Origin of the sequence: Paraburkholderia fynbosensis, from assembly GCF_902859935.1 — a bacterium.
Classification (GTDB): Bacteria; Pseudomonadota; Gammaproteobacteria; order Burkholderiales; family Burkholderiaceae; genus Paraburkholderia; species Paraburkholderia fynbosensis.
The window spans coordinates 57672-115342 of sequence record NZ_CADIKI010000022.1 but is presented as its reverse complement, the minus strand read 5'-3'; the positions used below and the strand labels follow the sequence as shown (position 1 = coordinate 115342).

General features: G+C 63.1%; 51 protein-coding genes and 1 pseudogene (2 of these 52 cut by a window edge). 35 read left to right on the top strand and 17 right to left on the bottom strand.

The annotated features are described in order from the left end of the window. Positions 1 to 187, top strand: the final stretch of a protein-coding gene (locus HV770_RS29910) for a GNAT family N-acetyltransferase (protein WP_425497491.1). Its footprint begins 542 nt before the window's first position; only the last 187 of its 729 coding nucleotides appear in the window; its start codon lies beyond the left edge, outside the window; its stop codon occupies positions 185 to 187. 45 nt (positions 188 to 232) lie between these two features. Then, positions 233 to 625, top strand: a complete 393-nt coding sequence (locus HV770_RS29905) for a carboxymuconolactone decarboxylase family protein (RefSeq protein WP_175165142.1) — start codon at positions 233 to 235, stop codon at positions 623 to 625. Between the two features lie 124 nt (positions 626 to 749). Here the strand turns inward: HV770_RS29905 and HV770_RS29900 are convergent, their stop codons facing one another. After that, positions 750 to 992 (bottom strand): hypothetical protein, encoded by a 243-nt coding sequence (locus tag HV770_RS29900; RefSeq protein WP_175165141.1) that lies wholly within the window; start codon positions 990 to 992, stop codon positions 750 to 752. 240 nt (positions 993 to 1232) lie between these two features. Then, on the bottom strand, positions 1233 to 1919 hold the full coding sequence (locus tag HV770_RS29895; RefSeq protein WP_175165140.1) for an HAD family hydrolase: 687 nt from the start codon (positions 1917 to 1919) through the stop codon (positions 1233 to 1235). A gap of 512 nt (positions 1920 to 2431) precedes the next feature. Here HV770_RS29895 and HV770_RS29890 point away from each other — a divergent pair. The 7 genes from HV770_RS29890 to HV770_RS29860 all read left to right on the top strand — a co-directional run bounded on the left by HV770_RS29890 (position 2432) and on the right by HV770_RS29860 (position 11445). Continuing rightward, positions 2432 to 3397 (top strand): ribose-phosphate pyrophosphokinase, encoded by a 966-nt coding sequence (locus HV770_RS29890; RefSeq protein WP_175165139.1) that lies wholly within the window; start codon positions 2432 to 2434, stop codon positions 3395 to 3397. 287 nt (positions 3398 to 3684) lie between these two features. After that, complete coding sequence (locus HV770_RS29885) at positions 3685 to 5490, top strand: HAD-IIIC family phosphatase (RefSeq protein ID WP_175165138.1); 1806 nt, start codon at positions 3685 to 3687, stop codon at positions 5488 to 5490. Beyond that, positions 5487 to 5744: an acyl carrier protein gene (locus HV770_RS29880; protein WP_174772039.1), complete on the top strand. Its 258-nt coding sequence runs from the start codon at positions 5487 to 5489 to the stop codon at positions 5742 to 5744. The genes HV770_RS29885 and HV770_RS29880 overlap by 4 nt, the downstream gene beginning before the upstream one ends. Positions 5745 to 5785: 41 nt before the next feature. Continuing rightward, complete coding sequence (locus HV770_RS29875; RefSeq protein WP_175165137.1) at positions 5786 to 7339, top strand: MBOAT family O-acyltransferase; 1554 nt, start codon at positions 5786 to 5788, stop codon at positions 7337 to 7339. 19 nt (positions 7340 to 7358) lie between these two features. After that, complete coding sequence (locus HV770_RS29870) at positions 7359 to 8375, top strand: hypothetical protein (RefSeq protein ID WP_175165136.1); 1017 nt, start codon at positions 7359 to 7361, stop codon at positions 8373 to 8375. Between the two features lie 168 nt (positions 8376 to 8543). After that, on the top strand, positions 8544 to 9908 hold the full coding sequence (locus HV770_RS29865) for a glycosyltransferase family 87 protein (protein WP_217468660.1): 1365 nt from the start codon (positions 8544 to 8546) through the stop codon (positions 9906 to 9908). 103 nt (positions 9909 to 10011) lie between these two features. After that, complete coding sequence (locus HV770_RS29860; protein ID WP_175165134.1) at positions 10012 to 11445, top strand: MaoC/PaaZ C-terminal domain-containing protein; 1434 nt, start codon at positions 10012 to 10014, stop codon at positions 11443 to 11445. A 150-nt stretch (positions 11446 to 11595) separates the two neighbouring features. Here the strand turns inward: HV770_RS29860 and HV770_RS29855 are convergent, their stop codons facing one another. Together HV770_RS29855 and HV770_RS29850 are read right to left on the bottom strand one after the other, a co-directional pair. Beyond that, positions 11596 to 12135 carry a flavin reductase gene (locus HV770_RS29855; RefSeq protein WP_175165133.1) on the bottom strand — a complete coding sequence of 180 codons (540 nt, stop codon included), beginning with the start codon at positions 12133 to 12135 and terminating at the stop codon, positions 11596 to 11598. Positions 12136 to 12213: 78 nt separating this feature from the next. Beyond that, on the bottom strand, positions 12214 to 13608 hold the full coding sequence (locus HV770_RS29850) for an LLM class flavin-dependent oxidoreductase (protein WP_175165132.1): 1395 nt from the start codon (positions 13606 to 13608) through the stop codon (positions 12214 to 12216). A gap of 237 nt (positions 13609 to 13845) precedes the next feature. On the opposite strand from HV770_RS29850, the gene HV770_RS29845 reads away from it, so the two are divergent. Beyond that, positions 13846 to 14415 carry a helix-turn-helix domain-containing protein gene (locus tag HV770_RS29845; RefSeq protein WP_121322005.1) on the top strand — a complete coding sequence of 190 codons (570 nt, stop codon included), beginning with the start codon at positions 13846 to 13848 and terminating at the stop codon, positions 14413 to 14415. A gap of 112 nt (positions 14416 to 14527) precedes the next feature. Here the strand turns inward: HV770_RS29845 and HV770_RS29840 are convergent, their stop codons facing one another. Beyond that, positions 14528 to 14905: a BON domain-containing protein gene (locus tag HV770_RS29840; protein WP_175165131.1), complete on the bottom strand. Its 378-nt coding sequence runs from the start codon at positions 14903 to 14905 to the stop codon at positions 14528 to 14530. A 338-nt stretch (positions 14906 to 15243) separates the two neighbouring features. On the opposite strand from HV770_RS29840, the gene HV770_RS29835 reads away from it, so the two are divergent. Next, complete coding sequence (locus HV770_RS29835) at positions 15244 to 16137, top strand: IclR family transcriptional regulator (protein WP_246291295.1); 894 nt, start codon at positions 15244 to 15246, stop codon at positions 16135 to 16137. A 34-nt stretch (positions 16138 to 16171) separates the two neighbouring features. On the opposite strand, the gene HV770_RS29830 is transcribed toward HV770_RS29835, so the two are convergent. After that, the gene (locus HV770_RS29830; RefSeq protein ID WP_175165129.1) at positions 16172 to 17983 is read right to left on the bottom strand and encodes an acyl-CoA dehydrogenase; all 1812 of its coding nucleotides are present in this window, start codon (positions 17981 to 17983) and stop codon (positions 16172 to 16174) included. 266 nt (positions 17984 to 18249) lie between these two features. Between HV770_RS29830 and HV770_RS29825 the strand changes: the two genes are divergently transcribed. The 6 genes and pseudogenes from HV770_RS29825 (at position 18250) to HV770_RS29800 (ending at position 26941) form a co-directional block, all read left to right on the top strand. Next, on the top strand, positions 18250 to 19023 hold the full coding sequence (locus HV770_RS29825) for an SDR family oxidoreductase (protein ID WP_175165128.1): 774 nt from the start codon (positions 18250 to 18252) through the stop codon (positions 19021 to 19023). A gap of 101 nt (positions 19024 to 19124) precedes the next feature. Next, complete coding sequence (locus tag HV770_RS29820; protein ID WP_175165127.1) at positions 19125 to 20348, top strand: acyl-CoA dehydrogenase family protein; 1224 nt, start codon at positions 19125 to 19127, stop codon at positions 20346 to 20348. A gap of 155 nt (positions 20349 to 20503) precedes the next feature. Beyond that, entirely contained in the window at positions 20504 to 22225 is a 1722-nt protein-coding gene (locus HV770_RS29815) for a long-chain fatty acid--CoA ligase (RefSeq protein ID WP_175165126.1), read from the top strand. Further along, positions 22222 to 23777: pseudogene (locus HV770_RS29810) on the top strand (class I adenylate-forming enzyme family protein). The gene HV770_RS29815 and the pseudogene HV770_RS29810 overlap by 4 nt, the downstream one beginning before the upstream one ends. A 58-nt stretch (positions 23778 to 23835) precedes the next feature. Further along, a complete protein-coding gene (locus HV770_RS29805; RefSeq protein ID WP_175165125.1) occupies positions 23836 to 24741 on the top strand; it encodes an SDR family oxidoreductase in 906 nt (301 codons plus the stop codon). A 274-nt stretch (positions 24742 to 25015) separates the two neighbouring features. Beyond that, positions 25016 to 26941 (top strand): SMP-30/gluconolactonase/LRE family protein, encoded by a 1926-nt coding sequence (locus tag HV770_RS29800; RefSeq protein ID WP_175165124.1) that lies wholly within the window; start codon positions 25016 to 25018, stop codon positions 26939 to 26941. A gap of 99 nt (positions 26942 to 27040) precedes the next feature. Here HV770_RS29800 and HV770_RS29795 read toward each other — a convergent pair whose 3' ends face one another. From HV770_RS29795 to HV770_RS29775, 5 genes are all read right to left on the bottom strand, one after another. Next, positions 27041 to 28225, bottom strand: a complete 1185-nt coding sequence (locus tag HV770_RS29795) for an ABC transporter substrate-binding protein (RefSeq protein WP_175165123.1) — start codon at positions 28223 to 28225, stop codon at positions 27041 to 27043. Between the two features lie 64 nt (positions 28226 to 28289). Beyond that, positions 28290 to 28997 (bottom strand): ABC transporter ATP-binding protein, encoded by a 708-nt coding sequence (locus HV770_RS29790; protein ID WP_175165122.1) that lies wholly within the window; start codon positions 28995 to 28997, stop codon positions 28290 to 28292. Then, entirely contained in the window at positions 28984 to 29748 is a 765-nt protein-coding gene (locus HV770_RS29785; RefSeq protein WP_175165121.1) for an ABC transporter ATP-binding protein, read from the bottom strand. Before HV770_RS29785 ends, HV770_RS29790 begins: the two co-directional genes overlap by 14 nt. Next, complete coding sequence (locus HV770_RS29780; protein WP_175165120.1) at positions 29741 to 30751, bottom strand: branched-chain amino acid ABC transporter permease; 1011 nt, start codon at positions 30749 to 30751, stop codon at positions 29741 to 29743. Before HV770_RS29780 ends, HV770_RS29785 begins: the two co-directional genes overlap by 8 nt. A gap of 8 nt (positions 30752 to 30759) precedes the next feature. Beyond that, positions 30760 to 31623, bottom strand: coding sequence for a branched-chain amino acid ABC transporter permease (locus tag HV770_RS29775; RefSeq protein WP_425497492.1), 864 nt, complete (start codon positions 31621 to 31623; stop codon positions 30760 to 30762). 506 nt (positions 31624 to 32129) lie between these two features. Here HV770_RS29775 and HV770_RS29770 point away from each other — a divergent pair. After that, positions 32130 to 32897: a class II aldolase/adducin family protein gene (locus HV770_RS29770; protein WP_175165119.1), complete on the top strand. Its 768-nt coding sequence runs from the start codon at positions 32130 to 32132 to the stop codon at positions 32895 to 32897. 113 nt (positions 32898 to 33010) lie between these two features. Here HV770_RS29770 and HV770_RS29765 read toward each other — a convergent pair whose 3' ends face one another. Beyond that, positions 33011 to 34051 (bottom strand): porin, encoded by a 1041-nt coding sequence (locus HV770_RS29765; protein ID WP_175165118.1) that lies wholly within the window; start codon positions 34049 to 34051, stop codon positions 33011 to 33013. A 770-nt stretch (positions 34052 to 34821) separates the two neighbouring features. Here HV770_RS29765 and HV770_RS29760 point away from each other — a divergent pair. Next, the gene (locus HV770_RS29760) at positions 34822 to 35127 is read left to right on the top strand and encodes a hypothetical protein (protein ID WP_175165173.1); all 306 of its coding nucleotides are present in this window, start codon (positions 34822 to 34824) and stop codon (positions 35125 to 35127) included. Positions 35128 to 35162: 35 nt separating this feature from the next. Here the strand turns inward: HV770_RS29760 and HV770_RS29755 are convergent, their stop codons facing one another. Next, positions 35163 to 36074, bottom strand: a complete 912-nt coding sequence (locus HV770_RS29755; RefSeq protein ID WP_175165117.1) for a LysR family transcriptional regulator — start codon at positions 36072 to 36074, stop codon at positions 35163 to 35165. A gap of 114 nt (positions 36075 to 36188) precedes the next feature. Here HV770_RS29755 and HV770_RS29750 point away from each other — a divergent pair, with 114 nt between their 5' ends. From HV770_RS29750 to HV770_RS29725, 6 genes are all read left to right on the top strand, one after another. Next, positions 36189 to 37283: a tartrate dehydrogenase gene (locus HV770_RS29750; RefSeq protein WP_175165116.1), complete on the top strand. Its 1095-nt coding sequence runs from the start codon at positions 36189 to 36191 to the stop codon at positions 37281 to 37283. Positions 37284 to 37376: 93 nt separating this feature from the next. Then, on the top strand, positions 37377 to 38672 hold the full coding sequence (locus HV770_RS29745) for an MFS transporter (RefSeq protein WP_175165115.1): 1296 nt from the start codon (positions 37377 to 37379) through the stop codon (positions 38670 to 38672). Positions 38673 to 39379: 707 nt separating this feature from the next. Further along, positions 39380 to 40558, top strand: coding sequence for a quaternary amine ABC transporter ATP-binding protein (locus HV770_RS29740; RefSeq protein ID WP_121322049.1), 1179 nt, complete (start codon positions 39380 to 39382; stop codon positions 40556 to 40558). After that, on the top strand, positions 40551 to 41453 hold the full coding sequence (choW, locus tag HV770_RS29735; RefSeq protein ID WP_175165114.1) for a choline ABC transporter permease subunit: 903 nt from the start codon (positions 40551 to 40553) through the stop codon (positions 41451 to 41453). The genes HV770_RS29740 and choW overlap by 8 nt, the downstream gene beginning before the upstream one ends. Positions 41454 to 41460: 7 nt before the next feature. Next, positions 41461 to 42459, top strand: coding sequence for a GlxA family transcriptional regulator (locus HV770_RS29730; protein ID WP_175165113.1), 999 nt, complete (start codon positions 41461 to 41463; stop codon positions 42457 to 42459). Between the two features lie 75 nt (positions 42460 to 42534). Then, positions 42535 to 43470: a choline ABC transporter substrate-binding protein gene (locus HV770_RS29725; protein ID WP_175165112.1), complete on the top strand. Its 936-nt coding sequence runs from the start codon at positions 42535 to 42537 to the stop codon at positions 43468 to 43470. 153 nt (positions 43471 to 43623) lie between these two features. Here HV770_RS29725 and HV770_RS29720 read toward each other — a convergent pair whose 3' ends face one another. Continuing rightward, positions 43624 to 44706 carry a GlxA family transcriptional regulator gene (locus tag HV770_RS29720; protein ID WP_175165111.1) on the bottom strand — a complete coding sequence of 361 codons (1083 nt, stop codon included), beginning with the start codon at positions 44704 to 44706 and terminating at the stop codon, positions 43624 to 43626. Between the two features lie 344 nt (positions 44707 to 45050). On the opposite strand from HV770_RS29720, the gene HV770_RS29715 reads away from it, so the two are divergent. The 7 genes from HV770_RS29715 (at position 45051) to HV770_RS29685 (ending at position 53668) form a co-directional block, all read left to right on the top strand. Then, on the top strand, positions 45051 to 46463 hold the full coding sequence (locus tag HV770_RS29715; RefSeq protein WP_175165110.1) for an L-serine ammonia-lyase: 1413 nt from the start codon (positions 45051 to 45053) through the stop codon (positions 46461 to 46463). 66 nt (positions 46464 to 46529) lie between these two features. After that, a complete protein-coding gene (locus HV770_RS29710) occupies positions 46530 to 47774 on the top strand; it encodes a sarcosine oxidase subunit beta family protein (protein ID WP_175165109.1) in 1245 nt (414 codons plus the stop codon). 21 nt (positions 47775 to 47795) lie between these two features. Next, positions 47796 to 48110, top strand: coding sequence for a sarcosine oxidase subunit delta (locus tag HV770_RS29705; RefSeq protein WP_175165108.1), 315 nt, complete (start codon positions 47796 to 47798; stop codon positions 48108 to 48110). After that, a complete protein-coding gene (locus HV770_RS29700) occupies positions 48107 to 51109 on the top strand; it encodes a sarcosine oxidase subunit alpha family protein (protein ID WP_175165107.1) in 3003 nt (1000 codons plus the stop codon). Before HV770_RS29705 ends, HV770_RS29700 begins: the two co-directional genes overlap by 4 nt. Then, positions 51099 to 51755: a sarcosine oxidase subunit gamma gene (locus HV770_RS29695; RefSeq protein WP_175165106.1), complete on the top strand. Its 657-nt coding sequence runs from the start codon at positions 51099 to 51101 to the stop codon at positions 51753 to 51755. Before HV770_RS29700 ends, HV770_RS29695 begins: the two co-directional genes overlap by 11 nt. Before the next feature lie 69 nt (positions 51756 to 51824). Continuing rightward, positions 51825 to 52088, top strand: coding sequence for a hypothetical protein (locus tag HV770_RS29690; protein ID WP_121322070.1), 264 nt, complete (start codon positions 51825 to 51827; stop codon positions 52086 to 52088). Positions 52089 to 52249: 161 nt separating this feature from the next. After that, the gene (locus HV770_RS29685; RefSeq protein ID WP_175165105.1) at positions 52250 to 53668 is read left to right on the top strand and encodes an MFS transporter; all 1419 of its coding nucleotides are present in this window, start codon (positions 52250 to 52252) and stop codon (positions 53666 to 53668) included. Positions 53669 to 53735: 67 nt separating this feature from the next. On the opposite strand, the gene ampC is transcribed toward HV770_RS29685, so the two are convergent. The 3 genes from ampC to HV770_RS29670 form a co-directional block, all read right to left on the bottom strand. Next, entirely contained in the window at positions 53736 to 54908 is a 1173-nt protein-coding gene (gene ampC / locus HV770_RS29680) for a class C beta-lactamase (protein ID WP_175165104.1), read from the bottom strand. A 128-nt stretch (positions 54909 to 55036) separates the two neighbouring features. After that, entirely contained in the window at positions 55037 to 55678 is a 642-nt protein-coding gene (locus tag HV770_RS29675; RefSeq protein ID WP_175165103.1) for a DUF1109 domain-containing protein, read from the bottom strand. After that, complete coding sequence (locus tag HV770_RS29670; protein ID WP_175165102.1) at positions 55675 to 56247, bottom strand: sigma-70 family RNA polymerase sigma factor; 573 nt, start codon at positions 56245 to 56247, stop codon at positions 55675 to 55677. The genes HV770_RS29675 and HV770_RS29670 overlap by 4 nt, the downstream gene beginning before the upstream one ends. Positions 56248 to 56519: 272 nt before the next feature. Between HV770_RS29670 and HV770_RS29665 the strand changes: the two genes are divergently transcribed. The 3 genes from HV770_RS29665 to HV770_RS29655 form a co-directional block, all read left to right on the top strand. After that, positions 56520 to 56774 (top strand): pentapeptide MXKDX repeat protein, encoded by a 255-nt coding sequence (locus HV770_RS29665; protein ID WP_175165172.1) that lies wholly within the window; start codon positions 56520 to 56522, stop codon positions 56772 to 56774. A 70-nt stretch (positions 56775 to 56844) separates the two neighbouring features. Next, on the top strand, positions 56845 to 57471 hold the full coding sequence (locus tag HV770_RS29660; RefSeq protein ID WP_175165101.1) for a cytochrome b/b6 domain-containing protein: 627 nt from the start codon (positions 56845 to 56847) through the stop codon (positions 57469 to 57471). 15 nt (positions 57472 to 57486) lie between these two features. Next, positions 57487 to 57671, top strand: the beginning of a protein-coding gene (locus HV770_RS29655; protein ID WP_175165100.1) for a molybdopterin-dependent oxidoreductase. The gene runs 592 nt beyond the window's last position; the window shows 185 of its 777 coding nt (coding positions 1–185); it begins with the start codon at positions 57487 to 57489; the stop codon falls past the right edge of the window.

The window sequence follows — 57671 nt, the reverse complement described above, 5'->3', positions numbered from 1 at the left end:
CCAACGCACGGCGAGCGGTACGCGCGCGCAGCAGCAACTCGTGCTCGACGTACTGGTGAGCAATACCCGCGCATACGATCTATACCGGCGTCTCGGCTTCGTCGAGTTGCCGCGCCGCGCGGCGCTTTCGCCGCGTTTGCCGCGCGAACTCGAATCGGTGCGGATGGAGTGGGTCGGTACGCAGTAAGCAGTTTGTGCATCAGGTTTTCCCACACCAGGAAAAGGAGAACGCATGTCCCAGTCCCAACCAGTCGACTACACCAACGCGCCGCCTGAGGTGAAAGCCGTCTACGATGACATCAAGCAGACCCGCCAGGTCGACGATGTCAACAACTTCTGGAAGTACATCGCTCAGCATCCGCCGACGCTCGCACGCACGTGGGACAGTCTGAAGGAAGTGATGGCGCCGGGCGCGCTCGATCCGCTCGTGAAGGAACTCCTATATGTCGCGGTCAGTGTCACCAACAACTGCGGCTACTGCGTCGCGAGTCACACGACGGCAGCGCGCCGCGCTGGCATGACCGACGAAATGTTCGGCGAGTTGCTCGCGATCGTCGGGATGGCTAACGAGACGAATCGGCTCGCGGTCGGCTATCGCGTGCCAATCGATCCGGCCTTCGAATAAGCGCGTGAAACGCACGCCGGCGCCCGGTCACGCAAGACCGGGCCCCAGCGCTTCACGCCGTTGCGCGCGCCGATGCGAAACGCGGCATGCACAGCGGTCCTTACAACCGCAGTCACAGCCCCAATCACAGCGGCACGACATGCACCGGTTGCGGATAGCAGCCCGGCGGACAAACCGGCTCGCGGCCATAGTGTACTGGCGGCGAGCAAAGGTTCCAGTGCGGCGGGACATACACCTGCGGCGGTTCTGGGTGACACCAGTTCGGCTCTTCGCGTTTGAAGCAGGCATTGCCGCCGCGCACGGTCTGCGCGTCGGCGCGGTCGAGTTCGTCGCAGCGCGACAGGTCACTAAAAATGAGGCTGGTCATGATGGATCTCCGGCAAGGGTGGAAGGCAACGAGCACGTTTATATGTCGCGCTCGTACGTTCCAGTTGCACGCGCCATGCCATATACCGCGAAACCGCGTGCGATTGGGATCAAGCGGGAATTGAGCGCATGACCGAACCCGCCAACTGACCGCCATCGACCAACTCGCTTGCCGCAGAGTGTCGTCGAACCGCCAACACCTGCCCCGGATCGGACACCACCCAATCGGCAACCAAGTCAATCAGCCGCGAACCCACTCCGTCAGCAACCCCGGCAACTCAGCCATATCCGTGAACACCTGCACGACCCCCGCGCCATGCAATGCGGTCGCGCTGCTATGCCCGAGGTGCGACGGGCAGTAACCGAACACGGTTGCGCCAGCCGCGACGCCCGCGGTCGCACCGGTGACCGTATCCTCGATCACCGCGCAACGCTTCGGATCGACTCCGAGGCCAGCGGCGGCAGCGAGATAAACATCGGGAAACGGCTTGCTGCGCGGCATTTCATGACCGCTGAAGATGCGACCTTCGAAACGCTCGAGGATGCCGGCCTTCAAAAGCTGCAGTTCGATCTTGACGCGGTCCGCGCCCGAAGCGACCGCAATGCGCCCGTTCAGCGTGCGATGCAACGCATGCACCGCGTCGGCCGCGCCGTCGATCGCCCTCAGTTCGCTGTCGAGCGCCGCGTTGCGCCGCGCGCGAAACTGCGTAAGCCATTCATGGGTGATCGCAAAGCCAGTGCGTGCCTCGATCAGCGGCGCTTCGTCCTTGACCATCTTGCCGACGAAAATGCGCATCGTCTCTTCGACGCTCAATTGCCAACCCAGTTCGCCGAGCATGTCGGTGAGCACGCGGTTGGTGATGGGTTCGGAGTCGACGAGCACGCCGTCGCAGTCGAAGAGTACCGCGTCGAAGGGGAAATCGGCCATCGGGGCAGGATCGGAATAGAGTTTGCGGAACCGGCAAGTATACCTCACCGCCTCGCGCGCCGCAGCGCGACGCTATGCGATCACATCTCCTGCGCTGCGCAAGCGCTGAGCGAAGGCAGCGCAATGACAACGCAACGCGCCTTCACGCGATGCTCTGCCTCATTGCTGATACCCGTCGCTCAGCGTCTTCACGAACCCGAAGATGTCCTGAATCTCCTGGTCGGTCATCGCGGCCTTTCGCCGAGCTTGCACCCGGCTGGTTGAGCGGGACTCTCTGTGAGATGCGGCGTACCAGCGCATGCACGTCGGAACACGTCGTGCGTCATAGCGGAGCGCCTGACCGCACAGAACCGGTGCGCTGCATTCCTGCCGAAAAATAAACGCGTGTGTTTGATACATAACGGTGGCCGAGGGGATTTTGAGTTCAGATGGTGATAACCCGGGGCAGCCGATCGTCCCTGACCGGGATTACCCGGCCGCTTTCGTTCGGCCCAACCTGACATAGGTGCACCATGAGCAATGACGGTCTTATGGTTTTTACTGGCAACGCGAATCCTGCGCTTGCGCAGGATGTCGTCAAATTCCTCGAAATCCCGCTCGGCAAGGCAATGGTCAGCCGCTTTTCCGATGGCGAAATTCAGGTCGAGATTCAGGAAAACGTACGCGGCAAGGACGTCTTCGTTCTTCAGTCCACCTGCCCGCCGACCAATGACAGCCTGATGGAGCTGATGATCATGGTCGATGCGCTCAAGCGCGCATCCGCCGGCCGGATCACGGCAGCCATCCCGTACTTCGGCTACGCCCGCCAGGACCGCCGCCCACGTTCGGCGCGCGTGGCGATTTCGGCGAAGGTCGTGGCGAACATGCTGGAAATCGCCGGCGTCGAGCGGATCATCACGATGGATCTGCACGCCGACCAGATTCAGGGCTTCTTCGACATCCCCGTCGACAACATCTATGCAACCCCCATTCTGCTGGGCGACCTGCGCAGGCTGAGTCACGACGACCTGCTGATCGTGTCGCCCGACGTGGGAGGCGTGGTGCGTGCGCGCGCGCTCGCCAAGCAGATGAACACGGATCTCGCGATTATCGACAAGCGTCGCCCGAAGGCGAACGTCGCTGAAGTGATGAACATCATCGGGGAAGTCGAAAACCGTACCTGCGTCATCATGGACGATATGGTCGACACAGCCGGCACGCTTTGCAAGGCCGCCGAGACGTTGAAACGGTGCGGCGCGAAGCGGGTTTTTGCTTACGCGACTCATCCCGTCCTGTCGGGTGGCGCAGCCGGACGTATCGCGGCATCGGAGCTCGACGAACTTGTCGTCACCGACACGATTCCGCTCTCGCCCGAGTCGTTGGCCTGCAAGAAGATCCGTCCGCTCTCGAGCGCGAGCCTGCTCGCCGAGACCTTCTTGCGGATTCGGCGTGGCGACTCGGTGATGTCGCTATTTGCGGACGGTTATTCCCATTCCTGAACGGTCAAAAAATGATAATAAAAAACTGACGGGGCGCTTTCGAGCTTGTCGAGAACGATGCCGGTTCCGACTTTCGCTCATCTCTGTGTGCAAACGAACATATGCCGGGCGCGTTATCGCGATACCGTGCTTCGCAGGCTTCGCGTCCTGCGACTGATTTGCGCGTCCGATATCTATGAACCGTGGAGCCGCATCGTATGCATTGGTTACCGGAATCATCTGATTTTTCTGTTCAGCTTGGCTCCCTCAACGGCGCACATTCACAAGAGACACGCTGGCATGACTTCGTGAGGCTGGCGAACAGCCGGCTCGATTTTGTTCAAACGAATCGTCTTGACCGCGCATGTCGGAAGGCGTTCCCGGAGCTTGCGCAGGAAGCCACTGGCGAGCCGGTCCGGCTGGCCGTGTTCAGCGGTTCGACCACCGATCATCTGGTGGCTGCGCTGCGAGTTGGATGCCTGCGCCGCGGCATGTGGTGCGAGGTCCATGCGGGCGAATACGGTCAATACATGCAGGAGCTGAACGAACCCGAGTCGGCGTTTCACGCGTTCGGTGCGAATGTGGTGCTGTTTTCGTTCGACGCACGCACGCTGCTCGGGCAACCCGACGCCGCGATGGACGCGGCCGCCGCCGACGGTCTGATCGAGCATACGATCGACATGCTGCGCGGGCTTTGGCGTCGGGCGGCGCACTCGAGCGCCGTGCAGGTGATCCAGCAGGCTGTTCTGCCTATCGCGCTGCCTCTCATTGGCAACAACGAGCATCGGCTGCCGGGCTCGATGCGCGCGCTCATCGATCGGGTCAACCAGCGCATGCGGGCCGCTGCGGACGAGGACGGAGTCGATATTCTCGCGCTCGATGCGCGAATTGCGGTTGATGGTCTTACTGCATGGCACGACCCGATGCTATGGCATCGCGCGAAGCAGGAGATCTCGCCGGCCGCCGGGCCGTTCTATGGCGACCTCGTCGCACGGCTCGTCGCCGCGCGGCGCGGCCGTTCGTACAAATGCCTGGTACTCGACCTCGACAACACACTCTGGGGCGGCGTGATCGGCGATGATGGCCTCGCCGGCATAGTCATCGGCCAGGGCAGCACGCTCGGCGAGGCGTACGCGTCGTTCCAGTGCTACGCGAAGGAGCTGTCACGGCGCGGGATCATCCTGGCCGTCTGTTCGAAGAACGATGAAGCCAACGCGTGGGAACCGTTCGACCAGCACCCTGAGATGGTGTTGAATCGCTCCGACATCGCCTGTCTCGTCGCCAATTGGGAAGACAAGGCGTCGAACCTGCGCCGTATCGCGCAAGCGCTGAACATCGGCCTCGACGCGCTGGTGTTTGTAGATGACAACCCGTTCGAACGAAATATCGTGCGGCGTGAGTTGCCGATGGTCGCAGTGCCCGAACTGCCCGCCGACCCGGCGCTCTATGGTCGCTGTATCGCGGACGCCGGCTACTTCGAATCCATCGGCATCACCTCGGAGGACCGCGAGCGTACTGCGCAGTATCAGGGCAATCTGCAGCGTGAAGCGTTGCGCTCCGCGGCGACCGATCTGGCCGGGTATCTGGCGTCGTTGGAGATGCGCCTCGAATGGCAGCCCTTCGATCTCGTCGGCCTGCAGCGCATCACCCAGCTGATCAACAAGACCAATCAATTCAACCTGACTACGCGCCGCTACACCGACGCGGAAGTGACCGCCGCCATGCAGGAGAAAGGCGTAGTGACCTTGCAGTTGCGACTGACCGATCGATACGGCGACAACGGCATCATCGGGGTCGTCATCGCGCGGCCGCGCGAACCGGGCGGTGGTGAGTTGTTCATCGATACCTGGCTGATGAGTTGCAGGGTGCTGGGCCGACAGGTCGAGCAAGCGACGATGAATCTACTGGTCGCGCGCGCGAGGGAAGTGGGCGCACGGACGCTGATCGGGGAATACCGGGCCACCGCGAAAAACGGCATGGTCCGGGAGCATTACCAGAAGCTCGGTTTCACGCGAATCGCCGAACACGACGACGAAAGGACGACGTGGCGATGCGTCACCACCGAATTCACGCCTTTCCAGACACACATCGAACCCATAAGGACCGGATCATGACGGACACTATTAGCACTGACGACATTCTCGGCAAAGTGACCGAGATCTTCCGCGAGATTTTCGACGACGACGATCTGGTCCTGACAATGGACAGTACCGCTGACGACATCGACAAATGGGATTCCCTGAATCACATCAGCATCATCATCGCTTGCGAAATGCGCTTCAAGGTCAAGTTTCAGACGGCTGAAATCGAAAGTCTGAAGGATGTCGGCGAGCTGGTCGATCTGATCCGCAGCAAGCAGTCGCAATAAACACTCGAATAACGACGCGCAAACTTCTGTGACAGGCCGACATGCTATTCAACTCGTATATCTTCCTGTTTGCGTTCCTGCCGATCAGCGTCGTCGGCTACTATGCGCTCGCTCGCGTCGCGGTTCGCGCGGCGGCGGCCTGGATCGCCGTCACGTCGATTGTTTTCTACGCATGGTGGAACGTCAGTTTCGTGTTCCTGCTGCTCGCCTCGATCGCGTTCAACTTCAGCTGCGGGCTTGTGCTGCAACGGCTCGCGAACCGGCCGCGCATGCAGCTCGCGGCGCTGACGGGTGGCATCGCGGCAAACCTCGGGCTGCTGTTCTTCTACAAGTATCTGTTCCCGCTGCTGGACTGGCTGTCGGAAATCGGCATCGTGCCGCATCTGTCCACGACCAGTGTGATTCTCCCGCTCGGCATTTCATTTTTCACGTTCACGCAGATCGGCTATCTGGTCGATTGCAAGTCCGGCATTGCGAAAGGCAAGAACCTGCTTGAATACGTGATGTTCGTCACGTTCTTTCCGCATCTGATCGCCGGGCCGATCCTGCATCACCGCGAAATGATGCCGCAGTTCGAAAACCGCGAGACCTACCGCCTGAACCAGGAGAACCTCGCTGTTGGACTCAGCATCTTCACGATCGGTCTGGCAAAGAAGTTGATCATCGCAGACGGACTGTCGGAGACGGTCCAGTTCGCATTCGGCTTTCGCGACGCATTGCCGGCTCAAGCCGCCTGGTGCGGCGCGCTGGCCTATTCGATGCAGCTCTATTTCGACTTTTCGGGCTATTCGGACATGGCTGTCGGGCTTGCGCGCATGTTCGGAATCCGCTTCCCGGCTAATTTCAACTCGCCGTACAAGGCGACATGCATCATCGATTTCTGGCAGCGTTGGCACATGACGCTGACCCGTTACCTCAACCTGTACCTCTACAATCCGATCGCGCTCTGGGTCATGCGGCGCCGCGCGGCGCGCGGCGCGCTGGTCTCCCGCAAAGCGACGGCGACACCGGCCGGCTTTGCGACGATGGTCGCGCTGCCGCTCTTTTTCACGATGACCCTCGCCGGCATCTGGCATGGTGCGGGATTCCAGTTCCTTGTATTCGGGTTGCTGCATTCGGCCTACCTGACGATCAATCACGCATGGCGGATTTTTGGGCCCAAACAACCGGCCGCGCCGCAACCGTGGTTGCGCAGGGCAAGCGTCGTCGTGGCGCAGTGGCTCATTACCTATGTTGCCGTGCTGCTCGCACAGATCATGTTCCGCGCGGCATCGGTGCACGATGCGATGCACCTGATCACGGGCATGTTGGGACTGCAACATCCGACGCGCGCACCCACTTACGAACTCGAGTCACTGCTCGCCTTCAAAAACTGGGTGAAGATCGCGATTGCGTTCGCCATTGCGCTGCTGCTGCCCAACTCGAACGAGATCATGGCGCGCTATTCGCCCGTGCTTGACAAGGTCCGCACCAGCCTGCCTGCGGCGCTGCAGTGGCGGCCGCAAGCGGGATGGGGCGTCGCGATCGGCGTGCTTGCAGCGGCAGCGCTGCTGCATCTGTCCGGCGCAACCGAGTTCCTGTACTTCCAATTCTGAATGCAAGGGATCGTGACCCGTGAAAACGTCGGAGTTTGGCAGTTTCTTCCGTGCAGTCGGGCTGGTGTTCGTGGTGCTCATCGGCGCTTCCTGGGTGTGGGCCGCGCGAGGACCCATGTGGTTTCTCGACCCGGAATACCCGATGTGGGTGGCGAAGGACGAGATGATCAGCGAATGTCGCAAGGACGCGACCGTGATCATCGGCGACTCGCGTGCCGTCGCGGGCCTGATACCGGCGCGTCTCGACCCATCGACCATCAATCTCGCGCTCGGCGGCGCCACCCCCGTCGAGACCTACTATGTCGCGCAGCGCATACTGAAGTGCCCAGACCTGCCGCGCAAGGTCATCCTGTCGATCTCGCCGTATCACTTCGCTACGGCCGATTCGTACTGGACCCGTGCGGCGCTGTTCAGCTTCCTGAGCTTCAGTGAGATGGAGGAAGTCCGCAAGCTCTCGGAATCGCTTAATGACAGATCGCTGTACTCGGTCTCGCAGACGGGATCGATCGAGGACCGCCTGACCAATTTCCTGTATGCGTCGCATTTTCCGGCGTTCTATACGGGCAGCATGAAGGCGGGGATGGTGTACCGGCGCAAGCATACCAACGACGAATGGCTCGACGAGGTGAAGCGCCAGCGCGGCTACCACAGCTTCGGTACCGACGACGGTTCGACCGCACTGAGCTTCGAAGTGACCGCAATGTCGGGCTTTCGCAGCAGACCCATCTTTGACGCCTACTTCGATCGCTTGTTGACAATGTTTGCGCAGAAAGGGATCGAGGTGAATTTCGTCCCGATGCCGATGAGTGATCTGAGCTACAAGGGACTGCCCGCAGGCTTCCAGAAAGACTACACCGCCTATATCGAGGGCTTCAGGCAACGGCATCCGAATTTCCACGTGACGGGTGACCTGATTCCTGTGTTGCCATGGAAGTACTTTGGCGACCGCAACCACCTGAACCGGGCCGGCGCGGAAGTATGGACGGGCACGGTCGCGCGAACACTCGGCATCAACGTTCAGGTCGCGACCCAGTAGTCCGTCCAGGGGCGCAATGTGCAGCGGGCGCGCCGGTCGGCAATGGGACTGCTGCTGTATGCGCGCTCGGCATGAGCGCGACGCCTGCCGGTTCTGTCGGAAAGCGCGCAGGGAAATTGCAGGAATCGGCACTTCGATGATCCAAAAATGGATGAGAGTGAGGTCTCCATGAATCAGACGGGTTCGTTGCGGCGAACAGTGTTTGCCACACTGTTCTTTATCGTCATCAGCACGGTCGTATTGAGCGTGCTTCAGTCGCGTCTCGGCTTTCAGAATACGTTGACCACGATGCGCCAGATGCTGGTCATCAGCGATGGCCATGATTGGTATGGCAAGGATTCCTGGCAATTCATGCTGAAAGCCTATTTGCAGGTTCATCAACATTCCGGCCAGGATCTTTACGATGCGGTGTTCTTTACGCAGCACGAAAAGTTCCAGTATCCGCCGACGTCGCTGCTGTTCTTCGAGCTTTTTGACAAGCTGCACATACTCGACTATTGGCATCTCAACCTGTTCAACCACCTGATCGTCCTGCTCACCGCGCTGGGCATGGCTCGCCTGTCCGTCGTGATGGCGAGCGAACTCGGCCTCGAATCGATCACCAAAGACGCTCGCTCGCGCCTTGCGTTGATGGCGCTCGGCTTCGTGTCCACGTGGTTCTTCTATCCGGTGATCTGGACACTGTATCTGGGTCAAATTCAGGCCTGGATAGCCTGCGCGACGATCTTCGCGTGTATTGCCTATGCCGGCGGACAGCGTGGATGGGCTGGCGTGCTGATGGGCATTTGCGCATTGATCAAGCCGCAGTTCGGGCTGTTCCTCATATGGGGACTGTTCCGGCGCGACATGCGTTTCGTGGCGGCATGGCTCGGCGTCGTCGTGCCAGCCACGCTGCTCGCAATCTCGATGTACGGCTTCGAGCAGTTCATCGGCTACCGGCACGCGCTTGCCTACATGGGCGCTCGAGGCGAAGCTTACTTCGGCAACACGTCGATCAACGGCGTCATGCATCGATTCTTTCAGAACGGCAATGACCAGGTGTTCTTCGAGAACCACTTCGCCGATTATCGACCGCTGGTCCAGCAGGTAACGGTCGCCTCCGCACTGGTATTGATCGCAATCGGCCTGTGGTGGAGTTTCCGCAGCAGGAAGGAACCCCCGCTGCCGTCGTTCCTGCTCGCCCAGCTGTGCTTCACGGCAGCGTCGCCGATCGTCTGGGTGCATCACTTCGGCGGACTTCTGCCGTTGTTCATGCTGACGTTCCTGACGCTGCTCCGGAACGCGGAAAAATATGGCGGCCAGGTGATATCGAAACCGTTGATCGTCCTTGCACTCGCGTACCTGATCGTCGCGAACGACAATCGCATCCTCAATCTCGCGCAAGGGCCCGTCAACCCGATCCAGATCTGCTTCCTTGTGGCCGCCGCCGCTGTCGCATGGCTGCTGGTTCGCGAAACCACTCGCACGGAGCCCGCAACCCGCACCGAGCCGCGAACGCGAAACCGGCGCTGGTTCGGCATGTCACGCGGTTGAGCTGTGTGAGCGCTTTGCGTCATGCAGGGGATGGCCGGCGGCATCGCCGCGCCTGACTGCGGGACGGCTGATCAAGGGATTGATGATTAGGGGGAGTGCCAGCATGCCTGCATCGCGACGTTTCAGGATCGAAGACCAGAATGCTTTTGCCCTCCTGTCGGGCGACAGCAATCCTGTGCATGTAGACGCATTAAAAGCCCGGCGCTCGCAATTTGGTCGTCCCATTGTGCATGGCATGCATCTGTTGCTATGGGCGATCGAAGAAGGGTTGGCGAATACGCCAAAAACAGCGCTGGCGAAGGTGTCGTGTGTATTCCGCAACCCCGTCCGGGTCGATGAAGAAGTACTCTTCCGTTTGGTACAGGACCACGACCAGCATAAAAAGATTGTTCTTGAATGCAATGGCGCAGAATGCGCAACCGTTCATGTCGAGCTTTCTGCAAATGAGATGGAAATTGCTTTCATAGACCGGTCACCCGGTGTGAAGGATTGTCATGAGCGAAGCGAATCTTCGCTAGACAATGCCCAGGGAAGCTTTCCTCTTGAGTTGGACACCGCGGATGCGCGAGAGCGATTCCCTGTTCTTACGCAGAAAGTCCCCGTGGGACAGATCGCCCTCATTCTTGCAACCACGCGGTTGGTAGGAATGGAATGTCCCGGATTGCACTCAATTTACTCCGGGCTGTCTGTCAGTTTTTCCCCTTCGTCCGGCACTGCGCAGAACGCAGGAAGATTGGACTGGAAGGTTGTCAATTACGATGACCGCTTCCGCCGTTTGTCTGTCGATATCGTTGCGGATGGTGCAACGGGCGTCATTCAAGCGATGTTGCGTCCCGCGCCGCATAAGCAAAAAACTTGTGCGGAGCTAAAGACGCTAATTCCAGACGCTGAAATGTTCGCTGGGCAGCGCGCGCTCGTCATAGGCGGATCGCGAGGACTCGGTGAATTGTGCGCTAAGATCCTGGCGGTGGGCGGAGCCGACGTGCGTCTCACTTATCATCGCGGCAAGGACGATGCCCAAGCGGTCGTTGACGATATCAACGACGGCGGAGGCAAGTCGGCCAGCCTCGCCTACGATATGTTCGATCCGCCAGAGGATCTTCAGAAGGGCCTTGGCGATGGATGGACACCCACCCACGTCTACTATTTTGCAACTCCGCCGATTTTTGTTGCAGCCCGCGGTAAATTTTCCAGTGACTTGTTCGCGCGTTTTTCCCGGTACTACGTCGAAGGCTTTTATACGTGCTGGCAATCCATACGCCAGATCACGCCAGAGAAGTTCACCATGTTTTATCCGTCTTCGGTCGCTGTCGAAACGGCATATCTGAATATGGGCGAATATGCTGCCGCCAAAGCAGCCGGGGAAAATCTCTGTAATTATCTTTGCGCGTGCGACAAAAAGCTGACGATCAAAGTTGGGCGTTTACCTCGTCTGCCATCCGATCAGACACTCAGCATTGTCGAAGTCAAAACACATGACCCGGTGGAAACCATTTTGGGTGTGCTGGGCGAATTCAGGAGCGAGCAGGTCGCGTGACGCCAAGCGCGCGGCCATGCTGAAAAGGCCGCGCGGAACGCCTGTGGCGTGACAAAACGAATCGGCACGGCCGCCCTCAGTCGCGGCCCGAAAAGATTACGCATGCGCCATCGCGATCAGTCGCGCTGACATGGCTCGATCAGTATGGTCCTAGCGCGCCGGAACAGCCCCCGCATCGGCCTCGGCCCGATGCGCCGCATGCACCGAGCGCTCGCCAACCCGGTGATACCGGCGCCCGTAGTAAATCAGCGCATCCCCCGCGACATGCGTACGCGCGTCCTTCACCGCGCAGAAGAACACCGTGTGCGTGCCGACCTCGGTTACCGATTCGATCTCGCAGTCCAACGATGCCAGCGCCCCATGCAGCACCGGGGCACCAGTGACGAGCCGTTCCCATTGCGCCGCGGCGAAGCGTTCCGCGATCGGCAGTGCACTGGTCGCGAAGTGCGCGGCGAGTGTTTGCTGTTCGGCGCTCAGCACGTTCACGCAGAGCTTGCCGTTGCTGCGGAAAGCCGCGTTGTTGCGGCTGCTGCGATTGATGCAGACGAGCAGGGTAGGCGGCTCGTCCGTCACGCCGCACACCGCCGACGCGGTGCAGCCGGCGAGCCCCGCGGCGCCATCGCTCGTGATGATGTTGACGGCCGTGCCGAGTCCGGCCATGGCGTCGCGGAAGATGCTCCTGTCAAGCATGGGAACCTCTGCTGATGGATCGGCGTGTCATGAATGCGGCAACACGCATGACACAAAGAGAACCGCGCCGTCGTGGCATCAGTTCGATAAGTCGCCGGTAGCGGCCACGGCGCAGGCGGCTGAGCGAAACCGTGCCGCCGTATGAGTCGACGGCAGGCGTGCATGACCGAACAGCTTCTCGCGCAACGTGCCGTCGCGATACGCGCGCTTGTAGGCGCCGCGTTCCTGCAGGATCGGCACAACCAGGTCGATGAAATCCCCGAAGCATTCCGGCGCAACGGTGCGCGACAGATTGAAACCGTCCACGCCGGTTTCCTCGGTCCATGCGATCAGCTCGCTCGCGATCCGTTCGGCCGAGCCGACGAGCGGCGTCTGCCGGCTGCCGAGCACCATCTGTTCGAGCAGCTTGCGTTTGGTCCATTGCGGCCCGGCGGCGCGCGTCATCGCTTCGACGTTCGACACGATCGCCTGGCTCTTGCCGGTATCGATCGGCTCGTCGAGGTCGTAGCGCGCGAAGTCGATGCCGAGCGACGCCGCCGCATGCGCGAGCGCCGCCTCCGAACTGACGTAACGCCGGTACTCCTCGTACTTCTCCTGCGCGTCGCGCTCGGTGCGGCCCGTGATGACGGTCTGTCCGAGCAGCACCTTGATATCGTCGGCCTCGCGGCCGCCGGCGACGGCATGCGCGCGAATATCGTCGACGATCGCTTTCACCGCGGGCTTCGCCTGGCCGTTGACGAACACGCACTCCGCGTGCGCCGCCGCAAAGCGTTTGCCGCGCGCCGACGAGCCGGCCTGATAGAGCACCGGTGTGCGCTGCGGCGAGGGCTCGCACAGATGCATCGCATCGACGCGATACTGCTTGCCGTGGTGGTGGATCACGTGCACTTTCGCCGGGTCCGCATAGACGCCGCGCGCTTTGTCACGCAGCACCGCGCCGTCTTCCCAACTGCATTCCCACAGTTTGTAGACCAGCTCCATGTATTCGTCGGCGAGGTCGTAGCGGTCGTCGTGCGCCATTTGTCCGGTGAGCCCGATCGCGCGCGACGCACTGTCAAGATAACCGGTGACGATATTCCAGCCGACCCGGCCGCGCGTCAGATGATCGAGCGTCGACATGCGCCGCGCGAACAGATACGGTTGTTCGACCGACAGATTCGACGTGACGCCGAACGACAGATGATGCGTGACCGCGGCCATCGCGGGAATCAGCAGCGTCGGGTCGTTGACCGGCACCTGCACGGCGCCGCGAATCGCCGCTTGCGGATTGCCGCCGTAGACATCGTAGACGCCTGCGACGTCGGCGAAAAAGATGCCGTCGAACAGACCCGCTTCCAGCGTGCGGGCGTAGTGGGTCCAGTACTGAAGGTCGGTGTAGCGGCTGGACTGATCGCGCGGATGGGTCCACATGCCTTGCTGGATGTGACCGACGCAGTTCATGTCAAATGCGTTGAGAACGATTTCCTTCGGCATGATGTCTTCCGGCTGAGTTGGACGAATGCTTACGACGGGCTTTCGAGTGGCGGAACCTGGCGAACCAACGGCGGGTGCCATGTTCGTGTGGCTAACGCGCCCGTGTTTAATATAGTGGACGAAAAATCACTATGCAAGACATCGCTTTTGACTTTTAATGAGCGGCAGGGCGCGCATGGCAGGCAGCCGCGCCTCGATATAATTTGCGGTGCTCACTTCACCCACGATGATCCTTCCATGTCCGAATCCGCCTCCATCGATCTGACCCAGGCCATCTCCGCGCGCGTGAAGACCGAGCGCGAAGCGCGCAACTGGTCGCTGAGCGAGCTGGCGGAACGCTCGGGCGTGTCGAAGGCGATGATCAGCAAGATCGAACGCGGCGAGGCGAGCCCGACCGCAACGGTGCTCGGGCGTTTGTCGGGCGCGTTCGGGCTGACCCTGTCGACCTTGCTCGCGCTCGCCGAACAGACCGGCGAGCGGCTCGTGCGTCATGCGGACCAGGCGCTTTGGCAGGACCCCGAAACGGGCTATACGCGGCGGCGGATTTCACCGCCTACGGGCGGCGTGCTGGAGCTGCTCGAGATCGAGTTGCCGGCGGGCGTGAGGGTGCCTTATCCGTCGGATGCGTTCGTGTTTCAGCATCAGCAGATCTGGGTGACGCAAGGGGTGTTGACGTTCCGCGAGGGCAGTCAGGCTTACCGGCTCGAAGCGGGGGATTGTCTGCAACTCGGCGCGCCGCTCGAGTGCGAGTTCTTCAATGCGGGCGACGAGGTGTGCCGCTATGTGGTCGGTCTCGTTCGGCGCTAGGGCATCGAGCCGACGCTAAGGATTTCATATACCAGGACAACGGGCAGCGCCCCATGTGCGGCATTGGCGGCAGACGGCGCCGCCCGTCGTCATCCGGTCAGGCTCGGGGCGTTCAGCTCCCGCCACCGCCGCCGCTGCGCACGCCAATCGTGATCCGGTTGGTCACCGAAGTCACGCCAGGAACACCCTTCGCCGCATCTTCCGCCTGCTGGATCTGGGTGCCCTGGGGCACGGATCCGGTCAGCGTCACGGCGCCGCCTCGCGCCCGCACGAACACGTTCGAGACGTTGAAGCCCGGCGTTTTGGCCAGCGCGCGTCGGACGTCACGGCCCAGCTTGCGGTCCATCTGGCGAGTCGATTTGGTATTGGCGGCCGGGGGCGACTCAGTGGCGGCCGGCGGCGCGGCGTCGCTCGCCTGGGCATAGGCGCTGGACGCGGTTGCTACACACAATGCAATACCGAGCGCCTTCAAAAGATTGACTTTTTTCATGTTTTCTCCATCCTCGATAAGTTGATGTCGCTTCGTTGCATGCAAAAAACCGCGCGCTGGCGAGCCTCTCCTGGCCCGCGGGGAGTACCTGTATTCTGGAATTGCCCTACCGCGCTCCCGGCGCGCTTAAACAATACTCCAGCCCACGCGCTCATGCTGGAAAAACTGGCGCCGGTGCCGCTTCGCGTGACATGGCCGTGGCCACGGACTTGACTCGTCAACAGTCCGCATTAAATGCGCTTCATATTTCAGACTATAATTTCGCAGCCCGGTCACCCTCGATCGGGGCTCACGGTGAGTCCTTCAGATACAGCCGTTTCGCGGGAGCGCGTTCCGTTTTGAGCAAAACCCAATACAGCCCAATCGATCATCCCATCGAGGCCCCGAGCGCCGACGATGCGGCGCAAAGCACGGCTTCAGCGGCGCGTGGGCCCGCGGTCCTCGCAAGCCGCACCGCGCACGAGGCGCATAAGGACGACCGGCACTTCGTCACGGCGCTCGCACGAGGGCTCGAAGTGCTGGCGTGTTTCCGCTCCGGCGACAAATCGTTGAGCAACCAGGAACTGGCATTGCGTTGCCGATTGCCGAAATCGACGGTATCGCGCCTCACTCATACGCTGACGCTGCTCGGCTATCTGATCCATCTGAAAGAGAGCGGCAAGTACCGGCTCGGCACGGCATCGCTCGCGCTCGGCAGTGCGATGCTGGCGCGCCTCGACGTGCGCAAGATCGCGCGGCCCGTGATGCAGGAACTGGCCGACATCTCCGGCGCCACGGTGTCGCTCGGCACGCGCGACCGGCTCTCGATGATCTACGTGGAAAATTGCCGGGGCTCGGTGGCGCTCACACTGACGCTCGAAGTCGGCTCGCGCATTCCGGTCGCGACTTCGGCGATTGGGCGCGCATGGCTCGCGGCGATTCCCGAGCACGATCGTCTCAGCTTCATGGAGCAGGTGCGCGAACTCGATCATATCGCGTGGCCGAAGACGCGTCGGGGCATCGAGAAAGCGCTCGACGATTACCGCACGCTCGGTGTCACGACGTCGTTCGGCGACTGGCAGAAAGACGTGAACGGCATTGCGCGCGCGTTTCAGCCGGGCGGCGAATTGCCGATCATGGCGATCAACGTGGGCGGGCCGTCGTTCAAACTGTCGAAGGAATTTCTGCTGGAAGAAGTGCGGCCACGTCTGATCGATGTGGTCACGCAACTCGAAATCGCGCTGTCGCACTGAGCCGTAGCGCGTTTCCGGCCGAAACATTTGCCGGCTAAAACCATTGCGGCGCCATGCCGAGCGTGGTGTCGTCGAGACTGCGCAGCGTCGCGAGCATCAACGCCACGCGCGGCAACTCCCAACGGAAGAACCACTGGCACGCGTGCAGTTTGCCGCGATAGAAGTCCGCGTCTGTCTCCGCTTCGCTGCGTGCACCAGCTAGCGCGGCGCTTGCGACGACCGCCTGCCTCAGCCACGTCCACGCAATCACGATATGGCCGAATGCTTCGAGAAAAGCGTTCGCGTTGGCGAGCGCGCGTTCGGTTTCTCGAGCGAGTGCAGGCAGCAGCGCTTCGACGGTCGCGTTCAGATCGCGCCATGCATCGCCGAGCGCATTTGCGTGCGCATGCAGGCGCTCGTGGGTGCGCGCTGCGTCGATCGTGCGCTGGATCTCATGGCCAAGCAGCGCGAGCGCCGCGCCCTGTTTCATCATGACTTTACGGCCCAGCAAGTCGATCGCCTGAATGCCGTGCGTGCCTTCGTGAATCATGTTCAGCCGGTTGTCGCGATAGAACTGTTCGACCGGGTACTCGCGCGTATAGCCGTAGCCGCCGTGAATCTGGATCGCGAGGCTGTTCGCTTCCAGACACCACTGCGACGGCCACGATTTCACCACCGGCGTCAGCAGGTCGAGCAGCAGGCCCGCTTCGGCGCGTGCGGCATCACTCTCGCCGGTGTGCTGTTCGTCGACGAGGCGCGCGGCGTACAGGCATAACGCGTATGCGCCTTCCACATAGGCCTTTTGTGCGAGCAGCATGCGGCGCACGTCGGCATGTTCGATCAGCGGCAATTGCGGATCGAGCGGATTCTTGTTGTCGGGCCGGCGACCTTGCGGTCGCTCGCGCGCGTAACCGAGCGAGGCCAGATAGCCGCGATAGCCGAGCATCGCGGCGCCGAGGCCCACGCCGATGCGTGCCTCGTTCATCATGTGGAACATGGTGGCGAGGCCGTGATGCGGTTCTCCCACCAACTCGCCGATACATTCGCCGTGTTCGCCGAACGACAGCATCGTCGAGGTCGTGCCGCGCCAACCCATCTTATGAATCAGTCCCGCCAGGGCGACGTCGTTGCGCGCGCCGAGGCTGCCGTCGTCGTTGACGTGATACTTCGGCACCGTGAACAGCGAGATGCCTTTGACGCCCGGCGGGCCGCCCGGAATGCGCGCGAGCACGAGATGAACGATGTTCTCGCTCAATTCGTGATCGCCGGCCGAGATGAAAATTTTGTTGCCTCGAATCGAATAGGTGCCGTCTTCGTTCGGCGTCGCGGTGGTGGCGAGATCGGAAAGGCTGGAGCCCGCTTGCGGTTCGGTCAGCGCCATCGTGCCGAATGCGCGGCCTTCGAACAGCGCCTGCAGGTACTTGCGCTTTTGCGCTTCGCTGCCGAAGCGTTCGATCACGTTCGCATTCGCGGTGGTCAGCATCGCGTAAGAGGATGTGGCGATGTTGGCGCTCTTGAAGAGCGACAGGCACGCCAAAGCAATCAGCGACGGCAACTGCATGCCGCCCCATTCGTAGTCTTTGCCCGCGGCGAGAAAACCGGTGGCGCGCAGCGCGTCGAGCGCGTCTTTTACTTCGCCGGGCAGTGTGACCCGTTGACCATCGAATTGCGGTTCATGCTCGTCGAGCAGGCGGTTGTGCGTCGCGAATTTTTCGACGGCCACTGCATGTGCGGTATCGAGCGCCGCGAGGAAGGTCTCGCGGCTGTGATCGGCATGGCGCGCACGCCGCGTGAGCGTCTCGGCCTCGAGTACTTCGAATAGCTGGAATTCCAGATCACGCGTATTGATGATCAACGCATCTTGCATGAAAGAAGCCTCGTCCAAAGATAATCCGCTATGCAGAACAAACGACGGCACGCACGCGAGAAGAGCAGCTTTGCGCCTCCGCATAAGTCAGTCGAAAGGCGCGCTATGCGGGTAAGTCCTGATGATCCGCACATCAACGATGCGTGTCAGTTTATAACGAAAGTGAATGAGCGTGCTTTTATTTACACGCCGAATTTCGGCACGTATGATGGTCAGAAAATACGGAATTCAAATCTGCATAGCAGAACACATGGAGGAGCGAGACGATGGCTGTGAAGGAACTGTTTCAACTGGACGGCAAGGTTGCGCTGATCACCGGCGGCTCACGCGGCCTCGGCCTGCAAATGGCCGAAGCGCTCGGCGAAATGGGTTGCCGCGTCGCGATCACCGCGCGCAAGGCCGATGAACTCGCCGAAGCGAAGACCCATCTGCACGGCTGCGGCATCGAGGTGCTGACCGTGGTGAACGATCTGCAACGCTTCGAGGGCATCCCCGGTCTCGTCGATGAAGTGCTAAGGCTGCATGGCCGCATCGACATTCTCGTGAACAACGCCGGCGCGACGTGGGGCGCACCCGCTGAAGACTATCCCGATGAAGCGTGGCACAAGGTGATGAACCTGAACGTCAACGCGCCGTTTTTCGTCGCGCGTGAAGTCGGCAAGCGCAGCATGATCCCGCGGCGCGCGGGCAAGATCATCAACATCGCGTCGGTGGCGGGACTCAAAGGTTCTCCGCCGGGCATGAATACGATTGCGTACAACACGTCGAAGGCCGCAGCGATCAATTTCACGCGGGCACTGGCCGCGGAATGGGGCAAGTACAACATCAACGTCAACGCTATCTGCCCGGGCTTTTTCCCGTCGAAGATGTCGGCGGGACTGCTCGACAAGCTCGAAGACACGATCGTGTCGCGCACGCCTTTGCAACGTCTCGGCGGCGGCGAGGATCTCAAGGGGCCGGTCGTGTTTCTCGCGAGCGAAGCGTCGCGGCACATCACCGGCCAGCACTTCGCGGTGGACGGCGGGTCGATCATCGTCTGAGTCATCGTCCGGCGACGGACACACCGTTCCGTTTCAGAACGCAGCCGCTCGCCAGACCGTGCGAGCGCGCTGCGCGTACGTATAAAACCAGGAGACGCTGCATGGATTTTCAGCACTCGGACAAGGTCAAGAGTTTGCAGAAGCGCCTGAATGCTTTCATGGACGAGTACGTCTATCCGGCCGAAGCCGTTTTCGATGCGCAGATGGATGCCGCGCGCGAATCCGGCAATCGCTGGCAACCGGCGCCGGTGATCGAGCAACTGAAAGAGCAGGCGAAGGCCGCCGGATTGTGGAACCTGTTTCTGCCCGAGTCGAAATACGGCGCCGGGCTCACGAACCTCGAATACGCGCCGTTGTGCGAAATCATGGGGCGCTCGCACATCGGTGCGGAGCCGTTCAACTGTTCCGCGCCGGACACCGGCAACATGGAAACGCTGGTGCGTTATGCGAGCGTCGAGCAGCAACAGCAATGGCTGCTGCCGCTGCTCGATGGCACGATCCGCTCGGCATTCGCGATGACGGAGCCCGAGGTGGCATCGTCGGATGCGACCAGCATCGAGGCGCGCATCGTGCGCGACGGCGATCACTACGTGATCAATGGCCGCAAATGGTGGACCTCGGGCGCAAACGACCCGCGCTGCCAGATCCTGATCTTCATGGGCAAGTCGAATCCCGATCATCCGAACCGGCATCAGCAGCAGTCGATGATCCTGGTGCCGATGGCCACACCGGGCGTCAAGGTGCTGCGTCATCTGCCGGTGTTCGGCTACGACGACGCGCCGCACGGTCACGCCGAAATCGCGTTCGAGAACGTGCGTGTACCCGCGAGCAACATGCTGCTCGGCGAAGGGCGCGGCTTCGAAATCGCCCAGGGCCGGCTCGGACCGGGGCGCATCCATCACTGCATGCGTCTGATCGGACGCGCCGAACGCGCGCTCGAAGCGATGTGCCGACGTTCGCTCGATCGCGTCGCGTTCGGCAAACCGATCGCGGAGCAGGGCGTGACGCGCGAGCGGATCGCCAACGCGCGCATCATGATTGATCAGACGCGCTTTCTCGTGCTCAATGCCGCGCACAAGATGGACACGGTCGGCAACAAGGACGCGCGCCAGGAGATCGCGATGATCAAGGTGGCCGCACCGAATATGGCCTGCCAGGTGATCGACTGGGCGATGCAGGCGCACGGCGGCGGCGCGCTCAGCGATGACTTCGGCCTCGCGCGTGCCTATGCGAGTTCACGCACGCTGCGTTTTGCCGACGGCCCGGACGAGGTGCATCGCAATGCGATTGCCAAGATGGAGCTTGGGCGTTATCTCGCAGGTTGAAGACACGCATCAAGCGCCGCCGCGCCGTGCATCGCGACGCATTGGCCGGCTCACCAGCCGAAGCACGAGCGCAGCCCTACGCGCCCGCGCGGCGAACACGAACGAAGCGCGCAGCAACAGTGAAGCGCGCGCCGACAGTCAAGCAGGAGACGCTCATGAACGAACGCCATCACGCGCATTGGCCGCCGCAAGTGCCACTGCATCTGACGCTGCCCGAGACCAACATTTTCTACAACGCCGAGGTCTCGGCGGCGCGCTTTCCCGCCAAGCCGTTTATTGTTTTTTACGACACGCCGGTGTCATTCGCCGAGTTCAAGGACGAGGCCGAGCGCATCGCGGGCTTCTTGCAGCAGGAGTGCAACGTGAAAGCGGGCGACCGCGTGCTGCTCTACATGCAGAACAGCCCGCAATGGATCATCGCTTACTACGGCATTCTGCGGGCCAACGCGGTGGTCGTGCCGGTCAATCCGATGAACATGAGCGCCGAACTGGCGCACTACGTCGAGGACAGCGGCGCGACCACGATCATCGCGCCGCAATGCCTGTTCGCAAACGTCGAGCCGTTGATCGGCAAGGGACCGGGCCAGGGGCTCGAACACGTCATCGTCGCAACGTATAGCGATTATCTGAAGCGGCCATCGCCGATCGCCGTGCCCGAATTCGTCGCGGCGCCGCGCAAACACTTCAATGTGGATGGCGTGACTTCATGGCAAGCCGTGCTCGATCTCCACATCGCGCCAGGCCCGCTGACCGCGGGCGCCGACGATCTGTGCGTGATGCCATACACGTCCGGCACGACCGGCAAGCCGAAGGGCTGCATGCACACGCATCGCAGCGTGATGAGCACGCTGCTCGGCGGCTGCGTGTGGTTCGCGGCGCCTGCCGACGGGGTTTATATTTCGGTGCTGCCGTTCTTTCACGTGACCGGCATGCAGGGCGGCATGAACAGCGCGGTGTTCTCCGGCGCGACCATCGTCGTCCTGCCGCGCTGGGATCGCGACGCGGCCGCGCTATGCATGCAGAAATATCGCGTCACCGCGTGGCAGTCGATTTCGACAATGATGGTCGACTTTCTGTCGAACCCGAGGCTGGGCGAATACGACCTGTCGAGCCTGAGCGGCGCGCGCGGCGGCGGCGCGGCGATGCCGGACGCGATCGCGCGCAAGCTCAAGGCGCTCACCGGCCTCGATTACGTCGAAGGCTATGGTATGTCGGAGACGATTGCCGGCACGCACATCAATCCGCCGCATCGTCCAAAACCGCAGTGCCTGGGCATTCCCGTGTTCGACGTGGACTCGCGCGTGATCGACCCGGTCACGTTGCAGGAACTGCCGCAAGGGGAGACCGGCGAGATCGTCGTGAACGCGCCGCAGGTGATGCGTGGCTACTGGCGCAATCCGCAAGCGACCGCCGAGGCGTTCATCGAACTCGACGGCAAGCGCTTTCTGCGTACCGGCGACCTCGGGCATATCGACGAGGACGGCTACTTCTTTATGACCGACCGCCTCAAACGGATGATCAACGCATCCGGCTACAAGGTCTGGCCGGCCGAGGTCGAAGCGTTGATGTACCGGCATCCGGCAATTCACGAGGTGTGCGTGATCGGCGTCAAGGACGAGAAGCGCGGCGAGACCGTGAAGGCGCTGGTGGTGCCCGATGCGGCGCATGCAGGGAAGATTGCCGCGCAGGAGATCATCGACTGGGCGCACGAGCAGATGGCAGCGTACAAGACGCCGCGCATCGTCGAGTTCGTCACGTCGTTGCCGAAGTCGGGCAGCGGCAAGATTTTATGGCGCGTGTTGCAGGAAGAGGACGCCGCGCGTAACGCCGCGTCGTGTGGTAAGGCAGACAACGGCGATGGAGGCGCGGCGCGATGACATGGCTCGATACTCTGCAGGACGAACCGTTCGTGTGCATCACCGATATGTTGCGCCGCTTCGGTAGGGAGCGCGGCGAGCATCCGGCGTTGATCTGCGCAGACGAAGTGCTCAGCTACGCGGCGCTCGATGCGCGCGTCGACCGGTTTGCCGCCGCGTTGCAGCGCGACGGCATCCAGCCGCGCGATGCGATTGCGTTGTGCGCGGCCGCATCGGTTGACTACGTGGTGGCGTTTCTCGGCGGCTTGCGCGCGGGCGCGGCGGTCGCGCCGCTCGCGCCGTCGTCGAGCGCGGCGAGTCTCGTCGGCATGATCGGCAACTCGGGTGCGCGGCTGCTGTTCGTCGATGCAGAGGTCAAGCGTGCGCTCGAACCGGTCGCCGCACAAATCGACGCGACGCCGATCGCACTCGACGCTCACGCGGACAGCGCCGCGCTCGACGCGTGGCTCGCGCCGCCGCGCGCGACGCCCGCGGCAGTGACGATCGATCCGGCGTGGCCGTTCAACATCATCTACTCGTCCGGCACCACGGGCACGCCGAAGGGCATCGTGCAATCGCACGGCATGCGCTGGGCGTACGCGGTGCGCAGCATTCAGCGCGGCTACGGACCCGACGCGATCACGCTGATTTCCACGCCGTTGTATTCGAACACCACGCTCGTGAGTTTCATGCCGACGCTGACCTTCGGCGGCACCGTCGTGCTGATGCCGAAGTTCGAGACCACGCGCTATCTGGAGCTCGCGCAACGGCATCGCGTGACGCACACGATGCTCGTGCCGGTGCAGATCAGCGCCTGATGGCGCATCCGGATTTCGACCGTTACGACCTGTCCAGCTCCCAGGCCAAGTTCTGCACCAGCGCGCCGTTCGCAGCGAGCATCAAGGCGGACGTGGTGCGCCGCTGGCCCGGCAGGCTGACCGAGTACTACGGAATGACCGAAGGCGGCGGCTCGTGCCAGCTGGAAGCCGACGAATGGCCGGGCAAGCTGCATTCGGTCGGCCGGCCGATGCAAGGGCACGACATCCGGCTGATCGACGAGTTCGGCAACGAGGTGCCGGCGGGCGAGGTGGGCGAGATCGTCGGCCATTCGCCCGCGATGATGTCCGGCTACTACCGGCAGCCCGACAAGACCGCGCAAGCGCAGTGGTACGACCCGAGCGGCAAGCGCTTCATTCGCACCGGCGACATGGGCCGCTTCGACGAGGACGGCTTTCTGACGCTGCTCGATCGCAAGAAGGACATGATCATTTCGGGCGGCTTCAACGTGTATCCGAGCGATCTGGAAGCAGAAGTGAGCCGGCATCCCGACGTCGCGGAAGTGGCCGTGGTCGGTGCGCAATCGGAGCAATGGGGCGAGACGCCGGTTGCGTTCGTGGTGCGCGCCGCGCATGCACGGATCGACGCCGACACGCTGCTGGCCTGGGTCAATGCGCGGCTCGGCAAGATGCAGCGGCTCTCGGCGCTGCGCTTTGTCGACAGCTTGCCGCGCAGTGCGATCGGCAAGGTGCTCAAGCGTGAGTTGCGTGACCGGTTTTATCCTGCCGCGGGTTAGGGCAGGTGGCTGGTGCAGGCGCTTTATCAACCGATATCAGCTGGCAATGGGACGACGCATGGACAATTTCGCAGACAAGGTTGCGGTGATCACCGGCGCGGGGTCCGGCTTCGGTCGTGAGTTCGCGAGGCTCGGCACGAAGCTCGGCATGCGGCTCGTGCTGGCCGATGTGCAGCAGGACGCACTCGACGAAACTTTCGCCGAGGTGAGCGCGGCCGGCGCGCAGGCTGTCGCGCGTCGCGTGGATGTGGCGAAGGGCGACGAGGTCGATGCGCTCGCGCGCGCCACGCTCGACGCGTTCGGCGGCGTGCATCTGGTGTTCAACAATGCGGGCGTGGGCGGCAGCGGGGGACTCGTGTGGGAGAACACCGAGCGCGATTGGCAATGGCTGCTCGGCGTCAATCTGTGGGGCGTGATTCACGGCGTGCGCGCGTTCACGCCACTGATGCTGGAGGCGGCGCGACGCGATGCCGGTTATCGCGGACACATCGTCAACACCGCGTCGATGGCGGGCCTGCTCAATCCGCCGATGATGGGGCCGTACAACGTGTCGAAACACGCAGTGGTTTCGTTGACGGAGTCGCTGTATCAGGATCTTTCGCTGGTCACGCGGCAGGTGGCGTGCTCGGTGCTATGTCCGTACTTCGTGCCGACGGGGATTGCGCACGCGCAGCGTAACCGGCCGGCGGAACTCGCCAACGATGCGCCGCCGACTTTGTCGCAACGCGTGTCGCGCGCGTTGAGCGAGAAGGCGGTGAGCTCGGGGAAGATCAGCGCTGAGCAAGTTGCTGCGATGGTATTCGATGCGATTCGTGCAGAGCGGTTTTATATCTATTCGCATCCGAATGCGCTGGGTGCGGTGAAGACGCGTGCGGAGGATATCGTGACGGCGTGCAATCCGACGGATCCGTTTGCCGAAAGGCCGCAGGTCCGGGAGCAGATTGCGGGGGCGTTGAAGGGGTGAGGGGCGTCGTTTTCCGCTTCAAAGAACGCCCATACGACGAAGACTGGTCTTTGCGCCAGCAGACGAATCAACGGGCAGTTTTCACGAATGCTTGGTGAACGAAGGGCAACGACAAAGGGAAGGCCCTTTCTGCCACGCAATCCTTGCCGATTTCCACTTCAGCCGATTTTTTTCAGATATTTATTGTCTGACTAATGCATTTTTTTCTCGGATACTCGGCATTCCATCCCGCGCTCCCATGTGACTGACGCCCCGCCGTCAGGACACATCACCCATGATCAATAAACGAATTCATGCCGCATTCGTGGCCGCCGTGACAACGCTGCTCGCACTCATTGCGCCATCCTCTCAGGCGCAATACACCACCGACTGGCTCGCCAACACCGCCGGAACCCTTGCCGCCCACGTGGGCAACGCGGCTCGCTCGATGTGGGTGGCGCCCGAAGGCGTCATCTATACGGCATCGCTGTGGGACGAGAACGAAGGGGGCGTCGCGATCTACCAGAACGGCAAGGCGATCGGTTCCATCGGCATCAACAGCGAGTTTCAGGGCGGTGCCATTACCGGCAATGCCACGTCGATCTTCACGCCCTTGCAGTTCGGCACCTCGGCCGGTACGGGCTCGATAGGACGATACAACCGTGTGACGGGCCAACGCGATCTCGTCATCTCCGTTAGCGTGTGGAACGCCGTTGCCCGGGGCGATGTGATCACCGGACTCGCGACCTCGGGCTCGCTCCTCTATGCGAGCGACATATTCAGCAATCGCGTCCGGGTCTTCACGACCGATGGCGTCTGGCAGCGGGACATCAGCGTGTCGAGTCCCGGCGCACTCGCGGTCGATGGCGCGGGCAATCTCTGGGTGGCCCGCAAGAGCGCGGGCACGGTGGTCGAATTCGGTCCGACCGGCAACGTGTTGAACACCATTCAGATGGGCGCCGCCTCGCGGCCTTCCGCGCTCTATTTCGATGCATGGTCCGGGCAATTGATGGTCGGCGATGAAGGCCCCGACATGAACATCAAGCTGTACAACATCGCGGGTACGCCAACGCAGGTCGGCACGTTCGGCGTGCAGGGCGGTTACCTCGACACGACCACCGGCATCAAAGGCCAGGTCGGTGACAAGCGTTTCACGCGCGTCGTGGGCATCGGCAGGGACGCCGCCGGCAATCTGTACGTGCTCGACAATCCATGGGGCGGCGGCTGGGACCTGGGCCGCAACGGCGCCACCGACCTGCATGCCTACGACAGCGCGGGCAATGTGCAGTGGAAGCTTCAGTCTCTGAACTTCGAGGGAGTCGCCGCGCCGGACCCGCTCACCGACGGCGCCTACTTCTATGGCGGCAGCCACATCTACACCGGCACCGCGGGCGGCACCTTCGTCGCGAACACGATCGACCCGTTCAGCTATCCGTCCGATCCGCGCCTCAACATGAACGACACCCAGCGCGACGAGCATTTCGGTCAGCTCGTCGCGGTCGGCGGAAACCGGATTCTCGTGGCGTCAGGCCAGAACCCCGGTATCTTCTACTTCTTCCACTTCAACGCGGCGAACGGTTACATCGCCATACCGGACGCATCGATTCCGGGGCCCGCGTTCAATACGAATCTGCAGGTCACGGGCGGATTCTGCATCGACAGCCGGGGCGACGTCTGGGCGGGCCTCGACCGGACGAACCACATCTACCATTACCCGCTGACCGGCTTCGATGCCAATGGCAAGCCGAGCTGGGGGCCCGCCATCACGATCTCCACGCCGCAGAGCATCCGGCCGCTGACGCGCATCATCTATCTGCCGGAAAGCGACACCATGATCCTTGCGCAGGGCATAGCGGGCAGCTGGGACTGGACGGCCATACAGACGAGAATCGAGGTGTATCACGGCTGGAGCGCGGGCAACACCACCAGGCCGGACCCGGTGATCAACATCCCGAGCGCCAATCCCAAGTCGATGACGGCGGCCGGCAACTATCTCTTCCTCGGCTACGTGCACACCGTACCGAACATCGACGTTTTCAATCTCACGACGGGCAGCCTCGACACCACGCTGATCAACACGAGCCCGGGTACGGTGGATGTCGGTAACGACGTGGATTCGATGTATGGGCTCAGGTCGTACCTGAGATCGACCGGCGAATATGTGATCACGAAAGACAACTACAACGGCTCCAGCATCGTGGTTTATCGCTGGACGCCTTGATCGCGTCTTTCGGGTTTCGAACCGCGGTGTTTCGGGCTTCAGATACCGACAGGCGCCATATCTCACACGGCGCCTGTCTCGCACATCAGCAGTAGAGCCTCACTTCGCCGCCGTCAGCGAACTCAACGCCGCCGACTTCAACTGCCCACCCTGAACCACCGCCGCCAGCGGATTACCGATCACGAATCCACCCTGAGCATCGACGCCGGTCACGCTTTGCGGATTGTTTTGCGGCGGCAGCGCCTTCACGGCCTTGTCGAACTGGTTGCGGATCGCGCTCGCGTCGCTGACGGTGCCGGCCATTTTCATCGCAAGCGCCGTCGCATAGACCGCCGTGTAATTCAGCGACACTTCCTGGCTCGGGTCGCGGCCACCATGACTCTTGCGGAAGCGTTCGACAAAGGCCTTCGCGTTCGGCGTGTCCTCATTAGCGAGCGGCAGCACGCCGATCGAGCCGTTCAGCGGCGCATAGCCGCTCGTCACCTTGGCGACTTCGTCGAGCTTGGCCTGATCCATCACGATGAAGCCGCCCTTGAAGCCCAGTTCGCGTGCCTGCTGGGCGACGAGGCCGGTCGGCTCCGAGGGCCCGCCGATGAACATCACATCCGGTCTGGCCGCGAGCACGCGGCTCACGCCGCTATAGAAATCGGTCGCGCGGTTATACGACATCGCGTTATCGGCCACGATCGTGCCGCCGGCCGCCTCCCACGCGGGCTTGAACGCGGCCACCCAGACCTTGCCGTAGTCGGTATCGGTCGCGGCCAGCGCGGCCTTCTTGCCGTAGGTCGTCATTTCATACTTGATGAACGAATTCAGATACGACGTGAAGGCGGGTGGAATCCGTATGGTCAGTTTGTTGCCGCGTTCGCTGATCTGCGGAACGCTCGTGTAGGACAGCAACAGCAGCTTCTGCTGCTCGTTGCTGGTCTGCACCGCGAAGCCGCCGCCCGAATGCGGCACGAGCACCACCGCGGCCTGCTGTTCCTGCGCGAGACGCCGCGCGTTGATCGCGGTTTCGCTGGGGTTGTACTTGTCATCGAGCGCGACGACTTCGAATTTGATCTTCTTGCCGGCCACGTCGATGCCGGCCTGATTGACGTCGGCGGCGGCCATCTGCATGCCGTCGAGCACTTCCTGGCCGTACTTCGCCGCGCCTCCGCTCAGCGGCCCCGAGAAGCCGATGTGCACCACCTGCTGCGCCATCGCGGCGCCCGTGCTCATCAACGCGGTCGTGGCGACGGTTGCCATGACCGCGGCGAGGCCGCGCAAGCGTTTGATCGTCATATGTGTCTCCTTCAATGTTGGAATGCGTGGGCGCTGACCGCGCGCGGGCAACGCAACGAATGCATCACCCGCCGACGTACGCGCGGCGGATCGCTTCGTTATTCATCAGGCTCGCGTGATCGCCTTCGAGCACGATGCGCCCGTTCTCGATCACGTATGCACGGTGCGCGATCTTCAGCGCGGCGAATGCGTTCTGTTCGGCGAGCAGCACGGTCGTGCCCGCGCGGTTGATCTGCTGGATCACGTCGAATACCTGCTTGACTACCAGCGGCGCGAGACCGAGCGACGGTTCGTCGAGCAGTAACACCTTGGGCCGCGCCATCATCGCGCGGCCGATCGCGACCATCTGCTGCTGGCCGCCGGACAGCGAGCCGGCCGCATGGTCCTTGCGTTCGGCGAGCAGCGGAAAGAGCGTAAACACCTGGTCGAGATTGCGCTGATTGCCGGCCTTGTCGCCGCGATGCACGTACGCGCCGAGCGTGAGGTTCTTCAGCACCGACATGCCGGGAAACAGCTTGCGTCCCTCGGGACACTGAATCACGCCGCTGCGCACGATCTGCGCGGGCGTCATGCCAAGCAGCTCGCGTGGGCCGAAGCGCAGGCTGCCGCTCGCCGCGCGGCGCAAGCCGCTGGTCGCGAGAAAAATCGAGCTTTTGCCGGCGCCGTTGGCGCCGAGCAGCACGACCAGTTCGCCGTCGTCGGCGTGCAGGTTGATGCCGTCGAGCGCGCGAAAGCTGCCGTAGTCGAGCGACACGTTGTCAAACTTCAGCATGCTCGCTCCCCAGGTAAGCGTCGATCACGGCCGGGTTCGCGCGAATCTCGGCAGGCGTGCCCTCGGCGATTTTCCGGCCGTAGTTCAGCACCATGATGCGGTCCGCGAGCTTCATGACCATGTTCATCTTGTGTTCGACGAGGCACACCGTCACACCGTGTTTCACGAGCTTGCGGATCAGATCGGCGAGGCCTTCGGTTTCTTCGGGATTCACGCCGCCGGCGGGCTCATCCAGCAGCATCAGGCTCGGCTCGGTGGCGAGCGCGAGCGCGACGGCCGCGCGTTTGCGCTCTTCCTGCGAAATGTCGCCGGCCATGCGCGCCGCGATTGCCGACAGGCCGACGAAGTCGAGCGCTTCACGCGCCTTGTCGCGGCACATGCGCTCCTCGTGGATCAGTCGCCGCGAGTGCGTGAGCACGTCCCACAGCCCCGAGCGCGTGCGCAGACGGTGGCCGACGATCAGGTTGTCGAGCACGCTCGCGCGGTCGAACAGCGCGGTGGACTGGAACGTACGCGCGACGCCGAGCCGCGCCATCCGGTCGGCGCCGAGCTTCGTCACGTCCTCGCCCTTGAAGCGGATGCGGCCCGAGGTCGGCAGATGCGTGCCGCTGATCAGATTGAAGAAGGTGGTCTTGCCCGCGCCGTTCGGTCCGATGATCGCGTTGACCTTGCCGGCTTCGATGCGCGTGCTGACGTCGTCCACCGCGACGAGGCCGCCGAAGCGCTTCTTGAGCGAGTCGATTTCAAGCATGACCGTCGCCTCCGGTGGGTTGGGGGCGACGCGCGGCCATCGCACCGGCTGGCGCGGGCAGTGGAGTGCGCCGGAGCTGCCTCGCCTGAAACAGACCGACGATGCCGTTGGGCAAAAAGATCACCAGCAGAATCAGGATCGGCCCGAACACGACGAAGCGATACTCCTGCAGAAACTGCAGATACTGCGTGAGCCACGGAATGATCAGGGCGCCGAGCAGCGGACCCGCGAGCGTGCCGATACCGCCCACCAGCATGTACATGGTCATGTCGAACGTGTGCTCGACGCCCGCGAGGTCCGGGCCCAGAAAGCGCACGGCGCCCGCATACAGTCCGCCCGCGAGCCCCGCATACACGACCGACAGCACGAAGGCCAGCACCTTGTTGCGCATCAGGTTGATGCCGAGCGATTGCGCGAGTCCATCGCTGTTGCGGATCGCCATGAAGGTGCGCCCGAGCAGCGAATCGACGATGCGATGCATCAGCCACACGCCGAGCACGAGGAACGCGAACACCAGGTAGTACAGCGCGCGAGGATTCTCGAACGACACGATGCCGAAACCCGCAGGCGCCGGAATACCGATGATGTCCGTCACGCCGTGCGTGAGACCATCCCACTTCTCGATCACGAGAAACATGATGTAGCCGACGCACAGCGTGAAGATCGAAAAGTAATGGCCGCGCAGGCGCAGCGACACGAGTCCGATCAGCGCGCCGAGCACCGCCACCACCACGCCGGCCGCGACGAACGCGAGCCAGAACGGCACCTGATGATCGACCGTGAGAATGCCGACCGTGTACGCACCCACCGCCATGAAGCTGCCGTGCGCGAGATTGAACTGGCCGGTGTAGCCGGTGATCAGATTCAGCCCGACGGTGGCCAGCGCGAAGATGTACGCGGTGGACATCACGGTGAGCATGTAGTCGTTGATGGCGGCGAAGGGGAACAGCAGCCCGAGCACGAACAGCAGCGTCCATCCCCGTTTGCCCTCGAATGGTTTCATGAGTGAGTTCATGACGCGCGCAGTTCCCTGGTGAAGAGCCCCTGAGGACGAACCGACAGGATCACCACCAGCAGCACGAACGCGATGATGTCCTTGGAGTCGGTCGAGATATAGAACGCGCCGAAGCTCTCCGCCATGCCGATGATGAGCCCGCCGACGATCGCGCCGGGCACGCTGCCCATGCCGCCGAGAATGATGATCACGAAGGCCTTCAGGATCACCAACTGGCCCATCGCCGGATAAACCAGGTTGATCGGCGCGTAGAGGGTGGCGGCCACCGCGGCGAGCAGGCCGGAAATGCCGAAGGTGAGCATGGTCACCTTGTTCGCGTCGATGCCCATCAGCGACGCGCCTTCGCGGTCCTGCGCCATCGCGATGATGCTCGAGCCGATCACCGTGAATCTGAGGAACAGTTGCAGCAGCACCACCAGCGCGAACGCGGCGCCGATGATCAGAAGGCGCTGCAACGGCGCGCTTACGCCGCCCAGTTCGACGATGCCCGCATAAGGCGTCGGCATGCGGTGAAAGTCGGCGCCCCAGATCGCTTGCGCGCCGGCTTCGAGAAAGAGGAGCAGGCCGATCGCCGCGATCATCGGATGCAGTTCGGAGGACTTGCGCAGCGGGTGGAATACGAGGCGCTCGGCGAGAATCGCGAGCAGCGCGACCGCGAGGCCGGCGCCGAGCATCGCGAGCCAGTAGTTCAGGCCGAGCCGGTTCATCAGGTAGAACGACACGAATGCGCCGACCATGTAGAACGCGCCGTGCGCGAAGTTCGGCACCGCGAGAATGCCGTAGACCAGCGTGAGGCCGAGCGCGACGAGGCTGTAAATGCCGCCGAGCGTCAACCCGTTGAGGACCTGCTGCAAGAACATATCCACGCTTTGACACCCTCCAGCTAGGCGCATCGTGCGAGCAAGGCCCTGGCTTCAGGCACTGCCGCGCGAGCCGCCATACTTGCGCACGGGACAACCGCCGCTGCTCGAATCAGACGACGCTTGCCAACGGTTGAAAAAACGCCCCTCGATGACGCTGACTTCCGAATTCAATCGGTGGTGGTGCGAAAGGAATTTGGCACGAGCGTTCGCTTTGCGTCAATAGGGTTTTGCATTCGATCGTTCTGCATTGCAGATTTTTCAGGGAAGTCACTTAGGCGGCTTGCCTTTTTTGGCGAAGAATCGATGCAACATGCACGAATCCTTGGGAGGCACACTGTGGCTTGTATCTGGTATGCACCGACGGTTTGTGAAACGGGCGGCATGACGCTCGGTGGTAAAGACAGGGGAGGACCGCTTGACATTGATTTCTCCGCGCCACTATTCTGCAATGCAGACATGCCAGCACTCCCCACGCCGCGCCTCTATTCCCATGAAGGTCACTCATGAATCCAGCACTCGACATTCCCAGCGTTCGTCACCTGGTGTCGCCAGAAGAATGGCAAATCCGCGTCGATCTCGCGGCTGCGTATCGACTGGTCGCGCTGTTCGGTTGGGACGATCTGGTCTTTACGCATATTTCGGCGCGCGTGCCGGGGCACGAGCACGAGTTTCTGATCAACCCGTACGGCCTTTTTTTCGAGGAGATCACCGCGTCGAGCCTCGTCAAAGTGGACCACGAGGGGCGCCCGGTCATGCCGACGACCTTCGACGTGAATCCCGCCGGCTTCGTCATTCATAGCGCCGTGCACGAGGCGCGGCCCGACGTGAATTGCGTGCTGCACACGCATACCGCGTACGGAGTGGCCGTCGCGGCGCAGCAGGACGGTCTGCTGCCGGTGTCGCAGCAAGCGGGCTTCGTGCTGACGAACCTCGCGTATCACGACTACGAAGGCGTCGCGTTGCGGGATGCCGAAAAGGCGACGCTCGTCGCCGATCTCGGCAGCGCCAATTCCATGATGTTGCGCAATCATGGCTTGCTGACCTGCGGTCGTTCGGTCGCCGAAGCATTTCAGGCGATGTATCTGTTCGAGACGTCATGCCGGATTCAGATTCTCGCGCAGGCAGGCGGCAAGCTGATCGAGGTGCCGCAGTCGATCATCGCGACGATGGGCGAGCAGGCGCGCGCAGTGAGTAAAGGCAAGGGCGCCGATCTGGTGTGGCCTGGTTTGCTGCGTCGTCTGACGCGGCGCAATCCGGGCTTCGACCAGTAGCCGCCGACGCGTAGGCGCGAGCGCGCGCACACATGACGCGAAGCGCCGCTCACGCGGCGCATCGGTCAATGGCGATCGGTCTCGAGCAGAGCGCCTCGAGCGCCGCGCCCTTGCTAGAACGTGTGACGGATGCCGACGTTCACACCGGCCGTCGTGCCCGTCGGCAGGTTCAGCGCGTTGTTGACAGACAGCCCGTTGTGCATGCCGCCATGATTGGTCACGAAGCCGACCTGTCCATAGGTCACGGTCGCCTTCGACAGTGAATACGTCAGCCCCGTCGACGCCAGCACCGAGTTGTTCGACGTTTCATTCGCGTCGCGCGTGACCCATACGCCCGCATCGACATTCAACGCCGGCGTGATGCGATAGCTCGCGCCGCCTGAATAGACGCGACTGTTGAACGAGCCCGCGACCTTGTACTGCACGTACGACGCTTTCACCGTCAGGTCGTTGAAGACGTAGCTCGCGCCGATCGCTCGGCCGTTGAATTCGACCACGCTCGGCACCGGGATCGACGCCGCGCTGCCGCCGGCATTGCCGCTGTAGAGCGCGGCATCGACGGTCAATGCACCCAGGTGATAGCGCAGGCTGGCCGAGTACTGGCGGCCGGCCTGGAAATCGCCGGCCGCGCCGCCGAGCGCCAGCATCGCGCTGGCTTGCAGACCGGCGATCTCCGGCGACGTGTACGAAATGCCGTTGGGGTTGAAGAGGCCGGTCACATAGACATTGTTCAGGTAGGTGACGAGACCGCTGCCGAAGTACGCCATATCGCGCGGATCGAAGTCGTACACCGCGAGGAAGAACGGCGAGAACTGCAAGCCGGCCTTGACCGTGCCGAAGCGGCTTTCCACGCCAACATAGGCGAGGCGGCCGAACAGGTTGTCGTTCGAATTGCTGAGTGCGCCGGTAGCGACGCTGATGCCGCTTTCTAGCTGAAAGATCGCCCGCATGCCGCCGCCGAGATCTTCGGCGCCGCGCATGCCGAAGCGCGATCCGGACAAGCCGCTGTCGGTGAACGAGTATTGATGGCCAGCGCTCTGGCCGGTTGCGGGGTCGAGCGTTTTGTTGGTGTAGAGGAGCGACGCGTCGACGATACCGTACAGCGTGACGCTGCTTTGTGCATACGCGCCCTGGGGCAAGCCCACCGCACGCACCCATCAACCCGAGAATGACGCCAATCCGATTACGATGACTTGCCGGCATGCTGCGTGTCTCCTTGTTTTTTGGAATCGACTGAACGGGCGAATGCGGCGGGTGCTGCACGGCTCTCGCGACCTTCGCGTTTTTTCGCAACCTGTCCGGGCATGGCAATGTCGATGGACGACAACGCGCCTTCGCAAACTGATCAGGGATGCGAAATATTGGCCTGGCGGGTACGCGCCTGAGTTGGATGCGGCTCGCCTGCGGGTTGGCAGATTGCGGGTCGGGCCGACGCTATGGCGCATTCATCGATTGCGTGCCTGGTCACAGGATGCACGCGCAATTTGGCACGACCGTTCGTTCGATGTCAACGGGGGAAATCAGGGAGTTAGTCTGCAATGCAGGCCAAAATAGGGAAAACACTTAGCATGCGCTCTGCATCATATTTTTTTAGATAAGCGCTTGTAGTGAACGGAAAGAAGTCGAACGGCAAGTTGAAATGAGGAGGCATCTGCTGTTTCCGCAGTTCTGCATTGCAGAACTATCGTAAGGACGCATCCCAAGTTCATTGAACGACTTTGGCCCCCTATCATTTCCTCTTCCATCTGACAACTGCGCACTGACGCTGCGATGCGACATCCGCCAGATGCAATCACGCCGTTTGCCTGTAAGCTTTAACTGCGAGCTCATACCGAAAGAAGACCGCGTGCGACTCGCCGTCGTAAACGAAAACTCGCAGACAGCCTTCAATACTATTGCCAACTTTCCAGAGGGAATATCCGTTATGAAGAGCATTGCCATTAAACGAATCATGCTTGGCGTCTCGGTCATCGCCATGGTGGCAGGCGGCATTCCGCTCGCCTTGGCTCAGAACACCGGCGACGCGTCGGTCGCGCCGGCCGATGCGGCCACGACGCCGGCAAAGCCCACCAAAGCCGAGCGCAAGGCGGCACGCAAGCAGGCCCGTGCGAAGAAGAACGCCGAGTTGAAGAAGCTCGAAGACGCCGGCTATCAGCCCGCCGCGAACGACCCGAACTATCCGGCCAAGCTGCAGCAGGCCGAGAAGAAGGCCGCAGGCGCAAGCCAGTAAGCGGTCAGGCAGACGCCCGGCGCGACGCAGTCCGTTCAGCGCGCGCCGAGCGTCTCGACCAGCATGTCAACGAAGGCTTTCACCCGCGCCGTCATCTGCAACTGCTGCGGATACACCGCGTAGATATCGGCGCCCGGTGTGCGGTAGTCGGGCAGCACATGAACGAGCCGGCCATCGGCGAGATACTCCGCGATATCCCACTCCGCCCGCATTAGAATTCCCAGTCCGTCCAGTGCCCACTTCACCGCGATTTCGCCGTCGTTGGTGGTGAGATTGCCGCGCACACGCACCGTCTCCGTTCTCTCGCTCGCGCCGCGTCCGCTCGTCAGGCGCCATAGGCCGTAGCCGTCGTCGCCCTGGCGAATGCCGATGCAGTTGTGCTGCGCCAGCTCCGCCGGACTGCGCGGTGCACGCCGCCCGGCAAGATAGGCCGGCGATGCGCACAGCAAGCGCCGGTTCGGCGCGACGCGGCGCGCGATCACGCGCGCGTCCGGCGGCTCGCCGAAACGCACGCATACGTCGAAGGCATCCTCGCTGATCGGCGGCGGATCGACGGAGAGTTGCAACTGCACGTCCACCTCGGGGAAGCGCCGCACGAACTTCGAGATCAGCGGGGCGACGTGACTGCGGCCAAAGCCGAGTGTCGCATTCACGCGCAGCAGGCCTTTGGGCGCCGCCTGCGAGCCGCCGAGCAGTTGCGCGAGATCGTCCATTTCGCCGAGGATGCGGCGCGCGCGCGTCAGGTACAGATCGCCCTCGGGCGTGAGGCTCATGCGCCGGGTCGTGCGATTGACGAGCGACACGCCCGCGCGCGCTTCCATTTGGGCGAGGTGCTTGCTGACGGCCGCCGTGCTCAGGCCCAGTTCGCGCGCCGCCGCCGTGAGACTGCCGCTGGCGGCGAGCGTGGAGAAGAACGCGAGGTCGTCCGGTTGTATCGACGCACTCATGGAAGCGGGTCCATTGTTAACCTAGGGTTAAGGATGCTTTGAGTCTAGCAGCGTTTTCGCGGGCAGTCGCCGTTCTACGATGCAGCCATGCATTCAACACAATGGAGACACCCAGTGAAGACCTACCGCATTGCAACCATCCCCGGCGACGGTATCGGCAAGGAGGTCGTGCCCGCCGGCCAGCGTGTGCTCGAAGCGATCGCCGCGCGCAGCGACGCCTTCGGGTTCGAGTTCGAAGATTTCGGCTGGGGCGGCGACTACTATCGCGAGCATGGCGTGATGATGCCGGCCGACGGACTCGACGCGCTCCGCAACAAGGATGCGATCCTGTTCGGCTCGGCGGGCGACCCGCAGATTCCCGATCACGTGACGCTGTGGGGCCTGCGCCTGAAGATCTGCCAGGGCTTCGATCAGTACGCGAACGTGCGGCCCACGCGCATTCTGCCCGGCATCGACGCGCCGTTGAAACGCTGCGCGCCAAAGGACCTCGACTGGGTGATCGTGCGCGAGAACTCGGAGGGCGAGTATGCCGGCGTCGGCGGGCGCGCGCATCAGGGCCATCCGATCGAAGTCGCGACCGACGTCTCGATGATGACCCGAGCGGGTGTCGAACGGATTCTGCGTTTCGCGTTTCGCCTCGCCCAGTCGCGGCCCCGCAAGCTGCTCACGGTGATCACCAAGAGCAATGCGCAACGCCACGCGATGGTGATGTGGGACGAGATCGCGCTGCAGATCTCGAAGGAGTTTCCGGACGTGCGCTGGGACAAGGAGCTGGTCGACGCCGCCACCGCGCGCATGGTGAACAGGCCCGCCACGCTGGACACGATCGTGGCCACCAACCTGCACGCGGACATTCTCAGCGATCTCGCGGCGGCGCTCGCGGGCAGCCTCGGCATCGCGCCGACAGCGAACCTCGATCCCGAGCGGCGCTATCCGTCGATGTTCGAGCCGATTCACGGCTCCGCATTCGACATCATGGGTAAGGGGCTCGCGAACCCGGTCGGCACCTTCTGGTCGGTGGTGATGATGCTCGATCATCTCGGCGAGCACGCCGCGGCCCGTCAGTTGATGGCGGCGATCGAACGCGTGACGGCGGACCCGTCGCTGCATACCGGCGACCTCGGCGGCAACGCGACCACCGTGCAGGTGACCGATGCGGTGTGCGCGCTGCTCGCATCGCAGGCATCGGCTGAAGCCAAGGCGGCGTGAAGCGCCGCGCAGTTCACACAAAAACATAACGCCCGGGCAGACCCGCCACGGGCGATCTCACTGCACCCATGCAGAGATTGAGTGGAGACAGGCATGAACAATGAATTGCAAGCCCGTGTGGTTCGCAAGCTGACCTGGCGCATTTTGCCTTTCGTGATGCTGCTGTACTTCGTCAGCTTTCTCGATCGCGTGAACGTCGGCTTCGCGGCGATGACGATGAACCAGGATCTCGGCCTCACGCCGACCATGTTCGGCCTCGGCGGCGGCATCTTCTTTCTGGGGTACTTTATGTTCGAAGTACCGTCGAACCTGATCCTGCACAAGGTCGGCGCGCGCATCTGGATCGCTCGCGTGATGGTGACGTGGGGGCTCGTTTCCGCGGCCTCGGCCTTCGTGACCGGTCCGAACTCGTTCTACACGCTGCGTTTTCTGCTCGGCGTCGCCGAAGCCGGCTTCTTTCCCGGCATCATTCTCTATCTGAGTCTGTGGTTTCCGGCGCGTCAGCGCGCGGTCGCCGCTGCCGCGTTCATGGCGGCGGCGCCGTTGTCGACAGCGATCGGTTCGCCGATCTCCGGCGCGATCATGCAAATGCCCACGCTGTTCGGTCTGAAGGACTGGCAGTGGCTGTTCGTTCTCGAGGCGATCCCGGCGGTGCTGCTCGGCTTTGTCGTGCTCAAAGCGCTCACCGATTCGCCCGACAAGGCAAAGTGGCTCGCCGATGATGAAAAAGCGTGGCTCATCGCCACCTTGCGCGACGAGCGCAGAGGGCGCGAGTCACAGGCAGGGCATGCGGAAGGGGCGCTCGCCGCACTACGCGATCTGCGCGTATGGATTCTCGCGATGATCTACTTCGGCACGTCGGCGGGGCTCTACACGCTGGGCTTGTGGGCGCCGCTGATCATCCGGCAGTTCGGCTTCAGCGCATTCGGCACCGGCGCGTTGAATGCGATTCCGAGCGTGCTGGCGGTGATCGGCATGGTGTGGTGGGCGCGCCGTTCGGACCGCCGCGGCGAGCGCACCTGGCATGTGGTGATTCCGTGCGTGGCGGCGGCGTTGGGGCTCGCATGGGCTGGCGTCGCGGACACGGCGGTCGCCGTCGTGATGGCGCTGGTGGTGGTGAACGTGGGCATCAGCGCGGCGAAGGCGCCGCTGTGGGCGATGCCGAGCACGTTCCTGTCCGGCGCGGGCGCGGCGGCTGGGATTGCGATGATCAACTCGATCGGCAACCTCGGTGGTTTCGTGGGGCCGTTTGCGATTGGATGGTTGAAGAGCGTGACGGGCGGGTACGCGGCTGGGCTTTATGTCGTGGCGGCGAGCCTTGCGGTGTCCGCTGTGCTGACGCTGGCGATTGGGCGGCGAGGGTATCGGGCGGCCCATGCGTCGCAGTGATCTGACGAGAGCGCACGCGTTGCGCTCTACGCTTTGCGCTACCGTTGCACCGCAACGATGCGGGCCGCGATCACCGTGAAAATCGGGCACAGCGCGACTGCCCGCTGCTGCACCTTCGACAATGCAACGCTGTCTCCGGCAATCGCCGTAAAGACGGCGCGTAGTGCGCAAATCCTCGCGAGTTAGCGTTGCTGCGTATTCGCGACTCGACGGAACACGGCGCCGGCAGTACCGAGGCCGCTCGCCGGATTAGCCGCATCGCATCGACCCACATGGGTGTGCGGCCGCATCCCCCTGCGGCGCTCGCGGCACCCACACATTTGCTGCCCCGCGCCATGCATATCTGCTTTGACGCGACATCCCCGCCAAGCCCAGGCAACACCGTCTAAACCCTTACCCCATAAGCCTCCCGCGACCACGAGGCAGCCTCCGCCCCCCACCAGGTGTCGTATTTCCTCATGTGGTTGTCGCAAATAGTCGGCAACGCGCACTTTTTTCTGGCAACTATGTATGCACAGCGCGGACGGACGTCCGCGACGCAAGCAACTTCGTGCATGGGACGGGACTAGGCGCTAAAGCGCTAAGTCGACACCCGAAGGATGGGACCGGACTAGGCGCTAAAGCGCTAAGTCCAGTCGACACCCATGAAGGATGGGACCGGACTAAGCGCTAAAGCGCCAAGTCCGGTCGACACAGGAGAGCGTTCAATGAATTCCCCGAAAGTCGTGGTCGAAGGGCTGTGCAAGGTGTTCGGCTCCAGCCCGAAAGAGGCGCTCGCCATGCTGGCGGCCGGCGCAACCAAAGAGGACGTCTTTGCGCGCACCGGTCAGATCGTCGGCGTCCACAACGTCTCGTTCGACGTGAAGGAAGGCGAGATCTTCGTGCTCATGGGCCTCTCCGGCTCCGGCAAGTCGACGCTGATCCGTCTGATCAATCGGCTGGTCGAACCGACGGCGGGCAAGGTGCTGATAGACGGCCGCGATGTGGCAAGCGTGCCGCGTTCGGAACTCATCGCGCTGCGCCGCAAGGACATGAGCATGGTGTTCCAGTCGTTCGCGCTGATGCCGCAGCGCACCGTGCTCTCCAACGCCGCGTTCGGGCTCGAAGTGGCGGGGGTCGGGCGCAAGGAACGCGAAACGCGCGCGATGACCGTGCTCGAGCAGGTCGGCCTCGCGCCGTTCGCGGAAAAGCTGCCCGCCCAACTCTCGGGCGGCATGCAGCAGCGCGTCGGACTCGCGCGGGCGCTCGCGGTCAACCCGTCGCTGATGATCATGGACGAAGCGTTTTCCGCGCTCGACCCGCTCAAACGCAAGGAAATGCAGAACGTGCTGCTCGAACTGCAACGCGAGCAGCAGCGCACCATCCTGTTCGTGTCGCACGATCTGGAAGAGGCGATGCGCATCGGCACCCGCATCGCGATCATGGAAGGCGGCCGGGTCGTGCAGATCGGCACGCCGCAGGAAATCATCACGAATCCCGCCGACGACTATGTGCGCGCGTTCTTCGAGGGCATCGACACGAGCCGCTACCTGACCGCGGGCGATCTGATGCAGACCGACGCCGTGCCGCTCATGCAGCACTCGCCGCAGATCGATGCGTCGAGCGTTGCGGCCACGCTCAACGGCAGCGCCGACTACGCGTTCGTGCTCGACAGTGAACGCAAGATTCGCGGCTTCGTGTGCCGCGATGCGCTCGGCAGCGCGTCGCCGCTGCTCAACCAGATCGAGTGCATCCGCCGCAGCACGCCGCTCGACGATGTGGTCGAACGCGTGGTGGCGAGCCGCGCGCCCCTGCCGGTCGTCGAAGCGGACGGCTCTTACTGTGGTTCGGTCAACAAGACGAACGTGTTGAACGTTCTCACGCGCCATCGAGGTTCCCATGTCTGAAATCATTCCGCTTGGCGCCTGGGTCGATCACGGCGTCCACTATCTGCTCGACCACGACGCGAAGACGTTCGACGCGATCGGCAAAGTCATCGAGAGTTTCGCGGCGCTCGTCGAACACGGCTTGCAGGCCGTGCCGATGTGGGCGCTGATGGCGTTCTTCATCGGCGTTGGCCTGTGGCGGGTCGGCTGGCGTTTCGCCCTGTTCACGCTGCTCGCGATGCTGCTGATCTACAGCACCGGCTTCTGGGATCAGATGGTGATCACGCTCGGCCTCACGCTGTCGTCGACGGTGATCAGCCTGCTGCTCGGCATTCCGCTCGGCATCTGGATGGCGAAGAGCCGCACTGTCGAAATGATCGTGCGCCCCGTGCTCGACCTGATGCAGACCATGCCCGCGTTCGTCTATCTGATTCCGGCCGCCATGCTGTTCGGCCTCGGCCGCGTGCCGGGCATTCTGTCGACGGTGATCTTCGCGATGCCGCCCGCGGTGCGACTGACCTCGCTCGGCATCAAGCACGTGAACCGCGAGATCGTCGAAGCGGGCCAGGCGTTCGGCTGCACGCCGTGGCAACTGCTCTACAAGGTGCAGTTTCCGAATGCGCTGCCATCGATCATGACGGGTGTGAACCAGACCATCATGATGGCGCTGTCGATGGTGATCATCGCGTCGATGGTCGGCGCGGGCGGTCTCGGCAACGACGTGCTGGCAAGCATTCAGCGGCTCGATATCGGACTCGGTTTCGAAAGCGGCCTCTCGGTGGTGATGCTCGCGATCATTCTGGACCGCATCACGGAGAGCTTCGGCCGCGCGCCGGGCATGGCGCGCGCGCCGCTGCTGTCGGGCTTGCGCAGCGTGATGAAAGTGCGCCGCGCGCCGGCCGCGCAACACGGTTGAGCCGCCGATGAAGCGCGACGCGCTCACACCGGCCGAGCCCAAGGCGGATTCGCGGTTGGCGGGGCTCGCGCACGTCGGCTTTCTGACGCTGCCGAACTTTTCAATGATCGCCTTCACGAGCGCGGTCGAAGTGCTGCGCATGGCGAATTACGTAGGCCGCGCGCAGCATTACCGGTGGTCGGTCATCACGCCGGACGGCGAACCCGCGCGCGCCAGCAACGGCATCACGGTGAAGCCGACCACGACGCTCGCCGAAGCCGGCATGCCTGACGTGCTGTTCGTCTGTGCCGGCTGGCACGTGCGCGATTACGTCGACGAAACGGTGTTCGCGTTGCTGCGCGAGGTGGCCACGCAAGGCATTCCGCTCGGCGGCATCTGCACGGGGCCCTACGCGCTGCTGGCCGCCGGCCTGCTCGACGGGTATCGCGCCACCGTGCATTGGGAGGACATGTCGCCGTTGCACAAGCGTTATCCGCATGTGCGCTTTGCCGACGAGCTGTTCGTGATCGACCGCGACCGGATGACCTGCACGGGCGGCACCGCGCCGCTCGATCTGATGCTCAAGCTGGTCGGCATGCGTCTGGGCCATGCGGTGGCGGCGCAGGTGTCCGAGCAGTTCATCGTCGAACGGATTCGCGGCTCGACCGACTATCAGCACATCCCCGTCGACGCGCGGGTCGGCTTCTCGCGCGCCGAACTGGTCGAAGTGGTGCGGCTGATGGAGGCGAATATCGAGGAGCCGTTGTCGCTCGACGAACTCGCGCGCCTCGTGCGTCTGTCGCAACGCCATTTGCAGCGCATGTTCAAGATGTTTCTCAACGTCTCGCCGACGCATTACTACCTGACGCTGCGTCTGCGACGCGCGCGCGAGTTGCTGCGCAATACGGACGCGTCGATCGCGCGGGTCACGGCGGTGTGCGGCTTTCATTCGCCATGTCATTTCAGCAAGGCGTACCGCGCGCAATTCGGCCATGCGCCGAGTGTCGAGCGGCGGCTGTCGGCGTGAGAAAACATCGATCCGGTGCAACCGGGTCGATCGACACAATCAGTTTGATCCACCATCCGAGGGAGAGGGAACGCCATGAAACGTCTGTGGGCCGCGTCGTTGTGCGCGCTGTCTGTATCGTCTGCCTTTGCCGCGGAACCCGCCACCTGCCGCAACGTCCGTTTCGCGGATGTCGGTTGGACCGATATCGCGGCGACCACCGGCCTCGCGTCGACAGTGCTCGAAGGACTCGGCTACAAGCCGAGCAAGACGATCGCCTCGGTGCCGATTACTTTCGCGGGCGTGAAGGGCAAACAGATCGACGTGTTTCTCGGCTACTGGTCGCCGACCATGGACCCGATGATCGAGCCGTTCAGAAAGGGCGGTCAGATCACCGTGCTGACGCCGCCGAACCTGACCGGCGCGAAGTACACGCTGGCGGTGCCCGATTACACGTATCAGGCGGGCATCAAGACGTTCGCCGACATCGCGAAGAATTACGACAAGCTCGACGGCAAGATCTATGGGATCGAGCCGGGCAACGACGGCAATGCGGAGATCCGGAAGATGATCGACAGCAACCAGTTCGGGCTCGGCAAGTTCAAGCTGGTGGAGTCGAGCGAGGCGGGCATGCTGGTCGAGGTGAACCGCGCGATTCGCGACAGGAAGCCGATCGTGTTTCTCGGCTGGGAACCGCATCCGATGAACGTGCAGATGAAGATCGATTATCTGTCCGGCGGCGACGCGGTGTTCGGTCCGAACTACGGCGAAGCGAAAGTGCTGACGGTCACGTCGAACGATTATTCGACGCGCTGTCCAAACGTCGCGAAACTGCTGTCGAACTTGCAGTTCACGACCGACATCGAGAATCACGTGATGCTGCCGATCATGAACAGGACCGATCCGAACAAGGCCGCGCGCGCGTGGCTGAAGGACAATCCGGGCGTGCTCGACAAGTGGCTGGCGGGTGTGAAGACGTTCGACGGCAAGGACGGTTTGCCCGCGGTGAAGGCTTATATAGCGGGGCAGTGAGCGCTTTTAGTGTTCACGTTGCCGCGGGCGGTGGCCCGTGGCAGCGGCATGCAGGCACAGTGACAGGGCGACGGCGAACGCCATGCCGTCCAACGCGAGCGAACCATACGCACCAAACGTGCAACCGTGCGTGCGCCCCGCCAACGCCCCGCATCAAATCGCTTGAGCCCGCCCCGGAAATGTTTCGTCGTAGCCGGAGCCGTCTTCAACTTGCGCCGCCGTGCCACGCTGTTCACGGTACATGACCGGCGGCAAGCCGAACTGCTTGCGAAACTCTCGGCCCAGATGGGAAGCGTCCGAAAAGCCGCAACTCGACGCGATGTCGGCGACCGTCTTGTCCGAACTCGTCAGCAGCCACGCGGCGGTGCGCAAGCGCACCTGCTTCGCGTAGGCCTGCGGCGCCTTGCCGGTTTGCGCCTTGAAAAGCCGTTCGAGCTGGCGCGGCGACAGGTCGAGCTTGCGCGCGAGTTCGTCGAGAGGCAGCGAACGGCCCACGTGCTGCTCCATCAGCAGGATCGCGCGCTTGACCTTCGGATGGGTGGCCGGCGCGAGCCCCGGCGGATGCGGCTGCGGCGCGTTGCCTTTCTGCAGGTCGTCGACGAGCAGGATGCGCAGCGCCTTTTGCACGGTGGCGGTTTCGAAGTGGCGTAGCAGGATTGCCGCGGCCACGTCGATCGACGCGCGTCCGCCCGAACACGTAATGCGCCGCCGGTCGATCACGAACAGTCGATCGGCGACCAGCGCTTCTTCATTCACCGACGGAAAACGCTCGATGAAATCCCAGTAGTGAAACCAGCTCACGCAGATGCGGTGGCCGTCGAGCACGCCCGCGCGCATCAGCGAGAACACGCCGGTGCACATGCCGACCAGCGTCGCGTCGGTGACGGCGGCGCGGCGAATGAACGCGAGCGTCGCGTCGCTCGCGGCCGGCCCCGAATGCAGCAGCCCGCCGACCACCACGACGTAATCGAACGGTTCGGCGTTCTCGAAGGTTTCCCACGGCGTGATCTGGATGCCGCAACTCGCGCGCACGGGAGCGAGGGTTTCCCCCAGCACGCTCCACGAACAGCGCACCGGTTTGCTGAAATCGCCTTCGTCCGCGGACAGGCGCAACAGGTCGACGAAACCCGCGAACGCGGTCAGCGTGAAGTTGGGCAACAGGATGATGCCGAAGCGGATGCGCTGCTTCGAGGTGCCGTCGATCGATCGAGGGGGAAGCGGTTCAGCGGAATTCATGCATGCAGGCGGCAAGGGAAAGGGCGGAGTCAAGCATAGCACTGGGGATGGCGGGTGCTTCACTGGGCGGTTTACCCGCATTTGACGAGGACCGTCGGACGCTTTTCATAACCCATCCGGCGGCGCATCCAGTGCAACGTCAGCATCGCCAGCCGCAACCTGGACGCCTGTCGAAAATGCGTCAGAAGTCATCGCAAATACGCCGCCGTGCTTGGCGGGCGGGCCGCTTGACGCCACTATCCCACTGTCATGCCGTTTTTGTTCTATCGATTCAGGTTGCCTTGCGGTGCAATAGGAACTACTCCACCGAGGCAGCGCAACGCCCGCAACGTAGAAGGCACGCCATGAACGTCAGCGTCTTCGATCTGTTCAAGATCGGCATTGGTCCTTCGAGCTCGCACACGGTCGGGCCGATGATCGCCGCATGCCGCTTCGCTTCGCATATCGAAGACGCGAACCTGCTCGGCTTCGTGCGCCGCGTGAGAGTCGAACTGTACGGTTCGCTCGGCGCGACCGGTAAAGGGCACGGCACGGATAAGGCCGCGCTGCTCGGGCTCGAAGGCAATCTGCCCGATCTGATCGACCCGGACCAGATCGAGCCGCGTCTGCGGGCGATCCGCGAGACGAAGCAATTGAGGCTGCTCGGCAAGCACCCGGTGGCCTTCGACGAGCGCGAGCACCTCGGCTTCTTTCGCAAGCTGATGCCGGGCGTGCCCGGCACCTTGGGCGCGCTGGGCTCCGGCATCGTGCATCCGAACGGCGTGCGTTTTCAGGCATTCGACGAAAACGGCCAGTTGCTGGTGGAAAAAGAGTATTACTCAATCGGCGGCGGCTTCGTGGTCAATCGCGAAGGCGATCGCGTGAACGGCGTGCGCGCCGGCGCGGACGTGCCGTATCCGTTTCGTACCGGCGACGACCTGATGCGCGTATGCCGCGAGACCGGTTTGTCGATCGCCGCGGTGACGCTGCGCAACGAATGCGCGGCGCGCCCCGAGCACGAAGTGCGCGACGGGCTGCTGACGATCTGGCGCACGATGGCCGCTTGCGTCGAACGCGGCTGCAAGGTGCGCGGCGAGTTGCCCGGTCCGATGCACGTGAAGCGCCGCGCGGCCGATCTGTGCGCGCAACTGCGGGCGCGCTCGGAGGAGTCGCTGCGCGATCCGCTCTCGATGCTCGACTGGGTCAACCTGTACGCGATGGCCGTCAACGAAGAGAACGCGGCTGGCGGGCGTGTCGTCACCGCACCGACCAACGGCGCGGCCGGCGTGCTTCCTGCGGTCCTGCATTACTACGTGAAGTTCATGCATGCATCGAGCGACGCAGGCATCGTCGACTTTCTGCTGACCGCCGCGGCAATCGGCATCATCTATAAGGAAACCGCGTCGATCTCCGGCGCCGAAGTGGGCTGCCAGGGCGAAGTGGGCGTGGCCTGCTCGATGGCCGCCGCCGCGCTCGCCGCCGTGATGGGCGGCACGCCGGCCCAGGTGGAGAACGCTGCCGAGATCGGCATGGAGCACAACCTCGGCATGACCTGCGATCCGGTCGGCGGGCTCGTGCAGATTCCGTGCATCGAGCGCAACGCGATGGGCGCGATCAAGGCGATCAACGCCGCGCGCATGGCGATGAAAGGCGATGGCCAGCACTATGTGTCGCTCGACAACGTGATCAAGACGATGCGCGAAACGGGCGCCGACATGAAGACGAAGTACAAGGAGACGTCGCGCGGCGGCTTGGCCGTGAACGTGATCGAGTGTTGAAGTTTCAGTGAAGCATGCATACGCAACACCAGGCAGCAGTTAAGACAGCATTGACAAGGACCCACGATGAGCCGCTATTCGATATTCAGCCTGTTGCGCAACGGGATGTCGTATCACGAGAACTGGGAGCGACAGTGGAAGAGCCCCGAGCCCAAGCGTGAATACGACGTCGTGATCGTCGGCGGCGGCGGGCATGGTCTCGCCACCGCGTATTACCTCGCGAAAGAACACGGCGTGCGCAATGTCGCCGTGCTGGAGAAAGGCTGGATCGGCGGCGGCAACACGGCGCGCAATACGACCATCGTGCGCTCGAATTACCTGTGGGACGAATCGGCCGCGCTGTACGAGAAGGCGATGAAGCTGTGGGAAGGGCTCTCTCAGGATCTCAACTACAACGTGATGTTCAGCCAGCGTGGCGTGATGAACCTCGCGCACACGCTGCAGGACGTGCGCGACACCGAGCGCCGCGTGAACGCGAACCGCCTGAACGGCGTGGACGCGGAATTCCTCACGCCTGCGCAGATCAAGGAAATCGAGCCGACCATCAATCTGAACAGCCGCTACCCGGTGCTCGGCGCATCGATCCAGCGGCGCGGCGGCGTGGCCCGGCACGATGCGGTGGCTTGGGGCTTCGCACGCGGCGCGGACCAGGCGGGCGTCGACATCGTGCAGAACTGCCAGGTCACGGGCATTCGCCGCAACGGCAGCCAGGTGGTCGGCGTGGATACCACGAAGGGTTTCATCAAGGCGAAGAAGGTCGCCGTGGTCGCGGCGGGCAATACCTCGACGCTCGCCGACATGGCCGGCGTGCGCTTGCCGCTGGAGAGCCATCCGCTGCAGGCGCTCGTGTCCGAGCCGATCAAGCCGGTCGTCAATACGGTCGTGATGTCGAACGCGGTGCACGCGTACATCAGCCAGTCCGACAAGGGCGATCTGGTGATCGGCGCGGGCGTCGATCAGTACACGGGCTTCGGGCAGCGCGGCAGTTTCCAGATCATCGAAGGCACGCTCGAAGCGATCGTCGAAATGTTCCCGGTGTTCTCGCGCGTGCGGATGAATCGCCAGTGGGGGGGCATCGTGGATGTGTCGCCGGATGCGTGCCCGATCATCAGCAAGACCGACGTGAAGGGCCTTTACTTCAACTGCGGTTGGGGCACGGGCGGGTTCAAGGCGACGCCGGGTTCGGGCTGGGCTTATGCGCACACCATCGCAAAGGACGAGCCGCATCCGTTGAATGCGCCGTTTTCGCTGGAGCGGTTCTATACCGGTCATCTTATCGACGAGCACGGCGCGGCGGCCGTGGCTCACTAACTCACTAACGGAGCCCCACACATGTTGCTGATCGAATGCCCGTGGTGCGGTCCCCGCGCCGAAACCGAATTCTCTTGCGGCGGCGAAGCGGATATCGCCCGTCCGCTCGACACCGACGCGCTCACCGACAAGGAATGGGGCGACTACCTGTTCATGCGCAAGAACCCGCGCGGCGTGCATCGCGAGCAATGGCTGCATACGCAGGGCTGCCGGCGCTGGTTCAAGGCGCAGCGCGACACGGTGAGCTACGAGATCCAGGGCTACGAGACGTTCGAGCGTCCGCTACTCGCCATGGAGGGCAACGACGCCAAAGCACAAGAGGGCAAAGCATCATGAGCCAGAAAGACCGACTGCCCAGCGGCGGGCGCATCAACCGCGCGATTGCGCTCAGCTTCACGTTCAACGGCGTCAGATACCAGGGCTATCAGGGCGACACGCTGGCCTCCGCGCTGCTCGCGAACGGTGTGCACTTCGTCGCGCGTAGCTGGAAGTATCACCGGCCGCGCGGCATCGTGACAGCGGGTGTCGAGGAGCCGAACGCGGTCGTGCAACTCGAAACCGGCGCCTACACGGTGCCGAATGCGCGCGCGACCGAAGTGGAGTTGTATCAGGGACTCGTCGCCACCAGCGTGAACGCGAAGCCGAGCATCGAGAAAGACCGCATGGCGATCAACCAGAAGATCGCGCGCTTCATTCCGGCGGGCTTCTACTACAAGACCTTCATGTGGCCGCGCAAATTCTGGCCGAAGTACGAAGAAGCGATCCGCGACGCGGCCGGTCTCGGCAAGGCGCCCGAGCAGACCGACGCGGACCGCTACGACAAGTGCTTTGCGCATTGCGACGTGCTGGTGGTCGGCGGCGGGCCGACCGGTCTCGCGGCGGCGCACGCGGCGGCATTGTCGGGCGCGCGCGTGACGCTGGTGGACGATCAGGCGGAACTCGGCGGCTCGCTGCTGTCGTGCCGCGCGGAGATCGACGGCAAGCCCGCGCTGCAATGGGTGCAAAAGCTCGAAGACGAACTGCGGCAAATGCCCGACGTGAAGATCCTGTCCCGCAGCACCGCGTTCGGCTACCAGGACCATAACCTCGTGACGGTCACGCAGCGGCTCACCGAGCATCTGCCGGTATCGCAACGCAAGGGAACGCGCGAGCTGCTGTGGAAAATCCGCGCGAAACGCGTGATTCTCGCAACCGGCGCGCATGAACGGCCGATCGTGTTCGGCAACAACGATCTGCCCGGCGTGATGCTGGCGTCGGCGGTGTCGACCTATCTGCATCGCTATGCGGTGCTGCCGGGCCGCAACGCGGTGGTGTTCAGCAACAACGACGACGGCTATCAATGCGCGCTCGACCTGAAGGCGGCCGGCGCGCAGGTGACGGTGATCGATCCGCGTGCGGGCGAATCGAAGGGCACGTTGCCAGCGCTGGCCCGCCGCCACGGCATCAAGGTGATGAACGGCGCGGTCGTCACGGCGGCGCACGGCAAGCTGCGCGTCGCGTCGGTCGACGTGGCGTCGTATTCGGACGGACAGGTCGGCGCGCAGCAGGGCGCATTGCCATGCGATCTGCTCGCGATGTCGGGCGGCTGGAGCCCGGTGCTGCACCTGTTCGCGCAGTCGGGCGGCAAGGCGCACTGGCATGACGACAAGGCCTGCTTCGTGCCCGGCAAGGCGATGCAGGCGGAGACGAGCGTTGGCGCGTGCGCGGGCGACTTCACGCTGGGGCAGGGCATCCGCTTTGCCGTCGATGCGGGCGTCGAGGCGGCGCGCGCCGCCGGTCACATCGTCGCGCGGCCGACTCCGCTGCAGGTGGCCGAGCTGAGCGAGGCGAAGATCGCGCCGCTGTGGCTGGTCGGCGGCCGCGAGCTGGCGACGCGCGGGGCCAAACAGTTCGTCGACTTCCAGAACGACGTGTCCGCCGCGGATATTTTTCTCGCCGCCCGCGAAGGTTTCGAATCCGTCGAGCACGTGAAGCGCTACACCGCGATGGGGTTCGGCACCGACCAGGGCAAGCTCGGCAACATCAACGGCATGGCGATTCTCGCGCAGGCGCTCGGCAAGACGATTCCCGAGACCGGCACGACCACCTTCCGGCCCAACTACACGCCGGTCACCTTCGGCACCTTTGCGGGCCGCGAGCTGGGCGAGTTTCTCGATCCGGTGCGCAAGACGGCCGTACACGAATGGCACGTCGAAAACGGCGCGGCGTTCGAGGACGTCGGCAACTGGAAGCGGCCCTGGTACTACCCGAAGGCAGGCGAGGACATGCACGCGGCGGTCGCGCGCGAATCGCTCGCGGTGCGCACGAGCGTCGGCATACTCGACGCGTCGACACTCGGCAAGATCGACATTCAGGGCCCCGATGCCGCGAAGCTGCTGAACTGGGTCTATACGAATCCGTGGACCAAGCTGGAAGTCGGCAAGTGCCGCTACGGCCTCATGCTCGACGAAAACGGCATGATCTTCGACGACGGCGTGACCGTGCGTCTGGCCGACCAGCACTACATGATGACGACCACCACCGGCGGCGCGGCGCGCGTGCTCACGTGGCTCGAACGCTGGCTGCAAACGGAATGGCCGGACATGCGCGTACGGCTCGCCTCGGTCACGGATCACTGGGCCACGTTTGCCGTGGTCGGTCCGAACAGCCGCAAGGTCTTGCAAAAGGTCTGCCACGACATCGACTTCGCGAACGCGGCGTTTCCGTTCATGAGCTATCGCGAGGGCACGGTGGCCGGCGCGGCATCGCGCGTGATGCGCATCAGCTTCTCGGGCGAACTCGCGTATGAAGTGAACGTGCCGGCGAACGTCGGGCGCGCGGTATGGGAAGCGTTGATGACCGCAGGCGCGGAATTCGACATCACGCCGTACGGCACCGAAACGATGCACGTGCTGCGCGCGGAGAAGGGCTACATCATCGTCGGCCAGGATACGGACGGCTCGATGACGCCATACGACCTCGGCATGGGCGGGCTCGTCGCGAAGTCGAAGGACTTTCTCGGCAAGCGTTCGCTGACGCGCTCGGACACCGCGAAGGCGGGGCGCAAGCAACTGGTCGGACTGCTGTCGGACGATCCGTCGTTCGTGATCCCGGAAGGCTCGCAGATCGTCGCCGGGCCGTTTCAGGGCGACACCGCGCCGATGCTCGGGCACGTCACGTCGAGCTATTACAGCCCGATCCTGAAGCGCTCGATCGCGATGGCGGTCGTGAAAGGCGGTCTCGAGAAGATCGGCGCAACGGTCACGATTCCGCTGTCGAGCGGCAAGCAGATCGCGGCCAGGGTCACCAGTTCGGTGTTCTACGACAGCGAAGGAGCACGTCAACATGTGGAATGAAACAGGCGGGATGGCATCGATCGTGGATCGCGCCGTGGGTGGACAAACGGGTGTATGGCAGGAGTCGCCGCTGGTGGGCGCGGGTGCGTTGCTGAAGAAGCATCAGGCCACGGCATCCGCCGCTTTCAGGTTGAGCGAGCGGCCGTTTCTGGAACTCGTGAACGTGCGTGGCGACACGCGAGACGCGGCATTCGTGAATGCGGTGCAGAGCGTGATCGGTTGCAAGCCGCCCGAGAAGGCGAACACGGTCGCGCGCGGCAACGGCTACGACATGCTGTGGCTCGGCCCGGACGAGTGGCTCGTACGCTCGGCCGCCGCGCACGATGCCGCGCGCACCGCGCCGTTGCAGGCGAAACTCGGCGCGGGGTTGAGCGGTGTGTTCGCGTCGGCGGTGGATGTCGGAAGCGGTTATACGGTGCTCGAAATCAGCGGCGTGCGCGTGCGTGACGTGCTGGCGCGCGGTTGCCCGCTCGACCTGCATCCGAAACTGTTCGGCGACGGGCAATGCGCGCAGAGCCACTATTTCAAGGCATCGATGACATTGCTGCATACCGGCGCGGACAGCTTCGAGATCGTCGTGCGCCGCAGCTTCGCCGACTACTTCGTCAAGATCATGCTCGACGCGGCCGAGCCGCTGATGGCGTAACGCGCGGCGAGCGGTGCGCGCACGCATCGCTCGCCGCGCATCCGGTCTCGTGCGACTCCCGCCCATGCCATGCCGTCGACGCGTCTAGCCACCGCGCGCCTCACCGAGCGCGCGTGCCATGAAGGCGACGCCGCTGCCGCGCTCGCGCTGCTCGATCAGAGCATCGTGCTGCGGCACCGGCGCATCGCGCTGATCCGTTATCTGCTCGCGCAACAACTCGGCGCGCCGCTGCAGACGCACCATCACGAATACGTCGAAAAAATCGCCGCACGCCTGAGTGCGGACACGCTCGCGCGCATCGCCGGTGCCGCGCGTGCGCGCTTGCGTTCCTAACGCCTTTGCGTCCTTCGCGCCCGCGTGCCGGGCGGCCAACGCGACGTCCCCGTTCCATTGCGATGACGCATTCCTTCTATGTGGACGATTTATGTCGACGTCTACTGAAAACGCTGCCCGGAACACTCACGCGGCTGCGGCCGCATCAACGAGGGGATGACATGTCTACCGCTTTTCAGCCACGCTCGAGCGCCGCTGCCCGGCTCGAACGACTGCCGTTCTCCGGTTATCACCGGACCATCTTCGTCATCATCGCGATTGCGTTTTTCTTCGATTCCGTCGACCTCGGCACTATGACGTTCGTGCTCGGCTCGATCAAAAGCGAGTTCCAGTTATCGACCGCGACCACGGGGCTCGTCGCCAGCGCGAGCTTCTTCGGCATGGTGATCGGCGCGGCGGTGGCGGGCCTGCTCGCCGATCGCTTCGGGCGCCGGCCGGTCTTTCAGTGGAGCATGGTGCTGTGGGGCCTCGCGTCGTATCTGTGTTCGACCGCGCAGAGCGTCGAGGCGCTGATCTTTTATCGCGTGCTGCTCGGCGTCGGCATGGGGATGGAGTTTCCGATCGCGCAGACCTTGCTGTCGGAGTTCGTGCCGGCCGCCTCGCGCGGACGGTTGATCGCGCTGATGGACGGCTTCTGGCCGCTCGGCTTCATCGCCTCCGGCGTGGTGTCGTACTTCGTGCTGCCGGCCTTCGGCTGGCGCACCGAGTTCGCGCTGCTCGCGATTCCCGCGGTGTTCGTGCTGATCGTGCGGCGTGTGGTGCCGGAGTCGCCGCGCTGGCTCGAACATCGCGGACGCCATGCCGAAGCCGACCGGATTCTCGCCGACATCGAAGTGAAGGTGATGCGCGCGGAGAGCCTGAGCCAGTTGCGCGCACCGGCCGTGCTCGCGGAACCGGCTGCGGCGAAGGGCGGCGGTGCGTTCCGCGAGATCTGGAGCCTGGCCTACCGGCGCCGCACGATCATGGTGTGGACGCTGTGGTTCTTCGCGCTGCTCGGTTTTTACGGGCTGACGTCGTGGCTCGGTGCGCTGATGCAGCAGGCCGGTTTTGCGGTGGCGAAGTCGGTGCTGTACACGGTGCTGATTTCGCTGGGCGGGATTCCGGGCTTCATTTGCGCGGCGTGGCTCGTCGAGCGCTGGGGCCGCAAGCCGACCTGTATCGCGTCGCTCGCCGGCAGCGCGGTGATGGCCTATGTCTACGGACAGACCGCGCTTCACGCGCAAACGCCGACGCTGCTGATTTGCGCCGGGCTCGCGATGCAGTTTTTTCTGTTCGCGATGTGGGCCGTGCTGTACACGTACACGCCCGAGCTCTACGGCACCGGCGCGCGTGCCACGGGCTCGGGGTTCGCGTCCGCGATCGGCCGGGTAGGGTCGCTGATCGGGCCGTATGTGGTCGGCGTCGTGCTGCCGATGTTCGGCCAGGGCGGGGTGTTTTCGCTCGGCGCAATGTGCTTTGTGATCGCGGCCGCCGCGGTGTGGATACTCGGGATCGAAACGCGCGGGCTGGCGCTGGAGACGCTCGTGTCGGAAGCGGTCGAAGCGGACCCGCATGGGGCGTTGAGTCCGGTGCGGGAATGAGCGTCGGCGGGCGCCGGGCAGGGCAGGGCATGCACAGCGCCCGCGCTCGTCGCTCAGCGCGCCGCCTTCAATGCCCGCTGCCCGCGAGCGCCGTGAGGATCTGATAAGCGGCGCTCACGCGTGCGTCGTTCGGGATGTTCCGGTTCGCGAGCATGACGATGCCCAGATGCTTTTCCGGAACGAACGCGACATACGCGCCGAAGCCGTTGGTCGAACCGGTCTTGTTGATCCATACATCCTGTCTCGGCGGTTGCGGTGGCCTGATTTCGGCGGCAGGCGTCGCATGCAGGATCATTTCCGATGAATTGCCTTCCTGCAAGGTTTTCAGCGCGACTGGATACGGATACTGCTCCCATATCAGATCCTGCGTCAGCACGCCTGCTTTGAAGTAGCCCGTGTGCGTCGCCGTGATCGCGCGCTGGAGCGTGCTGTCGAGCGGGATCAGATCCATGTTCGCCGCAACGAAGCGCAGCATGTCAGTCGCCGTCGACTTGATGCCATAGGCTTCGGAGGACAACACGCCGGGCGCCACGCGGATCGGCGCGTCCTGCTTCGTATAGCCTTGCGCGTAGTCCGGCATTTTCGCTTTCGGGACGTCGAAGTAGCTGCTCGTCATGCCGAGCGCGCGAAACGCAGTTTGCTGGACCAGCGCCGTGAAATCCTGTCCCATGCTCTTCGCCGTGATCAGGCCGAGCGTGCCGATGCCGGGGTTGGCATACGTGCGCTGCGTGCCGGGTGCATAGGCGGGCCGCCATGCGGCGAAGTACTGCATCAACTGGTCGTTGTCGTGGATGTCGTCGGGCACCTGCAACGGCAGCCCGCCAGGCGTGTGCGTGCCCAGGTTGAGCAGGCTCACGCTGCCGAACGGCGTGCCGCGCAGCGACGGCAGATACTTTTCCGTCGGGTCCGACAAAGACAGCTTGCCGTTCAAGCCCGCATAAGACGCGAGCGTCGCCGTGAATGTCTTGCTGATGGAGCCGAGTTCGAACAACGTATCGCGCGTGACCGGCTTGCCGGTTTGCGTCGACGCGACGCCGTAGTTGAGCACGTAAGGCTTGCCCTCGACGATCACGCCGACCGCCATCCCCGCAATGCGGTATTTCGACATGAGCGGTTCAATGGCCGCGTCGACGGTGGGCTTGATCCGCTCGAGCGGGGCATCGGCGGCGCGGCTCACGGATGGCACCGTGCTCAGCGCAAACACGATGCTTGCGATAAGACTGATTGTTTTGGACTTCATTGGCAGCGTTTCCCTGGATGTCGGCCGGCAGGTTGGCCAAGCCGCACTATCCGGCTTTTGCTGCGCGCTGACAATCGAGGATAAGTTGCGCGAGGGTAAAGAAAATCTTGTGGAGTGTGCCGCGCCGACTACCAGCGCAACAGCCGCGGGCCGAGCAGCGCACCGATCACCGTCGGCACGAGCATCCCCAGCAGATACCACGCGCCCCAGAACGGAATGCCCATCTCCGGGCAATGCAGGCAATAGGCGAGCGTCGCGGTCGAGCCCGCCAGCAAGCCGCCCGCGGCGCCCGTCAGCGCGAGCCGGGTCGGCGCCAGTCCTTTGAGCGCCCGGAACACGGCGATAAAGCCCGGAACCGACAGCATCGCGATATTGAACGGGCAGACGCGCCAGGTTTTTCCGAGCACGAGTGCGAGCCGGCCGTCGTCCGGTGCGCCCATCAAAACATACGCCCCGGCCAGCCACACCGCTGCGACCGGCGCGGCGATCACCCAGCCGCTGGCGCCGGTGCGCACCCCCGGCCGCGCGAGCCGTGTCGACATCCAGAGCGAACCGAGCATCAGACATAGCGGCAACGCGACCTTGGCCCAGAAGATCGGCGTGAGCGCGACTTCGGCGAGGTCGCGCCGCACGCCGAGCAACACCGCCATGATCAGCGTCGCACCGGCCGCGCCGCTCAGCACCGCGACGGCAAAGCGTTTCGTGAGCGCGTGACGGTCTATCGGCGCGACACCGGTCGCCAGCAGAGAAATGAATTCATCCGTTTTCATCGGCTTCCTCGAATCTTTGCGGCCAACACCTTAAGTCCACGATGCACGCCGATCTTGACCGCGGACTCCGACAAGCCGGTCAACTGCGCGGTTTCGGTCACCGACAACCCTTCGAGCTTGACATGCATGATCGGCAGACGCTGACGATCGGGCAACTGTTCGAGCAGCTTGCCCACGTCGCGCCGGGCTTGCGCCGGTTCGAGATCGGGCGCGGCGAGCAATTCGAATGCATCGTCAAGCGGATCGTTGAGCGCTTCGTGGCGCGAGCGCGCCCGAAAGTAATCCGTCAGCTTGTAGCGCGCGATGGCGTGAATCCACGCGGTCAGCGGCTGCTCGTCGCGATACGTATGCCGTCCATTGTGAACTGCCAGCAATATTTCCTGCACCAGATCCTCCACATCGGCCGCGCTGTCGTGAAGGCGCCGCCGCAGGAAGCCACGCAGGTGCGCGCCCAGTTCCGTCAGGAATTGCCGATAGCCAGCGGCGTCTCCGTCCAGGCCGCGCAGGAACAGGGCTCGCAGATGGGCCTCTTTTGCCTGCGCTGCGGTGATATCGTTAGTTCGATTCATCGGGGACGTCGGTTACAGGAAACAGGATTTTATTCCATCGCCTGGGGCGTTGGCGGCCAGGACTGCATCGCGTGCGTTCTTTTTGTCTGTTGAAGAGAAAAAACTTCGCACGTGCTGTAACCGCGCCGGGACACGCAGCGAACTACCTCACAGATGCGGGATGACGACGCATCGGTAGTTGCCGCAAAGCAGTCTATTTGATACCCACGGGCCGGCCACAGGCTATAGCCATGAGCGACGGCGGCCCGACCAACAACACTCCAGGAGTTGCCATGAAACGCATTGCAATCGCAGCAGTCGCCGCAGTCTTGCTCGTCAGCGGTGGTTCGGTGTTCGCCCAGGCGAGCGGCGCCATGTCCAACGATTCGATGTCGAAAGACACGATGAGCAAGGACTCGATGGCCAAGGATTCGATGTCCAAAGACTCGATGTCCAAAGACTCGATGAAGAAGCACGGCAGCAAGATGAAACAGGACTCGATGAAAAAAGACGACGCAATGAAAAAAGACGACGCGATGAGCAAGTAAGGCGCACAGGTGCGTTCCCGGCATCTTGCGGCGAACGCACCTGAGCCTCGAGGCTTCACGGAGATTCGGAATGAAAGCTCTCCCCCAATCTGGTGCATTGCCCGACGCGACACGCACCCTGCAACCCGCATGGGTGCGCATCGCGCACTGGCTCAACGCGTTGGCCGTGGTGCTGATGATACTGTCGGGCTGGCGAATCTACGACGCCTCCCCGGTGTTCCCGGGTTTCACGATCCCGACCGGCCTCACGCTCGGCGGCTGGCTCGGCGGCGCGTTGCAATGGCACTTCGCGGCGATGTGGCTGCTGTTCTTCAACGCACTCTTTTATCTGGCGATGAACCTCGTCACGGGCCGCATCCGGTCGAAGTTTTTCCCGCTGTCGCCTCGCGCGGTCCTGCACGACCTGCGCGAAGCCTTGAAAGGCCACCTGTCGCATGCGGACCCGAGCCGCTACAACGCAGTGCAGAAGTTCGCTTACCTGTTCGTGATGTTCGACATAGCCGTGCTGATCGTATCGGGGCTCGCGATCTGGAAGTCGGTGCAGTTTCCGGTACTGCGCGAACTGATGGGCGGATATGACAACGCGCGCGTGGTTCACTTCTGCGCGATGGCGCTGCTGGCCGGTTTCATCGTGATTCACCTGACGATGGTCGCGCTCGTGCCGCGCTCGTTGCTCACGATGATTCGTGGCCGCTAACCGAGGACTACTCCTGTGAAGCCATTCAAACCGTCGCGATCGGGCGTCGATCGCGAGTCGCTCAGCATCGACGTGCGGCGTGAGCTCGATATGCCGTCACGGCGCCTGTTCGGCAAACGCATCATCACACTGGGCGGGTTGGCGATGCTGACCGGATGCAGCCTGTCGGACGATAAATCGGTCGAGACGTTTCTATCGCG

Coding starts and splice junctions, on each gene's coding strand:
- HV770_RS29770 (WP_175165119.1), top strand. CDS start 32,130: ATGAATCCAGCACTCGACATTCCCAGCGTTCGTCACCTGGTGTCGCCA.
- HV770_RS29800 (WP_175165124.1), top strand. CDS start 25,016: ATGATCAATAAACGAATTCATGCCGCATTCGTGGCCGCCGTGACAACG.
- HV770_RS29855 (WP_175165133.1), bottom strand. CDS start 12,135: ATGCTTGACAGGAGCATCTTCCGCGACGCCATGGCCGGACTCGGCACG.
- HV770_RS29825 (WP_175165128.1), top strand. CDS start 18,250: ATGGCTGTGAAGGAACTGTTTCAACTGGACGGCAAGGTTGCGCTGATC.
- HV770_RS29760 (WP_175165173.1), top strand. CDS start 34,822: ATGAAGAGCATTGCCATTAAACGAATCATGCTTGGCGTCTCGGTCATC.
- HV770_RS29690 (WP_121322070.1), top strand. CDS start 51,825: ATGCCGTCGACGCGTCTAGCCACCGCGCGCCTCACCGAGCGCGCGTGC.
- HV770_RS29720 (WP_175165111.1), bottom strand. CDS start 44,706: ATGAATTCCGCTGAACCGCTTCCCCCTCGATCGATCGACGGCACCTCG.
- HV770_RS29665 (WP_175165172.1), top strand. CDS start 56,520: ATGAAACGCATTGCAATCGCAGCAGTCGCCGCAGTCTTGCTCGTCAGC.
- HV770_RS29685 (WP_175165105.1), top strand. CDS start 52,250: ATGTCTACCGCTTTTCAGCCACGCTCGAGCGCCGCTGCCCGGCTCGAA.
- HV770_RS29900 (WP_175165141.1), bottom strand. CDS start 992: ATGACCAGCCTCATTTTTAGTGACCTGTCGCGCTGCGACGAACTCGAC.
- HV770_RS29775 (WP_425497492.1), bottom strand. CDS start 31,623: ATGTTCTTGCAGCAGGTCCTCAACGGGTTGACGCTCGGCGGCATTTAC.
- HV770_RS29695 (WP_175165106.1), top strand. CDS start 51,099: ATGTGGAATGAAACAGGCGGGATGGCATCGATCGTGGATCGCGCCGTG.
- HV770_RS29795 (WP_175165123.1), bottom strand. CDS start 28,225: ATGACGATCAAACGCTTGCGCGGCCTCGCCGCGGTCATGGCAACCGTC.
- HV770_RS29845 (WP_121322005.1), top strand. CDS start 13,846: ATGTCCGAATCCGCCTCCATCGATCTGACCCAGGCCATCTCCGCGCGC.
- HV770_RS29875 (WP_175165137.1), top strand. CDS start 5,786: ATGCTATTCAACTCGTATATCTTCCTGTTTGCGTTCCTGCCGATCAGC.
- HV770_RS29785 (WP_175165121.1), bottom strand. CDS start 29,748: ATGCTTGAAATCGACTCGCTCAAGAAGCGCTTCGGCGGCCTCGTCGCG.
- HV770_RS29820 (WP_175165127.1), top strand. CDS start 19,125: ATGGATTTTCAGCACTCGGACAAGGTCAAGAGTTTGCAGAAGCGCCTG.
- HV770_RS29895 (WP_175165140.1), bottom strand. CDS start 1,919: ATGGCCGATTTCCCCTTCGACGCGGTACTCTTCGACTGCGACGGCGTG.
- HV770_RS29840 (WP_175165131.1), bottom strand. CDS start 14,905: ATGAAAAAAGTCAATCTTTTGAAGGCGCTCGGTATTGCATTGTGTGTA.
- HV770_RS29715 (WP_175165110.1), top strand. CDS start 45,051: ATGAACGTCAGCGTCTTCGATCTGTTCAAGATCGGCATTGGTCCTTCG.
- HV770_RS29805 (WP_175165125.1), top strand. CDS start 23,836: ATGGACAATTTCGCAGACAAGGTTGCGGTGATCACCGGCGCGGGGTCC.
- HV770_RS29860 (WP_175165134.1), top strand. CDS start 10,012: ATGCCTGCATCGCGACGTTTCAGGATCGAAGACCAGAATGCTTTTGCC.
- HV770_RS29740 (WP_121322049.1), top strand. CDS start 39,380: ATGAATTCCCCGAAAGTCGTGGTCGAAGGGCTGTGCAAGGTGTTCGGC.
- HV770_RS29730 (WP_175165113.1), top strand. CDS start 41,461: ATGAAGCGCGACGCGCTCACACCGGCCGAGCCCAAGGCGGATTCGCGG.
- HV770_RS29830 (WP_175165129.1), bottom strand. CDS start 17,983: ATGCAAGATGCGTTGATCATCAATACGCGTGATCTGGAATTCCAGCTA.
- HV770_RS29705 (WP_175165108.1), top strand. CDS start 47,796: ATGTTGCTGATCGAATGCCCGTGGTGCGGTCCCCGCGCCGAAACCGAA.
- HV770_RS29710 (WP_175165109.1), top strand. CDS start 46,530: ATGAGCCGCTATTCGATATTCAGCCTGTTGCGCAACGGGATGTCGTAT.
- choW (WP_175165114.1), top strand. CDS start 40,551: ATGTCTGAAATCATTCCGCTTGGCGCCTGGGTCGATCACGGCGTCCAC.
- HV770_RS29780 (WP_175165120.1), bottom strand. CDS start 30,751: ATGAAACCATTCGAGGGCAAACGGGGATGGACGCTGCTGTTCGTGCTC.
- HV770_RS29670 (WP_175165102.1), bottom strand. CDS start 56,247: ATGAATCGAACTAACGATATCACCGCAGCGCAGGCAAAAGAGGCCCAT.
- HV770_RS29865 (WP_217468660.1), top strand. CDS start 8,544: ATGAATCAGACGGGTTCGTTGCGGCGAACAGTGTTTGCCACACTGTTC.
- HV770_RS29850 (WP_175165132.1), bottom strand. CDS start 13,608: ATGCCGAAGGAAATCGTTCTCAACGCATTTGACATGAACTGCGTCGGT.
- ampC (WP_175165104.1), bottom strand. CDS start 54,908: ATGAAGTCCAAAACAATCAGTCTTATCGCAAGCATCGTGTTTGCGCTG.
- HV770_RS29745 (WP_175165115.1), top strand. CDS start 37,377: ATGAACAATGAATTGCAAGCCCGTGTGGTTCGCAAGCTGACCTGGCGC.
- HV770_RS29675 (WP_175165103.1), bottom strand. CDS start 55,678: ATGAAAACGGATGAATTCATTTCTCTGCTGGCGACCGGTGTCGCGCCG.
- HV770_RS29755 (WP_175165117.1), bottom strand. CDS start 36,074: ATGAGTGCGTCGATACAACCGGACGACCTCGCGTTCTTCTCCACGCTC.
- HV770_RS29880 (WP_174772039.1), top strand. CDS start 5,487: ATGACGGACACTATTAGCACTGACGACATTCTCGGCAAAGTGACCGAG.
- HV770_RS29790 (WP_175165122.1), bottom strand. CDS start 28,997: ATGCTGAAGTTTGACAACGTGTCGCTCGACTACGGCAGCTTTCGCGCG.
- HV770_RS29700 (WP_175165107.1), top strand. CDS start 48,107: ATGAGCCAGAAAGACCGACTGCCCAGCGGCGGGCGCATCAACCGCGCG.
- HV770_RS29660 (WP_175165101.1), top strand. CDS start 56,845: ATGAAAGCTCTCCCCCAATCTGGTGCATTGCCCGACGCGACACGCACC.
- HV770_RS29815 (WP_175165126.1), top strand. CDS start 20,504: ATGAACGAACGCCATCACGCGCATTGGCCGCCGCAAGTGCCACTGCAT.
- HV770_RS29890 (WP_175165139.1), top strand. CDS start 2,432: ATGAGCAATGACGGTCTTATGGTTTTTACTGGCAACGCGAATCCTGCG.
- HV770_RS29905 (WP_175165142.1), top strand. CDS start 233: ATGTCCCAGTCCCAACCAGTCGACTACACCAACGCGCCGCCTGAGGTG.
- HV770_RS29725 (WP_175165112.1), top strand. CDS start 42,535: ATGAAACGTCTGTGGGCCGCGTCGTTGTGCGCGCTGTCTGTATCGTCT.